Origin of the sequence: Cupriavidus sp. TMH.W2 (genome assembly GCF_050847365.1) — a bacterium.
Lineage (GTDB): Bacteria > Pseudomonadota > Gammaproteobacteria > Burkholderiales > Burkholderiaceae > Cupriavidus.
Window position 1 is genome coordinate 1,585,061 of sequence record NZ_CP193793.1, and the last position, 57,671, is coordinate 1,642,731.

Below are 57,671 nucleotides of genomic sequence, written 5' to 3' on the forward strand. Positions count from 1 at the left end.
CAGAAGTTCATGCCGTCCTGGTACCAGCGGGCAACTGCGTATCCGTCGATGGAATAGCTTGCCGACACCGAGGCACCGTTCGTTGCCGGCAGGACGTACAGATCGATCGGATGCTTCTGGTAGTGGTAGATCAGCACGCCAACCGGGCGGCGGTCGATATAGTCAACCCGGCCGCCTGCCAGCGGAAAGCCCTGCGCCGCGAGGTCGGTGACCGGCGGCGCATAGCCGAGCCGGCCGTTGAACCACGGTTTGACTGTGTGCTGGTCGGTCGATACCACATCGATCGGGTGCTGCGACAACAGCGCGCGCGCGTGGCTCGATACAATGGCCTGGCCCAGTGCCTCGGTCTGCGGCGGCCGCACCAGGACAAGCGCGCCGAACACCAGCGCCGACGCCGCCACCCCGGCAAGACCGCCGCCTGCCCACGCCAGCCCGCCGCCAGAGAAACGCGCCGGCCAGGTGAAGCGGGCCCTGCGGGGCTGCGGTTGGCGCGGCAGTGCGGCCAGCACGCGCGCAGACAGATGCGCCGGCGCGCGGTGATAGAGCGATCCGTCGTGCAGCATGCTGTGCAGCGAGTTTTCCATCGCATCATCATTCATGATTCGCTCCAGTCGAATGACCGCGCACCGGGCGCAGCGCGATGCCGCCATTGCCACCGTTGCCGCCGTGCGCCCGCGCCTGCTCGGCGCGCACCGCCGCGCAGAGCAGCTGACGCGCGCGCGCCAGGCGCGACATCACGGTGCCGATCGGAATGTCGGCAACCAGGGCAATATCCCGATAGCTCATATCTTCGAGCTCGCGCAGGACCAGCGCTTCGCGAAACACGACCGGCAACCTTTCCAGTGCGCGGTGGATCAGTTCCACCTCATCGTGGCGCACGGCCAGCGTTTCGGGATTGCTGCCAATATCGTCGATCCAGCCCGGCAATCGCTCGTCGCCATGCAGCGTTTCGTCGTACGGCGTGCCATCGGCGGCATCGCTCCGCCTGCGCCATTCGGTGAACCATGTGTTCCTGACGATGGCCAGCAGCCACGCGCGCGCATTGTCGCCGTGAAAGCCTTCAAAGAACCTGAACGCACGCAAGTAGGCGTCCTGCACGATATCGTCCGCATCGCTCGCGCTGCCGCTCAGCCAGCGCGCCAGGTTATAGGCCGCGTCCAGATGCGGCAACGCCACTTCCGCGAAGCGGCTCGACTTGTCGGTTGCGATCACGGTGCTCTCCTGTCCCTGGCCCTTGTAGAACCGCCTGACACCGCGATATATTCCCGGCGCCGCGACTTATTTCGGAGGCCGCTCCGGGAATGGAGCCGTGGCGCCAGGCGATATACAGGACGGCGGGGCGCAACGCTAGCCCATGGCGCACGAGGCCCTAATCTTACTGTGTCATAAGAGTAGCCATTTGTTCGGTCTCCGGCAGCAAGGACACATGGCGAGTCTGCCGATCAATAGGATGCTGAGTTGATGGCGGATCGTGGTGAATGAATCAGCCACGTGTCGCTGGGTGCGCTGGGCTGCCCCGTGGGATGTAACGGCGGGATCAAGGAAAGCGTACGCTGGATTGAAGGATATGAACGCGTTGCGGAGCAGGCCGTGCTGTTGCCCTGGACACGGCTGGTGTATGTGACGGACCGCGAGGGTGATATTGCCGAGTTGATGGCGCGCGCCCAGGAACTTGGCCAATCGGCCGACTGGCTGATCCGCAGCCAACACAACCGCAACCTTGCTGAGGGCGGCAAGTTGTGGGCTGGCGTCGACGCCAGCCCGGTACTCGGGGAAATCACCTTTATCTTGCCAGGGCGTGCAGGCCAGAAGGCGCGCGAGGTCAACCAGGAACTACGCGCAAAACGTATGAGGCTGCCCGGTCTGGATGGCCCGAAACTCGGGGCGCATACGTGCTCGCAAAGAAGACCCGCCCGAAGACACCGGTCACACTAAATCAGATGATTCGGTTGGTTGCTTCCCTGGGTGGGTTTCTTGGGCGCAAGAGCGATGGCGAGCCCGGCGCCAAGACGATCTGGATCGGCATGCAGCGAACCATGGACGCCGCGCTCACCATTCAAGCACTGCGGGAAGAGTCATGACTTGTGCATAAGGGAATGCCTGCTGATATGACTTCCCGTGTCAATCGAGATTGTTTGGCTCAGGGTTTCATAGTTCCATGCTGTTCCCAATTTCCTGAGGGCGGCGTAGCAGTAAGTCTCGACGGTGGATCACGCTGATATCCGCGGGTTGGTTACCGCATTACAGAGGTCCGCTCAATGAGCCTGCCGCTAACTAAGGCCGCAAGTCGGATGGAATCCGTTGCCTAGCAGGGACGCGGGTTGCTCGTGTGCCGGGCTACGCCGCCTTCAGGAAACTGGCCTCCCAGTAGTTTGTCGGATAGGTTGATTTGTACCCCCCGGTGCCTGGTTACATTGTCCGCGCCTCGTTTGGTACTGAGAGGGACATCGCAAGGCGGCTGATGTCCCAGATGAAGCCGCTCAGTTCGCGGGCCACCGCAACCACCGCAATGTTCGGGTTCTTGCCGCGAGCGGCCAGCCTCCGATAGCGCCGGCAAAGTCGAACCTGGGCGTCCCAGGATCGGTCAACGATGGCCTTTGGAATACCTTCGTGCCGGCGCTGGATCTGAGGGCTCACGCGTGCCGGGTGTCGGTAACTCCAGGCCGCCTCGACCAGTAGCTTTCTTGCATAGCTATTGCCGTTCTTGGTGATGCTGCCCTGGCGCCGTTTCTCGCCCGACGAGTGTTCGGCGGGCGTTACACCAAGCCAGGCCATCAGTTGGCGCGGATGCGCGAAGCGCGAGAGATCGCCCAACTCGGCGAGCATGCCCACCGCCGTGGTGAAGTCGATGCCGCGCATGGTCTGCAAGCCCAGTACAGCCGGATAGAAGCGCCAGTTGACCATTGCCTCGCGCAGGGCCGCTTCGAGACGGCTGCATTGCGCAATCCGGTCCTCGATGGTCCGTCGATATTCCTCAAAGGCAAGTTGCTGCCACACGCTGTCGAACGCATATTGGCTCAACCAACGCTGGTGTGCCGGGCCCCAGTCGGCTTTGCCGGTGTAGCGAACCCCGTGCGAGAGCAGAAAGGCCTTCAGTCGCTGCCGTGCACGCTTCAGATCGTTCTTGGCGCTGACCCACGCGCGCGACAGATCCCGGAAGGCTTCATCCTCCACGCTGGGCACGTACACCGCCGACAGGTCGCCGGCCCGTAGCGATCGCACAAGCTTGACCGCATCGCGTCGGTCGGTCTTGACACGCTCACCGGGCTTCTTCGGGATCAGTGACGGTGCGCATACCATGCACTCGACCCCTTTTCCTGCAAGCTGCCGGTAAAGGCCATATCCGCAGGGGCCGGCCTCGTAGACGATCCGGATGTGGCGCGCTTTGGACTGCAGGCGCTTGCACAGGCGATCGATATCGGCCTGCGACGTACCGATCTTACCAAGCAGTTCCACTTCGCCCATGCCGAGTGCATAGGCGACCGTGATCGAGTCCTTATGGACGTCCAGACCGACATACAAAGTGCTATCGTGTTCCATGCTGGCCTCCGCGCTGGAAATCGCCGGGTGTGGCACTGTCCACACCGTGCGGCTCTGGCAGTCATGCTAACCCGCGTTTGATTCCTCGCGGCGGGCCAGCCCTCTTGCCCCAGGGGAGTCATACTGACTAAGGCGGACGCCGCCGCACCTTAACACTGCTTGGCTATGGGTATAACGGTTGCTATAAAGTTCATACCAATTCATATAAAAGAAGATGAGCCGACCTTGTCCTCGGCGTGCTGCCTCCGTCCCATCCCGCCCCTGCCGGCCCCTCTCGCTGGCCCTGACCGCATGCGCCCTTGCTGCGCAGGGCACGGCGTTGGCCGGTGGGTTGCAACAGCCCACTGCCGACCTGCCCGCCGTTACGGTCCAGGCTTCAATTCCAGATGGAGCAGATGGCGCAGCTGCTGCCCCCGCCACCGCGGCCAACCAGGGCTACGTCACCCGCGAACAGCTTGAGAACCGCCCCCTGCTGAGACCCGGCGAACTGCTGGAGACTGTGCCTGGCCTGATCGTCACGCAGCACAGCGGCGACGGGAAGGCCAACCAATACTTCCTGCGCGGCTTCAACCTGGACCACGGCACGGACCTGTCGACCACCGTAGCCGGCATGCCCATCAATATGCGCTCGCACGCTCATGGGCAAGGCTATACCGACCTCAACTTCGTGATCCCGGAACTGGTCAACGGTATCGCCTACAAAAAGGGCACCTATTTTGCTGAGGAAGGCGACTTCTCCGCAGCGGGCGCCGTCAGGATGGATTACGTGTCCAGCTTACCCAATGGGATCGCGCAGCTTGAATTGGGACAGCACGACTACCGCCGCGCCGTGCTGGCGAGCTCGCATCAGGTCGGGCCAGGTACCGTGTTGTACGGCCTCGAATGGATGGGAGAAAATGGCCCATGGGTATTGCCGGAAGGCGTCCGCAAGCTCAATGGTGTGCTGCGCTATACGCTGCCGCTCGGCGGAGGCGAACGGGTGGGAATGACCGTCATGGGATACCGCAATAGTTGGGACTCGACCGATCAGGTACCGCAACGCGCGATCAACGCGGGAGGGATCTCACGCTTTGGCTATATCGATCCGACCGACGGTGGCTATGCTTCCCGATACAGCCTCTCGGCGGATTGGCTGCGGCGGGTGCAATCCGGCGTGTTCCAGGCCAACGCCTATTTCATCAAGAGTCGACTGCAGTTGTTCTCAAATTTTACCTATGCACTGAATAACCCCGAGCGCGGCGACCAGTTCCAACAGTTCGAAAGCCGCGTTACAGCCGGCGTCAATGCCTCGCGCAGGTGGTTCGGCAAGCTGGGGCAGCATGACTCGGAGGCCGAGATTGGCGCGCAAGTACGCTTTGACCGCCTGGACCCCATCACGCTGGCCAATTCCGAAGCGCGCCAAATCTACGAGACCGTGCGGACCGATAAGGTCAATGAGACGAGCGCCGCGCTGTACCTGCGCAACACCACCGAATGGCTGCCCTGGCTGCGCACCGTCACGGGGCTGCGGGCCGACCAGTTTTGGTACGGTGTATCCAGTGACAATCCGGCCAATTCCGGCAACGGCACCGACCACATCGTCAGCCCAAAATTCAGCGTCGTGATGTCGCCGGCCGACAAGACCGAGGTCTTCGTGAATTGGGGACGTGGCTATCACAGCAACGATGTGCGCGGAGCTACCACAACGGTCGACCCATCCACCGGTGCACCATCGCATAAAGTCAGTGTGCTGGTCCCAGCGACAGGGTATGAGATCGGCGTGCGTACTGCTCGCCTAGTGCCCGGGCTACAGTTGTCCGCGTCACTATGGCAACTCGATATCGGCTCCGAGCTGGTGTTCTCTGGCGACAGTGGCACCACTGAGCCGAGCCGCCCGAGTCGGCGCACGGGCATCGAGCTAGCGGGATACTATGCGCCGCCGGATGGTCCACTGGCGGACCTAATCCTCGATGCCGACGCCGCGTTCTCCCGGGCGCGCTTCCGCGACCACGAAAAAATCGGCGACTACATCCCTGGATCGATCCAGACCACGGCCTCGATGGGCGCGTCACTCAACCGTGGCCGCTGGTCAGTTGGCGCCCGAGCGCGTTACTTCGGCCCGCGCCCGCTGCTCGAAGACAACAGTGTGCGCTCGGCCTCATCATTCCTGGTCAACCTGAAGGTAGGCTACCGGGTACTGAAAGACGTCAGGGTCTTTGTGGAAGTGCTGAACGTGCTGGGCAAGCGTGTCAACGACATCGACTACTACTACGCATCGCTGCTGAAGGGCGAGACCTCACCAGTCGACGGCAATGGCGTCGCAACCGGCATCAACGACCATCACATCCATCCCGGAGAGCCCCGGACCTTCAGGATGGGCGTACTGTGGAATTTCTAGCCCCTTCGGTAGCCGCGTTGGCCTGCTGATTCAATCACGAAGCTTGCCTCGGATAACCGCATGTGGACAACAATCAACGGACAGTTCCTCTGCGGAGGTCTGATAGCTTGAATCGGGCCTTGCGTACAAGCGCGCGTTGACAGTAACACCGCAATTAGCACCCGCGTAGATATCGGTTTCGGTTCGAGCCCGGTCCGCCGATTGGCTGCAACCGGCAACCGCCGCGAACACCCTTGCTTGTCGCGGCGGACCTCATCACCATTCAACAGGGATTGGCTCCCGCTTCGCCGCAGTCAATATGGCGGCGATTTCTCCCATCGTGCGGTGTCGGCAGGTAGGGAAAGACGGTGTAGATGCCGTTTGCGGTCACGTTGCTGCCCTGGGCGCCGATGTTGAAGTTGACCCCATCACCCAGCAACAGGTTGCCCGTCGGCACGCCCAGCAGCCGACCGGCAACGACGCGCAGCGCGATATCGGTCACGTCGTCGTTCGGGCGTCGCCCATTGGGCCAGCCGGCATTGTCCCCGGCAAGCACGGAGAGGCGACGCTGTTGCGCAGGTGGCGTCGGAGCGACGGCCAGATTGAGCCGGAGCAGTTCCGAGCAGTCGCTGGAGCCGCACGTGCCGGTCTGAGGATGAGACGGGTATTTGAGAAGCACGTTGACCAGATCGGTCCGGTTATTGGTCGGAATCGTCAAGCCGAAGCGAAGGTTGATTGCCGTCGCCAGCCTGGAGTTGAGATAGAAGTCCAGGAATTGCGCTTCGTCTGCCGGATCCGTCCTGTTCCATCTGTCTTTCGTATCGGTGCCGATGATCAGTTCGTTGACGAGCGGATTACCCATGCGGGACACCTGCACCCAACGTCCCTCGTCATTATCGTCATCCCCCGTCGAGCGGCCCCTTCGGCGCGCTGTCGATGCATACGCGCCGATCACGGCATTGGGGTTCGATGTCACCGTGCTGATCGGCACTTCAATCGCAATGGTGCTGATGTTGAAGCCGGAAAATGTGTCATTGCCAAACGGATTCACGTAATCGTTCGCATCTTCCGCCGCTGTCAATACCGGTGGCGTGCGCCGAAGATTCAGCGTGTCGAAGGTTGCACCCAAGTCGATATAGAAGGTCTCATCGCGCTGGCCGGCGAACACCTTGCCGCCGTTCGCCAGCGAGTAGATGCCCTGGGCCGCCAGCGCCTGGTAATTTGGCATCGTTAGCGGGCCCACGTTGGACGGCACCGCGAACATCGTTTGCGAGCCCAGGTTCGTGCGCCTGCCATGACGCACTTGGGTCACGGTGTAGGTCTGGCGCAGGATCAGGCCGTCCGCCCCCGGACCATCGAGCGCGGTGATCGGCGGCAGCGCCGCGTAGGACAGTGGCAACTGCAGGCTCGCCAGGCCGCCGCGCAATTCGGTCTTAAAGCGGATTTCGTAGACGAGGTCATCGGCCCTGCCATCGCTATTTGTGTCGACATTGATGCGATAGAGCACGTCATCGCCGAAGTTGAAATAATTCGGTCCGGCGCCAGGCTCCTGCCCGGGAATCACGTTCAGAATAAAAACCACATTGTCCGGGTTCGTCCAGCTCCGGAACATGTAGAAATCGGTGTTGTCGGCGCTCGGGTCGTTGGCGATCAGCGGCGCCTCGCGGTGACTGGCCGCGAGCGCTCCACCGCCCCCGAGCACTGCAGCGCAAAGCGTGATGCCGCCGATGATGCGGGAAAGAGCTGTCATGGTGTTCTCCTCCAGGTTATAAACGTGAGGCCAACGCGCTCCACAGGGCGACGTTGAAGGCACGCTCGATTAGCCAGACCATGGCGACGGTCGCCGTCACCACAGAGCCGCCGGCAAACATCACGCGCCGGTATGCCCAGGTCGCTCGCAGACCGAACGCCAGGGGCAGGAAAACCAATACGATGGCGAGTTGCCCCGCTTCGACGCCGAGATTGAATCCCGCGAGCGACAGCGCAAGCGAGCCGGTCGGCAAGCCCAGGTCATACAGCGCGCCCGCGAAGCCGAATCCGTGCAGCAGCCCGAAGCCGAACGCCGCTAGCCAGCGTCCGCTCGCTACCAGCGGAAACAGGTTATTGAGCGCCGCCAGCACCACCGACAAGGCGATGCCGGATTCGACCAGCCGCGACGGCAGCACGACGATCGACAGTGCCGCGAGTGTCAGGGTTGCCGAATGCGCCACCGTAAACGCGGTCACCACCTTGGTCACCTCGACGAATGCACCGCGAAACGATGCGCCGGGCCGCCACGTATGGCGGTCACGAATCAGCACAGCGGGCAGCAGCAGGGAGAGCAGAAACAGGATGTGATCGAAGCCGGTCCAGATGTGCCATACGCCTTCGTTCAGATAGGTCGCGAACTGCCGCAAGCGCCCGCCGCTATCGTCGCCAACGATGCGCTGAGGCGCGTCGGCGCTGAATACGACGCTGCGGCTCTGGCCATTCTCGACGAAGTTGAGAAGCCCCCGATGTTGTGGATCGAGGCCCTCGAACAACCGGTAATCGAGCGCAAGCGTCGGACCGGCACGCGGACATTGGCCGGTGAACGTCAGCACCGCGTAGGTGCCATCGGTGTGTGAGTCGATCAGTTGACCATTTGGTTCGAGTGCGCAGAGTTTGCCGGCGGAGGATACCTGGAGGTGTGCGAGCGCGTACGCCGCGATATCGCGCTCCCGCGCGCGTACTTCACCCCAAGTAATGTCACCGTCTCCGTTCTCATCGAGCCCAAGCGCATTGTCGAGATCGCGTAATGCAATATCCCATTGGCCACGCAGCGCTTGCCCGTTGCGCTCCAGCGTAAGATAGGCATCACTTGCCTTATGCGCAAATGCCGGCATCCCTAGCAACGCGAGCGCAAAAACGAGGACGACACGTCTCATGGCCGCACCTGCATCAGCGCGGCGATCGCAACATCTTCCAGATGCGTGGCGTCAACCCAGTCGGAGGCGAGCTTCAGGGCACTGGCATTCCCGGCCGCGCGCGCCGCTTCGATCAGAATCCGCAGGTCTGACGGTTCGCGCTGGACCGCCCAGTTGTCGCGAGCGAGCATGAGCGCCGCCGGGGCGTCATGTTCCACTGCGAGCCGGAAACGCGCCTCCTCGCGGCGATGCATGCTGTCGCCCCGACGGCGGGCGGCGTCGAAGCGTGCCGCGAGCTCTTGCCGGTGCGCGGAGAACGACTCGCGCGCATCCGGAAGCCGCTGCTCGGCCAGCACCAAACGAAGCAGCAGCGCATCGTTTCTTGTAGCGTTTCGCAATAGCGGCAGCAACTCGCGCGGACGAGCGCGGTCCAGCAGAAAATCGGCGTATGCCCCCCGCAGATAAGCGTCCTCGGGGTCGAGTGCGAGCGCGTCCTGGAAATGTCGCTCGGCTGCAGTGAAGTCGCCGCGGCGAGCGGCAATTTCCGCGGCGAGCGTCAACGCCCACTCGCGCACGTCCGGATTGCCATCGCCCTGCGCAAGCAGCTGCACTAGCGCGCCGTATGCGCCGGCCGCGTTGCCGGAAAGGCTGGCCGGTGTGGCCTCGCACCCGGCCACGACGACGGGCGCTACGTGTCCATTCAATTGCTGGCAATCGCGCCGAGCGTCCGCATACCGCCCGCGCACGCCGAGCACCGTGGCGCGGGTCAGCCGCGCCTGCGCGAGGGCTGGCTCCGCGGCCAGTAACCGATCCAGATCAGCAAGCGAACCTTCAAAATCATGCTGGCTTTGCTTGAGTGTCGCGCGAAGCAACAATGCGACCGGCGGCACGTCGGCTGCGCTCCACCAAGGCGCCAGCGCTGCCTGCGCTTGGCCAAAGAAACGCGGATCGCCAAGCCGGCGCCCGGCCGCGATGGCTCGGCGCGCGACGGGAACCGCGATGTTGAGATTGCGCGGGCTCATCATCAACGCCACGCGCATGCGCTTGAGTTGCGCAAGCGACGGATCGCCTTTTTCCGGGAGGCGCTCGAGCACCACGCCATCGCTTTCCGGCATGTATGGTTTGGCCAAACTCTCGCCCGAGAGCAGGACCAGCGCCGCAACCATCAGCGTGAGTCGCCAAGCCGACATCGACCTTCCCCGTCTGCATCCAGCTATACGCCAAAGCGAACCGCTCCGAATGCAGTCGGCAATGGGTCGTATTGGACCGGCCGTCTTGCTTTCGGGAGGAGGCTTGGCGGCATGCCGCAACCGAGCCTGTCGGATTCAAAGGATCGACACAGCTTGCAGCCACTCGCGCGTAGCCATCCAAGGGCGTCGAGATTGGGCACGCCCGAGGAGCGGATTGCACACGCCTTGCGCACAGCGCATGGTAGATACTATAAGTGAGGTTCGTCTATGTTCAAGCTATCCGACAGCATTGTCTGGCCGTTCAACGTTGTTTCGCAATTGGCAACTGTGGGCTGGGGAACAGTGTAGCCGCGGTGAAGACAAGATGCGCCAGCCCCGCGCCGACCCCAAGTCCCTCGTCGTCGCCAATTCGAGCACGATAGCGGCAATACGGGCAATCGCGGCAAGGCAAGCGAATAGCAGTGATCGCTCACATCAGCAACGCCATGCCGACCATCGCAACGTTCATTGCCACGATGACGGCTACGATCACACTCGCCAATACCACGACACCGCGCGGATTGGCGTAGGCACCCATCACATCGCGACGGCTGGTGAAGCGGATGAGCAGCACCACGGCAAAAGGCAACTGCAGGCTCAGCACCACCTGGCTGAGCAGGAGCAGTTGGGCAATGCCACGCCCTGGTCGGTTGCCGCCGAGAAGCTGCAGCGAGCCAGCCCGCACTGGATGCGGCATACGCACGCGACCCATGCGCTCGCACGCGGCGCGGAATTGACGACGGTCCGGGACAATCTGCGGCACGCGTCCATCTCGACGACCTCAATCTACCTGCACGGCGACGAGGTGAAACGCATTCCCTTATGCACAAGTCATGACTCTTCCCGCAGTGCTTGAATGGTGAGCGCGGCGTCCATGGTTCGCTGCATGCCGATCCAGATCGTCTTGGCGCCGGGCTCGCCATCGCTCTTGCGCCCAAGAAACCCACCCAGGGAAGCAACCAACCGAATCATCTGATTTAGTGTGACCGGTGTCTTCGGGCGGGTCTTCTTTGCGAGCACGTATGCGCCCCGAGTTTCGTCGGCGTCGAAGAATAAGGACGCATCCAGATCCGGGCAGGTTCTGCCCAAGCGCATCAGGCGGGCAATGCGCCATGCCACCACCATATACAACGCCAAGGCCCGCTCCACACGATCCATGTGCGATAGCTGTAGCGCTTCGACTTTGCAGTCGGTCTTCAGGACATGGAAGAACATCTCCACTTCCCATCGGGCTCGGTACCAGTCGACGAGCTCGATGACAGCATCGGCGTCCTGCGCTTCTCGGTTCGTCAACAGCCGCCAAACCACTGGCTTGACGCCTGCGGGCGCTCCGATCTCCCTGGCCTCTACACAGGTGAGCGCAGGGCCATCCAGACCGGGCAGCCTCATACGTTTTGCGCGTAGTTCCTGGTTGACCTCGCGCGCCTTCTGGCCTGCACGCCCTGGCAAGATAAAGGTGATTTCCCCGAGTACCGGGCTGGCGTCGACGCCATCCCACAACTTGCCGCCCTCAGCAAGGTTGCGGTTGTGTTGGCTGCGGATCAGCCAGTCGGCCGATTGGCCAAGTTCCTGGGCGCGCGCCATCAACTCGGCAATATCACCCTCGCGGTCCGTCACATACACCAGCCGTGTCCGGGGCAACAGCACGGCTTGCTCCGCAACGCGTTCATATCCTTCAATCCAGCGTACGCTTTCCTTGATCCCGCCGCGGTTGCCATCGGCGTCCTTGGGTTCCCGAGCCCACATCCAGGCATCGATCGCCCCCAGCGGTTCACGCTCAGGCGTCACCGCGTAGGTCGGATGCAAGAACATGCCCCGCTGGGCTTCGTAGCTCAGCGGCCCCAGCCCCTCCATTTCCTGGCCATTGAAGTTCAGCTCGGTCATATCAGCGATGCACAGCACCACCGGGAACTGCGCGACTCTTTCCGCCGTGCGCTCCCAATGCGGCTGCATCACGTCCCGCCAATCGATCTGCTCATTGCCGAGAAACCGATACGCCCCAATGGTCTGCGACCAGTCATCGCACGCACCGGGAATGCTCGCCGTAGGCAGGGCCGCAAACCGCTTGAGCAATTCCTTGGCGCGCCGATCCCGCCGCGGATCACCAAGATCCAGACTCTCAAATTCCTCGTCCACCATGCCCCCGACTCGTTGCTCATTGCTGCGCGAAAATTCAAGAGCAAACGCGAGTCTGGCGAAGTTAACAACCGCTTACCTAGAAATTTCGCAGCCTCAGGCTACATGCTCCGCTGCCGAAACGGTCCTGCTTGTGTATAAGGGAATGCGTTCAACGGCATCCATGAACGCGCTTTACTCGTTCAGGCTTGTAGCGTCATCTGCTCCATCCCTGCTGAGCTGAGGTTCCAGCGACTCTCTGGTCTTCCAGATCTTCTTGCGATTAATGAGGAGCGGCACCGCACCGATCGCAATACCACCGATGCCGACAACGTTAGTGATCATGTCAAACGTTGGGATACTGTAAATCGCAATAAAGAACAGAAAGATGCCGCTCAATGCCGGCCATGCCACGTGGGAAATCGCGCCCCACACCGTGCTTCGGAGCATTGCCCGGTAGTACCACGCGCAAGCCAGCGCAGTGAGGCCAAGGTAGAAACAGATCTGAAAGCCGATCGCGGCGATCGAATCCTGCAAGATAACGTTGATGGTAGGGAGATAAGAGGAAACAAAGAGCAAGGCGAGGCCAGTGACCCATATAAAGAGGATGGCAACGTGCGGCGTCCGCCATCTTTGGTGAAGCTTTGAGTAACGCGGATGAATTGCTCCGTCGCGTGCCTTGGCGAAGAGCGTTCGCGTAAACTGGAGCATCTGGGTTTCAACGGTGCCAACCGTGCTCAGCAGCACCGCAATGATCGCGACATACCCCCAGGTTGCCCCGAAAAGCTTCTCTGCGATCGCAAAGATTATATTGGTGTTGTAGTGCTTGATCTCTTCGCCGGAGAGTCCGAGCAGCGTGATCACGATAAAAATCGTAAAGAAAGTAATCAGGAAGATCATCGTCCAGAATGCGCCCCTGCCCGGTATTCGATGTGGATCCTTCGTTTCCTCACTCAGGTTCATGGTCACATCCCATCCGTAGTAAAAAAATATCGCCACCAGCGCTCCGTTGGCAAAAAATCTTGGTGAAAAATCAAACGGGGAGAACCAGTTCCACGAGAACACATGCTCAGGCGCGCGCGGGAAAACGATGAAACCGGCTACGAGGATCGTCAGGAGGATAAGCCCTTCGATGCTCGTCATGACCACCTGGGCAAAGCTGGTCAGCTTGATGCCCTTCAGCACGATTGCGCTGACCGCGGTCAGCCACAGTGCCGCAATGATTGTCACGTACTGCACGTTGTTCATCAGTTCCGGCCTGAAGATGAGCAGGGTCGCGTTTGCAGCCGGGATCATCGCCGACACCATGAAGATGCAGCAAAGGACAAGAAGCGCCCATCCGGCGAAGAAGCCCAGCGTTCTGCCAAAAATAGTGCTCACCCACGCATAGGAAGTTCCCGCGTTTGCAATGGCTTTATTCAGGTTGATGAACGCAAACGCTATGCCGAGCATGATCAGCCCGCACACCACAATACTTGCCGGCGAGAACATCCCGGATGTCGCAACGACCGTGGACGCAGCGATCTCGATGCTGTAGGCGGGCGCGGTGCCCGCGATGCCCATGATGAGGGACTCACCGAAGCCGAGCGAATCGGCTTGCAGACCCCCTTGCGCTTTCGCATCCATGACAGGCTCGCTCCAATCGGCGACGGCAATCGCCATGCGATCGCTGTCGAGTTGGTTACGGCGCGTAGGGCCTGTTGAATGCGGAGGGCCGTGGTGTTGCAGGCTTGCCGGCCAGTACCTACATGTTAGGTCAGTCTGCACGGCGGCAAAGGTCCCGGAGGGACGGGATCGCGAGGCGGCAAGCTGGCAGCAGAGGCAATGTGGGTTAGTGAGCACAAGCGCGTTGTACCGAACGGCCCGGCACGCTGCAACGCCTGCCGCTCACCGATACGGGCCTCGGCTCGAAGCCTTATTGATTTCGTGAATATGCGATATCCACCGGATTCTATTGGCCAATTTCCTCGCGTCGACCATCATTCACCCCATACCAAAGCCCCACGGAGACAAGCATGGAAGACTCCTGCGCCCAGGACGGCCAGGTCTGGGCCGACGACAGCATCAGCCGCATCCCGTTCCGCGTCTATACGGACCAGCAGTTGTACAAGCGTGAACTCGAGCGCTGCTTCTATCGCGGTCATTGGAACTACGTCGGCCTGGAAGCTGAAATCCCGAATCCGGGCGATTTCAAGCGCACCACGCTGGGCGGGCGGTCGGTGATCATGGTGCGCGACCAGGAAGGCCAGATCAACGTCGTGGAGAACGTGTGCGCGCACCGCGGCATGCAGTTCTGCCGGGAGCGCAGCGGCAATCGCAAGGATTTCCATTGCCCATACCACCAGTGGAACTATGACCTCAAGGGCAACCTGCAAGGGGTGCCGTTCCGCCGTGGGGTCAAGCAGGACGGCAAGGTCAACGGCGGCATGCCCGCCGACTTCAAGCCCCAGGACCATGGCCTGACCCAGCTGAACGTGGCAACCCGCGGCGGGGTCGTGTTTGCCTCGTTCGACCATGCGGTGCAGCCGCTGGAAGACTACCTCGGGCCGGACATCCTCGGCTACTTCGACCGGCTGTTCAACGGCCGCAAGCTCAAGGTCCTTGGCTATAACAAGCAGCGTATTCCGGGCAACTGGAAGCTGATGCAAGAAAACATCAAGGACCCCTACCACCCCGGCCTGCTGCACACGTGGTTTGTCACCTTCGGCCTCTGGCGGGCGGACAACAAGTCGCGCCTGGTGATGGATGCGCAGTTCCGGCACGCAGCCATGGTGTCGACCCGTGGCCAGGGCGGCAAGGCTGAAGTCACCTCCGGCGTCTCCAGCTTCAAGGACCAGATGGCGCTGCACGATGACCGCATTCTCGACATCGTCCACGAACCCTGGTGGGGGGAGCCGACTGCCGTGATGATGACGGTGTTCCCGAGCGTGATCTTCCAGCAGCAGGTCAACTCGGTTTCCACCCGTCATATCCAGCCCAACGGGACCGACTCCTTCGACTTTGTCTGGACGCATTTCGGCTTCGAGGACGACACCGAAGAGATGACCCGCCGCCGCTTGCGCCAGGCCAACCTTTTCGGCCCCGCCGGCTTCGTGTCGGCCGACGATGGCGAAGTCATCGAGTGCTCGCAGGAAGGATTCGCCCAGAAGCCCTGGCATCGCGTGATCGCGGAACTTGGCGGCAAGTCCGCCGAGAACACCGAGCACATGGTCACCGAGACGCTGATCCGGGGCATGTATGCCTACTGGCGCAAGGTGATGGAGGTCTGACGCCATGAATTTCGCTGACTATCACGCCCTGCTCTCCCTGTATGCCGATTACACCTCCGTCGTGGACAGCGGCGACTGGGACCGCTGGCCCGAATTCTTTACCGACGACTGCGTCTACCGGGTCCAGCCGCGCGAGAACCACGAGCGCGGACTGCCGCTGGCAACGCTGTCGCTCGAGAGCAAGGGGATGCTGAAGGACCGCATCTACGGCATCCGCGAGACGCTGTTCCATGACCCCTATTACCAGCGCCATATCGTCGGCACGCCGCTGATCCGCTCCGCGGACGACGACAAGATCGTGGCGGAGGCGAACTACGCGGTGTTGCGGACCAAGCCTGATCAGATGACCGACGTGTTCAACGTCGGCCGCTACCTCGACACCGTGGTGCGGACGCCCGGGGGCTTGCGCTTTGCCTCGCGCGTCTGCGTCTTCGACAGCGAGATGATCCCGAATTCCCTTATCTATCCCATCTAGCCGGAGACGCACCATGAACGAAACCTGGATCGAGGCCGCGCCCCTGGCCAGCGTGCCGCAGGATGACGTGGTCGCCATCGAGGTGCAAGGCAAGGATATTGCCCTGTACAGCGTCGAAGGCGAAGTCTATGCCACCGACAATCTCTGTACCCATGGCCACGCCCGGCTCTGCGACGGATTCCTCGACGGTCACGAAATCGAGTGCCCGCTCCACCAGGGCAAGTTCGACGTCCGCAGCGGTGCCGCGGTTTGCGCCCCGGTAACCGAAGGCATCCGAACCTATCCGGTTCGGATCGACGGGGACAAGGTTTTCCTTGACCTGCGCTAGCCAGACAGCGGAGCGACGCATGAATTCCGAGCAACCCGCGGGCGCGGCCGCCGCGGCAAAGGCAGAAACGATCGTCATCATCGGCGCCGGCCAGGCGGGTGGCTGGGGCGCCCAAACGCTGCGCAAGGAAGGCTTCACCGGCCGACTCGTGCTGATCGGCGACGAGTCCCACCCGCCGCATGAACGCCCGCCGCTGTCAAAGGCAGTCCTGGCCGGCGAGGCCGCTCCCGAAAGCCTGGCGCTGCTCAAGCCCGACGCCTTCGACGCGCTGGCCCTGGCGTGGCGCCGCGCGACCCATGTGACCCGGATCAACCGGCCAGCGAAGTGCATCGAAACCGCCAACGGTGAGTCGATTGCCTACGACAAGCTGATTCTCTGCACCGGCGGCAAGGCCCGTCACCTTGCCGTCCCCGGGGCCGACTCGGCACCGGTCTACACCTTGCGCAGGATCGAGGACGCCCTGGCACTGGCTCCCGCGCTTGTGCCGGGACGTGCCATCGTCGTCATCGGCGGCGGATGGATCGGCCTGGAAGTCGCCGCAACGGCACGCAAGAAAGGCGCCGAAGTGACCGTGGTCGAAGCCCAGGGCCGCTTGTGCGGGCGCACGGTGCCGGTCCAGGTCTCCGAACACCTGCTGGCGCTGCACCAGTCGCATGGTACCCGCGTGCTGCTTGGCGCCGCCGTGGAGAAAATTTGCCGCAGCGCCGACGGCCGGTCCGTTGTCGGGCTCACTGATGGCAGCGAGCTGCCGTGCGACGCCATCGTCGTCGGCGTGGGCCTGGTTCCGAACGACTACCTCGCGCGGGATTCCGGGCTGGCGTGCGACGGCGGCGTGATTGTCGACGCGCGCTGCCAGACGTCCGACCCCGACATCTTCGCGGCCGGAGATGTCGCGGTGACACCGAACCCCTGGGCCGGCCGCCGGCTGCGGCTCGAGTCCTGGCAGAACGCCCAGGAGCAAGGCATTGCCGCCGCACGCTCGGCGCTGGGCCTGGCGGTCAGCTATCAGCCGTTGCCGTGGTTCTGGTCGGATCAGTACGACATGAATCTACAGATCTACGGCATGCCTTCCCTCACTCATCGCGTCGTCGCCAGAGGGAATCCGGGCGCGGACAGCTTCGTGCTGTTCTACCTCGACGGCAACGTCGTCAAGGCCGCCATCGGGCACAACGCCGCACGCGACCTGCGCTTTGCGCGCCGCCTGATTGAACAGAACAAGCCGGTCGATGCGGACCAGCTGGCCGATGCGGGAGTGCCAATGTCCGAGCTCTAGCCGGCCAGCGACCCATAACTATCCGGAGACAACACCATGCATCGGATCGACATCCACAAGCTGGGCTCGGCATCGGCGCAACACGCAGAAAGCGCCTGACGCCGCGCGAACCTATTCCGAGAACAGATCGAACACCTGAGTGCGCAGCCACTGGTTGGCCGGATCGCGATGGTAGCGGGAATGCCAGAACAGGTTGATCTGGATCTCCGGCAGGTCTACCGGATGCTCGACGTACTTGAGGCCAAAGTACTGGGCGCTGCGTTCGGCGAACTTCAGCGTGACCGTGGCAATCAGGTCGGTACTGGCAACGATGTCAGCAAGCGCGACAAAATGCGGAACGCGCAGGCGGATACGGCGTTGCACGCCCTGCCTGGCGAGAATTTCGTCGGCCCGCGCATGGCCCGTACCCGCGGCCGTGACGACAACGTGGTCGGCTTCCAGGAAGTCGCGCAAGCGGATGGTGCGCTTGTCCAGCGCGTGCCCTGGCCGGAACATGCAAACGTAGCGCTGACGGAACAGCCGGCGCTGAAAGAACTCCGAGGTCAGCTCGGGCAAGTGTCCTACCGCCAGGTCCACCTTACCCTGACTCATCTCCTCGGCCAGGTTCAGTGCTGTATTGCGAACCGTCGCAACGGAGACGCCAGGCGCAAGCTCGCGCAACGCCCCCATCAGCCTGGGGATGAAATGGATTTCGCCGATATCGGTCATCGCCAGGCGGAAGTCCCGGTCGCTATGCCGGGGATCGAAAGACACCTTGCGATTGAGCGCGTTTTGCAGGGCTTCCAGGGCGTAAGACACCGGCTCGGCCAGCTCTTGTGCCAGGGGCGTCGGCAACATGCCTTTCGCGCTCCGGACAAACAAGTCATCGTCAAAGATGCGACGCAGCCTGGCAAGCGCGTTGCTCACAGCGGGCTGGCTCAGGCCCAGGGCCTTGGCAGCGCCAGAGACGGTGCGCAATCGCAGCAAATGGTCGAACACCACCAGCAGGTTCAGGTCAACGTTATGCAACTCCATGCCTGGCTCCAGCGCCAATTATTATTGGCAGTATGAATGGGAAGTTCGATGGATATTCTATTTATTTATCCCATTCGCCGCAGCTTGCCGGAGGCCATGGCGCTGAAATCAGCAGGCGTGATCGTGTGTCGTCATATTGAGGCGGTGGTGCCTGTGGTCAGGCGCCGAACAAGTTCCTCCCCCTCAACCGCAGCAGCGGAATCCGACGAAGAGGTCGCTGCGGTGCGGCAGGTAGAAGTTCCGGTAGCGAGGATGCTGCATGCGGGCATGGGTGGCGAACGATCCGCCGCGAACCGAGCGATGGGTGTGAAACCAGGGGGCGGAATATTCCTGGTAGGGGTCGGGCGAGAACCCTGCATAGGGCACGAAAGGATCAGCCGTCCATTCCCACACGGCCCTGCCCCAGCGGATCAGGCCATGCGTTGCCGCATACTCCCATTCGGCTTCCGTGGGCAGGCGCTTGCCAGCCCAGCGGCAATAGGCTTCCGCCTCGTAGGCATTGATATGACACACCGGCTGTTCGGGCGGCAGCGGCACCCACTGCCCGAACCAGCGCAACGCCCATTGCCCCGGGGTGCCGCCGGCTGTCCGGCGCCAGCGCGCCGGATGCGCCAGCCCGCTCTGTTGCAGCCATGCGCGTCCGTCGCCGGACCACCATTGACGGTTGCGGTAGCCGCCGGCGGCCACGAATTCCGCAAATGCGGCATTGCTGACGCAGGTGCGATCGATGCGGAAAGGGGCGATGTGGACCGGGTAGGACCACTTCTCGTTGTCGAAGACGAACCCGTCGCCCCCGCTGGGCGACCCCATCAGGAACGTGTCGCCGCCTGCGGCCGCCGACCCGGCGCCTGGCGCCATGGAAGGCATGCCGGGCGGGGCATGCAGCGGATAATCGAGCGTCTGGCGCATATAGGTCAGCGCCTCCGCATGCATGTCTTCGTGGAACAAGGCGAGCCGGAAAAAATAGAGCGCCGCGTCGGTATCGTCCGCTGTGGCGAGCCTGGCGCGAACATGGTCCAGCACGGCGGCTGCATAGTCTCGAATCTCGGGGAGCCGGGGCAGCGCAAGATGCCATCGATCCCGGTGGGCGACGCGCATGGAATCGAAGTGGCGGTCGGCGTCCGGCAGCATGGACGGGAGGCTGGCCACCCAGCGGCCGTCCTGACCGGCACGCGGCTCCCGCAGCACCCATTGCTCCGTGAACCACGCGATATGGGCATACTCCCACAAGGGCGGATTGATTCCCGCATCATAAGGAACCTGCCATTGGGACGGCGATAGCTCCTGAAGCAGGCCCCACGTGCGCCGGTGCGCATCGGCAAACGCCGCATCCAGCCCGAACTTGTTTATCCTTCTTGCTGCCGCCCCCTCAGAACCTATCGTCATGCGTCCTCCCAAGGCCACCGTCGCGATTATCAGCCCGGCGCTGCGCAAAGCCAACAATGGCAACTGGCAAACCGCCAATCGCTGGTCCCGGTTCCTGCAGGGGGACTACGACGTCACACTGGCCGCAGAATGGCCGACGGCCAGCCAGGGCGGCGCCCTGCCCGACTGCCTGATCGCCCTGCACGCCCGGCGCTCGGCCGAGTCCATCGCCAGGTTCGCCGAGGCTGGCCCGGATCGTCCGCTGATCGTCGTGCTGACCGGCACCGATCTGTACCGCGACATCCGCACCGATGCAGCGGCCCGGCGCTCGCTCGAACTCGCCACCCGCCTGGTGGTGCTGCAGGACGAAGGGCTCGCCGAACTGGCGGCAGCGCATCGCAGCAAATGCCGGGTGATCTACCAATCCGCCCCGGCATGCGCACCCGCGGCGCCCGGCCAGGACCACTTCGACGTCGTGCTGGTCGGCCACATGCGGGCGGAAAAAGACCCGCTGACGCCCATGCGCGCCCTCTCGCTGCTGCCCGACGATTCGCGCGTGCGCCTGATCCACATCGGTGGCGCGCTGGATGACACCTATCAGCAGGCGGCCCTGGCGCTGGAAGCACGAGCCTGGCCCGGCATACCGCGCTATGTCTGGCTCAGAAACCTGCCCCATGACGAAACCCGGCAGCATATCCGGCAAGCACAGGCCATGGTGCTCTCCAGCGCCATGGAAGGCGGCGCCAACGTGATCATCGAGGCCGTCGCCAGCGGCGTGCCGGTGCTGGCCAGCCGCATCCCGGGCAACGTCGGCATGCTGGGCCGGGACTACGAAGGCTATTTTCCGTTGGGTGACCCCGCGCACCTGGCGCTGGTGCTGGAACGCGCCAGCCGCGATGCCGGGTTCCTGAACCGCCTGCGGCAGCAATGCGCACTTCGGGCACCGCTGTTTGCGCCGGCGCGGGAACGCGCGGAAGTGGGTAAACTTGTCGCCGACGCCCTGAAACCAGAATAACCCGGAGCCCGCCGTGGACCAGCCAGACAACGCAAAGATCAAGCTCACCGCCTTCTCCCACGGCGGCGGGTGTGGGTGCAAGATCGCCCCCGGTGTGCTTTCTGAAATCCTCAGGAATTCGGTCGGCTTCCCTGCTCCGGCAGCACTGCTGGTCGGCAAGGAAACCAGCGACGACGCGGCGGTCTACCGGCTCAATGACAGCCAGGCCCTGATCGCCACCACGGACTTCTTCATGCCGGTGGTGGACGATCCGTACGATTTCGGGCGTATCGCCGCCACCAACGCCATCTCCGACGTCTATGCCATGGGCGGAACCCCGATCATGGCGCTGGCGCTGGTCGGCATGCCCATCGAGAAGCTGCCGCCCGAGGTCATCGGCAAGATCCTCGAAGGCGGCGAATCGGTCTGCGCCCAGGCGGGCATCCCGGTCGCGGGCGGCCACACCATCGATTCCCTTGAGCCGATCTACGGGCTGGTGGTCCTTGGCCTGGTGCACCCGGATCGGGTCAAGAAGAACAGCGGCGCCGAGGTGGGCGACAAGCTGATCCTCGGCAAGCCGTTAGGCGTGGGCGTGTTGTCCGCCGCGGTAAAGAAGGACAAGCTCGACGCGGCCGGCTATCAGGAACTGATTGCCTGCACCACAAAACTCAACACGCCCGGCCGACTGCTGGCCGAAGTACCCGGTGTCCACGCGCTGACCGACGTGACAGGCTTCGGCCTGCTCGGCCACCTGCTGGAGCTGTGTCGTGGCGCGGGCGTCGGCGCCCGGCTGGACATGGGGCGGATTCCGCTGCTGCCGCGTGTCGAGCGCATGGCCGCCGAAGGCCTGGTGACCGGCGCATCGGGGCGCAACTGGGCCAGCTACGGCAGCGAGGTGGACCTGTCCACGTCGGTCACGCCAAGCCAGCAGGCACTGCTGACCGATCCCCAGACCAGCGGCGGCTTGCTGGTGTCATGCGCGCCGGAAGCCGTGGACGAAATTCTGGAGATCTTTCGCCGGGAAGGCTTCGCAGACGCTGCGGTGATCGGAGAAATGACGGAAGGAGCCGCCCGTGTTGCCGTTGCTTAAGCGCCTTGCCGCGCTGGCCCTGCTGGGCTTTGCCGGCGTTGCCGGTGCCCAGGCTGTCCTGAAGGTCTCGGCCATTCCCGACGAGTCCCCCACCGAACTGCAGCGCAAGTTCGCGCCGCTCGGCAACTACCTGGAGAAGGAAACCGGCATGAAGGTGCAGTTCGTGCCCGTCACGGACTACGCCGCGGTGGTCGAAGCGCTGGCCACCGGCAAGATCGACATGGCATGGCTGGGCGGCTTTACCTATGTGCAGAGCAAAATCCGGACGAAGGGAGCGACCATCCCCATCGTCCAGCGCCAGGAAGATGCCGCGTTCACCAGCAAGTTCATCACCGCCAATAGCGCGATCAAGTCGCTGGCCGACCTCAAAGGCCGCACTTTCGTTTTCGGCGCGCCGTCCTCGACCTCCGGGCACCTGATGCCACGTCACTTCCTGCTGCAGGCCGGCATCGACCCGGACAAGGACTTCAAGACAGTCGCCTATTCTGGCGCCCACGATGCGACGGTGGCTTTCGTGCAGGCCGGCAAGGCCGACGCCGGCGTGCTCAATGCCTCGGTGTGGGACAAGCTGGTGGAGCAGCATAAGGTGGATCCGGGCAAGGTCAGGGTATTTGCCGTCACGCCGCCCTACTACGACTACAACTGGACCGTGCGCGGCGGGCTCGATCCGGCCTTGCGCAAGAAGCTGACCGAAGCGTTCCTGCGACTTGACCCGGCCAATCCCGAGCAGCGGGAGATCATGGCGTTGCAGCGGACCGCCAGGTACATTCCCACCCGGCCGGAAAACTACGCCGGCATCGAGGCCGCAGCCCGCTCCGCGGGGCTCATCCAATGATGCCGGTCTGATGAGCTTCCGCCTGGACGCCGCCAGCATCAGTTACGCCAACGGACAGCGTGCGCTCAGCCAGATCACGCTGGCGGCCAGCCGCGGCGAGCCCATCGCCGTCATCGGTCCGTCGGGGGCCGGCAAGACCTCCTTGCTGCGCTTGCTGGCAACGTCGCTGCGACCCAGCGAGGGCCGTGTGGAGGTGCTGGAGCAAAGCCCCTGGGCGGTGTCCGCCGCGCGCCTGCGGCAATTGCGCTGCCGCATCGGCATGGTGCACCAGGCGCCGCCGATGCCGCCGCGCCAGCGCGTGGTCACCGCCATCCTTGCCGGCCGCCTGGGCCTCTGGCCTGGCTGGAAATCCTTGCTGTCGCTGGTCTATCCGGCAGACATCGATGGTGCCGGCGAACAGCTCGCCCGCCTGGAGCTGGCCGACCGCCTGTTCGACCGGTGCGACCAGCTCTCGGGCGGCCAGCTGCAGCGCGTTGGCGTCGCCCGCGTGCTTTACCAGCGCCCGGATTTGATCCTGGCGGACGAACCGGTCTCGGCAATGGACCCGGTGCTGGCCAACCTCACCCTGGGCGAGCTGCGCAAGGAAGCGGATACCCGCGCGGTGCCCCTGGTCGCCAGCCTGCACGCGGTGGATCTGGCGCTGCGCTGGTTTCCCCGCATTGTCGGCCTGAAGGCGGGCGAGATCGCCTTTGACCTGCCGGCCGGGCGCGTGACCGACGCGCTGCTGCGCGAACTCTATGCCTCCGAAAGCGCATCGCCACCGGTACAAGGCAGCCAGGCCCTGATGAGCATCGCGGCAGGTGCGAGCGCCGCGATCGGTGGCGATGCCCCGCCAAGGCCGGCGTGCCGATGACCGCCCACTCGCGCGACCCTCAGGCGCTGCGGCGCGCCAGCGGCCTGCTGCTCGCGCTGCTTCTGCTGTGGCCATTGTTGCGGTTGTCCCGCTTCAGCCCTTCAGCCTTGTTCGACGCCGGAAACCTCAAGGTGATGGGCGCCTTCGTGCGCAACTTCCTTCCCCCCGAGGTTTCGGCCGGATTCCTCGGGCTTGTGGTCAAGGCCACGCTGGAAACCCTGGCGATCGCCACTGCAGGCATTGCGCTCGCCTTTGTGATCGCAGCACCGCTGGCCGTGGCCATGGCGGGCAGCCTGTCGGTGTCGCGCATCGGCCCCGGCCAGGGACGCAAGCCGCGCATGGCGGTGCGCGCCGGCGTGCGCGCCCTGGTGCTGCTGCTGCGCGGGGTGCCGGAGCTGGTGTGGGCACTGGTCTTCGTGCGTGCCCTCGGCCTGGGAGCGGCGGCGGGCGTGCTCGCTTTGGCCATCACCTATGGCGGCATGCTGGCAAAGGTCTATGCGGAGATCCTCGAGTCCAGCGACCAACGCGCCGTGGATGCCCTGTTTGGCAGCGGCAGCGGGCGCCTGGCGGCCCTGTTCTATGGGCTGCTTCCCCATGCCGCGCAGGAGCTGGTCTCATACACCGTCTACCGCTGGGAATGTGCCATCCGGGCTTCCGTGGTCATGGGTTTCGTCGGCGCCGGCGGGCTTGGGCAGTTGATGGACCAGGCCATGAAACTGCTCAACGGCGGGGAAGCCGCGACCATCCTGCTGGTGTTCCTGCTGCTGGTTCTGCTGGCGGACGCGCTCAGCGCGCGCCTGCGCAAGCGGCTCGACTGAATCATGGCGCACAAGGCCAGGGCCGCTCAGTTCTGCATGCGCTGCCTGCTCACCCTGATCGCGGTGGCCGCCGCGGTTGCGGGCAGCTTCGCGTATCTGTCGCTCGATCTGAGCCAGCTCTTTTCCGCGGACGCTGCGGCCGAGATGGCGCGCTTCCTGCTGACGTTCTTCCCGCCGGAGCTGTCATCCGCTTTTCTGGCCAGAACCGCTGGCAGCATGTTCGAAACGCTCGCGGTTTCCGCCGTGGGCACGCTGTGCGCGGCGGTGCTCGGTTTTGGCCTGGCACTGCCTGCTTCCGGGCTCTACGGCGATGCGCTGCGCGCGTTGTCGCGCTTGCTGCTGAACCTGTTGCGCTCCATTCCCGAGCTGGTATGGGCGGCCCTGACCGTGCTCGCAGTCGGCCTTGGACCGTTTGCCGGCACCCTCGCCCTGGCACTGCATACCGCGGGCGTGCTCGGCCGCCTGTTCGCCGAGGCCCTGGAGAATGCGCCGCGCGCGCCCGCCCGCGCGCTGCAGGAAGGGGGCACCCCTGCCGCGCTGGTCTTCGTGTATGGGACGCTGCCCTGCGTATGGCCCCAGTTCCTGGCCTACATCCTGTACCGGTGGGAAACGAATATCCGCATGGCGGCAATCCTTGGCTTTGTCGGCGCCGGCGGGCTCGGGCAGATGCTGTATTTCGAGCTGTCCCTGTTCCATCTGCACCAGGCTTGCACGGTGATCATCGCCATGCTTGCCCTGGCGGCCGTGGTCGACGCAGCCAGCGCACTCATGAGGGCTGGCTGGCATTCGTGAAGCGGCGCCGGCGGCGCTTGCTTCCCGCCAGGTTTTCGCGGTCACGCCATCTGGCTGATCGTCTTGCGGAAGCGGCGCAGCGAAATCGCGAAGAACGCCGCACCGATCACGATCAGCGCCAGGAACTGTACCCACACGACTTCGATGCCGGCGCCACGGAACAGGATGGCCTGGCTGAGTTCGACGAAATGCGTGGTGGGTGCGGCCAGCATCACGTTCTGCACGAACTCTGGCATGCTCTCGCGCGGCGTGTTGCCGCCCGACAGCATTTGCAGCGGCACCAGTACCAGCACCAGCAGCATGCCGAACTGCGGCATCGAGCGTGCGAGCGTGGCCAGGAAAATGCCCATCGACGTCGTGGCAAACAGGAGCAGCGCGGCGCCGCACAGGAACAAGGCCTCGGAGCCCGCAATGGGCACATGCAGCGCGCCGCGCACGATCAGCCACAGTGACGCGGCGGCGGCGATCAGCACCACCAGTCCCATCGACCAGACCTTGCTGAGCATGATTTCAGCGGGCGTGACGGGCATCACCAGCAAGTGCTCGATGGTGCCGTGCTCACGCTCGCGGATCAGCGCGGCACCGGTCAGGATGATCGACAGCATCGTGATGTTGTTGATGATCTGCATCAGCGCGCCGAACCACGCCTGCTCCAGCGTGGGATTGAAGCGCACGCGCAGCGCCAGTTCCACGGGCAATTGCGTGCCGGCGCGGTAGCGGTTGACGAAGGTCTGCACTTCACTCGACACAATCTGCTGCACGTAGCCGCTGCCCGTGAACGCCTGGCTCATGCGTGTGGCGTCAACGTTTAACTGCACTTCGGCACCGCGCCCACCGAGCACGTCACGCTGGAAGTCGGGCGGGATATTGAGCGCAAACGTGAACTGTCCCGCGTCCATGCCGGCGTTGACCTCCGGCGAGGAAATCATGCGCGGCATCGTGAACTGCGGCGGGAAGAAGGCCGAGGCGATCTGCTGCGACAACGGCGAATGGTCCTCGTCGACGATGGCGATCGGCGCCAGATGCAGCGTGTCCGGTTGCGCCGTGGCCGATGAATAGACCGACGCCGTGAACGTGTAGATGATCAGCACCAGCATGATCGGGTCGCGTGCCAGGCTCCAGAGTTCCTTCACGCCGAGCCGGTAGGTGTTGACGAGGTGGCGCAGTGCGCCGGCGCGCGCTGCCGGGGCGGGCGTGGCTGCCGGGGCGGTGGCTGGCGCGTGTTCCATTGTCGCTCACTTGTCCTGCTTGGCCAGCAGCATCACGGTGAGCCCGAGCACCACGGGCACCGCGATCAGCAGCGGCCAGTATGACGCATGCAGGTCGGAAAAGCCCAGCGCCTTGTTGAACACGCCCCGGCTGATGATCAGCATGTGCGTGGCCGGATAGATCTCGCCAATGATCCGGCCGCTGCCTTCCATCGACGACACCGGCGTCAGCAGCCCGGAGAACTGGATCGTGGGAATCATCGTGCCGATCATCGTGAAGAACAGGGCGGCGATCTGGCTGCGCGTAAACGTTGACGCGAACAGGCCTACGCCGGTCGACACCACGTTGAAGATAAGCGCGGCCGCGAGCAGCGCCAGGAAATTGCCCTTGACCGGCACGCCGAACAACGTCACCGCCAGCAACACCATCAGCAGGAAGTTGAGCATGCCCAGCACCACGTAGGGCATCTGCTTGCCGAGCAGGAACTCCGTGCGCGTGACCGGCGTGACATAGAGGTTGAGGATCGATCCCAGTTCCTTTTCACGCACCACGGACAGCGCCGTCAGCATCGCGGGCAGCATCATCAGCAATAGCGGAATCACGCCTGGCACCATGGCGGGCAGGCTTTTCACGTCGGGGTTATAGCGGAAACGCGTTTCGATCGACACCGTGCTCGTGCCGCGCACGCCATAGCGGCGCAGTGCCTGGTCTGCCAGCCAGGACTGGTGCATGCCTTGCACGTAGCCGACCACGGTTTCCGCGCGCATCGGCATGGCGCCATCGACCCATGCGCCGATCTGCACGGCCTTGCCGCGCGCCACGTCGCGCGCGAAACCCGGCGGAATTTCCAGTGCCAGCGCCAGCTTGCCGCTGCGCAGGCGACGCTCCATGTCGTCGTAGTCGGTCAGCGGCGGCTGTTCGACGAAGTAGCGCGACCCCGCGATGTTCAGCGCGTAGTTCTGACTCAACGTGGTCTGGTCGCGATCGAGCACCGCGTAGTTCAGATCTTCCACGTCCATGCTGATGCCGTAGCCCATCACGAACATCAGGATCACCGATCCCAGCAGCGCCAGCGTCAGCCGCACGGGGTCACGCTGCAACTCCAGCGCCTCGCGCCAGAGATAGCTGTACATGCGGCCGAACGAAAACCACTGGCGCGCGCCGTGCCCGTCGTCGGACGTGTGCTGCGTGGCCGGGGGCGCGGCCGCTTCGCCGGCAGCCTGCGCGCCGCCCCCTGCAGCCACCAGATGGTCGATGAACGCGGCCTCCAGCGTGGCCGCGCCGCAATCGCTGACAATGCGCGCCGGCGGATTGCTGACCAGCACCTTGCCCGCGTGCATCAGCGAGATGCGGTCACAGCGCGCCGCCTCGTTCATGAAGTGCGTGGAAATGAAGATCGTGACATGATCGTCACGCGACAGCGCCACCAGCAGGCGCCAGAAATTGTCGCGCGCAACGGGGTCCACGCCAGAGGTGGGCTCGTCCAGGATCAGCAATTCCGGCTTGTGCACCATGGCCACGGCCAGCGACAGGCGCTGCCGCATGCCCAGCGGCAAGCTGTCGGGCAAGGCTTCCATCGCGTCGGCCAGCCCGAAGCGCTGCGCCATTTCGTCCACCCGTGCGGCGATGTCTTCGCTGGGCACATGGAACAACTGCGCGTGCAGCACCAGGTTCTGGCGCACAGTCAGTTCCGAGTACAGCGAGAACGCCTGCGACATGTAGCCAACGCGCCGCCGCGTTTCGATGTCGCGCGGGTCCACCGGTTGTCCGAACAGCCACGCCTGGCCGTCACTGGCCGGCAGCAGGCCCGTCAGCATCTTCATTGTCGTGGACTTGCCGCAGCCGTTGGACCCCAGGAAGCCGAAGATCTCGCCGCGCCGGATCTTGAACTGGACATGGTCCACGGCAACGAAATCGCCGAAGCGCATGGTCAGGTCCTTGGCCTCGATCGCGATCGGCGTATGCTGGCCGACGTCAAGCGGCGCAATCACCACTGGTTCGTAGCCGCGCTTCTTTGCTTCGGGCAACAGGCCGATGAACGCACCTTCCAGATCGGTCGCGCCCGTGCGCGCCAGCAATTCGGCTGGCGTGCCCGTTGCGAGTATCTTGCCCGCGTCCATCGCCACGAGCCAGTCGAAGCGCTGCGCTTCGTCCATGTAGGCCGTGGCAACGACCACGCTCATTTCCGCGCGTTCTTCGCGGATTCTGGCTATCAGGTCCCAGAACTGCGCGCGCGCCAGCGGATCCACCCCCGTGGTGGGTTCGTCGAGGATCAGCAGGTCCGGATCGTGGATCAGCGCGCAGCACAGTCCCAGCTTCTGCTTCATGCCGCCCGAGAGCTTGCCGGCTGGCCGCGCGAGGAACGGCTGCAGACCGGTGCTGCGCGTCAGGTCGTCGATGCGCATGCGCCGTTCGGCCGCGCCGTGCCCGAACAGGCGCGCGAAGAACTGCAAGTTTTCCTCGACCGAAAGCGTGGGGTATAGATTCTTGCCCAGCCCCTGCGGCATATAGGCGATGCGCGGGCACACCGCGTCGCGATGCGCCTTGCGCGACATGTCGCCGCCAAGCACGGTCACCGTGCCGTCCTGCACGGCGCGTGCGCCGGCCACCAGCGAGAGCAGGCTCGATTTCCCCACGCCGTCCGGGCCGATCACGCCGATCATCCGTCCGGCCGGCAGTGCCAGCGAGATCGCATCGAGCGCCATCGTCTTCCCATAACGCAGCGTCACTTGCGCAACGTCTGCCACGGGCGCGAGCGTATCGGCCATGTCGCGTATCCGCTGTCAGGACGGCAGCTTCACGGCCAGCGACGCGGGCCATTCCGCCCTGGCATCGAGCTTGACCCATGCCACGCCGGGCAACCCGGTCTTGACCACCTTCAGATGCTGCAGCAACAGTTCGCGACCGATCTGCGCGCGCACCCGGAACATCAGCTTCTGCCGCTCGCTTTCGGTCTCCACGGTCTTGGGCGTGAACTGCGCGGTGCTGGAGACGAACGACACCCTGGCCGGAATCACGAACTGCGGCGCGGCGTCCAGGACGACGCGCACGTCCTGCCCGATGGCCAGGCGGCCGGCCTGGGCTTCGGGCAGGAAGAACGTCATGTAGACGTCGGACAGGTCCACCAGGTTCAGCACTTTGCCGCCGGCCGCCAGCACTTCGCCCGGCTGCGCCACGCGATACTGCACACGGCCGTCGCGCGGCGCCTTCAGCTCGCTGTCCTCGATATCGGCGCCGATCCGCGCGATGGTGGCCTGCGTTGCGGCCACCGCCGATTGCGCGCCGGTGACCTGTGCCTGCGCGGCTTCGACGGCAGACTGCGCGGCGGCCACCTGGGCGCGCGCGGCGATCACCGCGGCCTGCGCGCTGCGCGCGCGCGCCCGATCGTCATCGAGTTCCTGGATCGACGATGCGCCTTCCTTCGACAGCGTTTCGGAGCGCGCCAGACGGCGGCGCGCGGCATCGAGCTCTGCTTCGCGCTGGCTGACCAGAGCTTCCGATGTGGCCTTGTCGCTGCGGCGCGCGGCCGCCTGCGCCACGGCCGCTGCGGCCGCGTTGATGGCCTGCTGATGCTGCGCGACGGCTTCGTCGTGTTGCGCTTCAAGGGTCTGGGCCTGCATGCGCGCCAGCGGCTGGCCCACCTTCACGAAATCGCCCTCGTAGACCAGGATCTTGCTGACGCGGCCGGCGAGTTTGGTGGCCACATCGACTTCGGTCGCTTCGATGCGGCCGTTGCCGCGCGCGAACCCTTCGCCGGGCCCGGTGTCGCGCATGGTGTTCCACGCGTACCAGCCGCCAGCGGCGACGGCCAGCACAGCCAGGGCGGGAAGGAGCTTGTTGGCAGGAGGCTTCATGGGACTGGCGTGGTTGGCGGGCGGATTAGCGGGACGGAGCCGGCGCAGGCGCCGTTTGTGCGGCGTCCGATGTCGGCGGTGAAGGCGTGGCGGAAACGGCGGTGCCGCCGCCCAGCGCGGCGTAGAGGCTCACGCGACTGGCCAGCAGCGCCCGGCGCGACTGTACGGCCTGTTGTTCGATGGCCAGCAGGTCGCGCTCGGCGTCGAGCACTTCGAGGAAGGCGGCCGCGCCATGGTCGTAGCGCAGCTTGGCCAGGCGGCGGCGTTCGGCCTGCGCAGCCTGCGTGATCTGCAGGATGTCCACTTGCTCGGCCAGCCAGCGCTGCGCGCTCAGTGCATCAGCCACGTCGCGGAACGCGCCCTGGATCGTCTTTTCATATTGCACCACGGCTTCCACGCGGCGCGCTTCGGCCAGGTCGAGATTGCTGCGCAGCCGTCCGCCCTGAAACAGCGGCACCGAGATGCTGGGCGCAAACGACCATGCGCCACTGCCGCCGCCGAACAGCCCGTTCAGGTCGGCGCTGGCCGTGCCCGCGAAGCCAGTCAGCGTCACACGCGGGAAGAACGCCGCGCGTGCTGCGCCAATATCGGCATGGGCCGCCTTTAGCTGATACTCGGCGGCCACGATGTCAGGGCGGTTTTCCAGCAGTTCGGACGGCAGCCCCGCATCGATGCCGCGCATCAGTTCGGCATCGGCGACGCGCCCGATGGCGGGTTTCACCTCGACCGGCGCACCCACCAGCACTTCCAGCGCATGCTTCTGCGTGGCGCGGTCCTGTTCAAGCTGCGTGCCCAGTGCGCGCGCCTGCTGGTAGAGCGTGGTGACTTCGGTCAGCTCCAGCTTCGACGCGGAGCCCACCTGTTCGCGCCGTGTGAAGATGCGCAGCGATTCGCTGCGGCTGTCGATCGTCTGTCCGGCCAGAGCGATGCGTTCGTCAAGCTCACGGATGGCCAAGTAGGTCTGCGCAACCTGGGTGACGATGGACAGCGTCACCGCGCGTTGCGAAGCTCCCGTCGCCAGGTAGTTCTGCAGGGCGGAGTCCTTGAGGTTGCGCAGGCGCCCCCAGAGATCGATTTCCCACGTGCTCAGGCCCACGCCAAGCTGATACTGGCTGCTGATCAGCGGGCGCCCCGTCAGGTTCAGGTCGCCCGGCACGCGGGCGCGCGATCCATCGGCGGCCACGCCTATCCACGGGTACAGGTCGGCACGCTGAATGCCGTAGGCGGCATACGCTTGCGCCAGGCGCGCGGCGGCGATGCGCAGGTCGCGGTTATTGTCGAGCGCCTTCGCGATCAATGCCTGGAGTTCCGGGTCGGCGTAGAAATCGCGCCAGCCCACTTCGGCGGCGGGTAGCGTGGCGCGCGCGGTGGCGTCGGCCGGCCATGCGTCACGAACCGGCGCCGCGGGCCGATCATACGGGGGCGCCATCGAGATGCAGCCCGCAAACAGCAAGGGCACGGCAACGATCGCCGCTGAACTGCGCATGGCGCGTTCACGCCTGGAGAGAAGCCTTTCGGAGAGGGCAGATAGCATGCGTGGCAGCCGCTTCAACCAGGCATCACCGTGCGCGGTGCGCCGTGAAGAGATCTGGAGCCCAGGTGTCCGCAGACTGAGTATTCTCAGTGTTTCGTCAGAATATCGCAGCTTCCGTCACATCCGGCCGATCGCGTGATGAATTCTTTATTCTGGGGAATTAAGCAATTTCGGCGCAACCGCGCGCGCTGGATCCAATGCACACGGGCCGCCGAAGCAGTATCCGACCGCGCCATCTGCAAGGCGTCAATGGACGGGCTCTGGCAGAGCTTTACGGAATCACTCGGGCCGGACGCCAGTGCCATGCGGCGCCCCGACAGGGACAATGGCCTCAGGCGGCCTTGGTGCGCGGCTTGCGCGCGGGCTGGCGCTTGTCCTGCTTCTCCTGCTTCCACGTCTCGATGCCGTCCAGCGTAATGCGCAGCCCCTCTTCGAACGCAGTATCGGAAGACAGCCTGGAGAAGGCCTTGCTGACAAAGCGCGCGCCCGGATACTGGAGTTCGGACGCGGATTGCAGCTTCTTTTCGATGAAGCTCTGGTGGTAGGCCGGCAACTGGCGCGAAGCCTCCGCCATGCTGGCGGAAACCAGGTACTGCGCGATCAGGTGGTAGCCCAGCGCCACTTGCTCCGCGGTGAAGCCACCCTGCATGATGGCCGACGTCATGCGGTTGAAGAACTCCATGCCGTAGTCGGTCTCGCCCGGCTCGACATCCTGGAACAGGCGGAACCGGTTGTGTGACGCGACATAGATGCTGACGCCGGGGTTCTCCACCGCCACCTCGAAGCTCAGCCGGGCAATGCCTTCCACGTCGTTGCGCCAGTCGCCCGTCAGCGAAGGCAGGCGCCCCACGCGCTGGCGGTAGTAGTCGTTGAGCACGCCGGAAACGAGCTGGTCGCGGCCGCCCAGGTAATAGTGGATCAAGCCAGGCGCGACGCCGAAATCCTTGGCCAGTTGCACCATGGAGATCTGGTCCAGCGGCACGCTCTTGGTCAGCCTGATCGCGTGCTGGAGGATGGCCACGCGGCTGAGCATGGGCTCGGCGCCGATCGGCGAATCGGTCTTGGGCGGCCGGCCGCGGCGGCGAGGCGCATTCGGCGCAGCTGGCGTCGAGGGCGTCTTGCTGGCGGCGGCTGGGGATTTGCGGGCGGCAGGCATCTTGGGTGGACCGTTCGAAGGCATGGCCGCAAGGAAATTGCGGCCATGGGAATTCTACTCCGCCGCGCCCGCGTTCGGACAATCAGGCCCCGGCCGGCTCCGGCAGGCTCGCGGCGCTGTCGCCATGCCGCCGGTAGCGGCCCAGCGACAGGGTCAGCGCGCCGGCCACCAGCAGCATGCACGGCAGCACCAGCAGCGGCGCTCCGTAGCTGCCGTAGCGGTCGAACCACACGCCCAGCCCCACCGGCCCGATCACTGCGCCAAAGCCATAGCCCGAGAACGCGATGCCGAACAGCGCGCCGAACGAGCGCAGCCCGAAGTACGACCGGACCAGGAAGGAGATCAGGTCGCCTTCCGCGCCGATGGTCAGCCCGATCAGGGTGGTGGCGACCAGCAGCACCTGGTAGTCACTGGTGACACCAAGCAGGTAGATCCCCACCGCGCCGCCAAGGAAGAACACACAGGCCACGAACGGCGCATGGATGCGGTCGATCAGCACGCCAGTCAGGATCCGGCCGATCAGCAGCCCGACACCGACCATCGAGGCGCTGCGGGCCGCGTCCGCGGGGCTGAATCCCTTGTCCACGAACATCGCCGGCAGGTGCGGGCCGAGCGACAGCGTGGCCGAGGACCCCAGCACGAACACCGCCCAGATCGCCCACAGGCGATAGCTGCGCACAGCCTGCCTGAGCGGAATACCGTCCGCCGCCGGCGCCAGCTTGCTGGCCCGGGCAGTACCAGTCTTGCCCCGCTCGCGCAGCAGCGCGCAGGCCAGCAGCGACAAAACGATTGATCCGATACCCAGTGCGACATACGCGGTGCGCCAGCCGTAGCCGGTCACCAGATGCTGCGCGGTGGCCGGCATCAGCACTGTGCCCGCACCCAGCCCGCACATGGCGATGCCAAGCGCCAGGCCCAGGCGGCGGTCAAACCATTGCGGCAGCACGGCAAGATAGCCAAGCACAGAGGTCGCTGCGCCGAACACCCCGACCACTACCGACAGGCTGACCCAGAGCGCCTTGCTGCCGTTCTGCAGCGCCATGCACGCCGTCGCCAGCCCGAACACCAGCGCCGACACGGCAATCACCCGACGGATGCCGAAGCGGTCCATCAGGGTCCCGACCAGCGGGCTGACGATCGCCAGCCCGAACATCGAGGCCGCATAGGACAGCGACGCTTCCGAGCGCCCCCAGCCGAATTCCGCGGCCAGTGGCCGCGCGAACACGCCCGCGGTGGCATTGAATAGCGGGGCATAGCCCGCCAGCATTCCCAGCGCCGCGCCGAGGATGACGGCGGCATAGGTCCATCTGCCGGCGGCGGGCACCGGTTGGAGGGCTTGTTGCATGGGTTGTCTCCGTTGCAGGATTCAAGCCGCCTCTGCGGGCGGCGGTCAGGGTGCCGGCGGCGCGCGCCGCCAGCGTTACGCTCAGGCCAGTCCGGCCTTGCTGCCGAGCAGCGCGCCGGCATCGGGCGCCTCGGCGCGGATGCCGAGGCGGCGCATCATCTGGCGCGCGGTGCAGATCGCGGTCGAGGTCACGGGGAGGCCCAGTGCCAGCTGGGCCTGTTCGATCGCCGGCAGCGAGGGCATCTGTACGCAGGCGGACAGCACCACCACGTCCACGCCGGCGGTATCAAGCCGCTTGACGTCTTCCAGCAACTGCATCGGGTCGCGTGCGCCGACGTCCAGATTGTCGAGGATCGAGAAGTTGATGGCGTCCTTGACGGCAATGCCTTCGCTCTCGATGTACTCGACCACGGTTTGCGTCAGCGCGTCGCTGTATGGCGCGAGCAGCGCGATGCGCCTGGCGCCGAAGTCCTTGAGCTCCTCCACCAGCGCGCCGGCCGAGGTCATGATCGCCGGCCGGTAGGGCACCCCGTCGATGGCCGCGTTCAGGTCCTCGATCACCTGGCGGTGATAGCCCTTGCCCATGCACATGGTGGCCACGAGGCACGCCGTGCTCATGAGATCGACGCGCGCGTCGGCGAGCTCCTGCGCGCAGCGGCCCATGTCGCGGTTCATCCTCTCAAGCTCCTCCGCCACCACCCGGTGCATGCGCACGCGGCTGGCGTGGAAGGAAAAGCGTTCAGGCAGCACCTGCATGCGCCCGGCAAAGATGGCCGGCACCTCGCGCTCCATGGTGATATTGGAGCTGGGAACGATCTGTCCGATTCTGTATGGCATGATGATTGACGGGATAAGCCGCGCTACGCGGCGGGACGCAGGAAGGCCGACAGCGCCGTGCGCAGCGATTCCGGGATGGGGGTGCCGACGCGCTCGTCCAGCCGCACGCAAATGGGAGAGAACATGGCGTCGAACACCGGCGAGCCGTCCGGGCGCCGCGCCATGCAGCGGATGTCGTAGGAGCGCGTGCGGATGGCCTGCACCCAGCATTCAATGTCGATCACATCATCCGGCCATAGCGTGCCGATGAATTCGAAGCGCATGGCCTTGCATGGCGTGCCCACGTCGTGCAAGGCGCCAAGGCGGCCGGCGCCACCAGCGATATGGTCCGAGAACAGGCCGACCGCGCCGAGCAGGTAGTCGGTAAAGCGCCCGGTGTAGACCACGCCGGCCGGGTCGCAGTCGCCCCAGCGCACCGTGCGGCGCACCACGAAGGGCGCGTCGCTCAGCACATACTCGGTCGCGCGGATCATGGCTGCTGCCCCGCCGCCACCGGCACGCCGGCCGCCGTCAGTTCAGCCAGCAGCTTCGGGTATTGCTCCTTGAGCCGGTTCAGGTCGACGCGGCCGGTGCGGGTCATGAAGCGGAACACAAACTCATGCGGCGTGGGCAGGTCCATCCATTCGCGGATGCGCTCGTACCAGTTGTAAGAGGCCTCCGAGGCACGGATCAGCTTTGCCTTCTCGGGGCGGCGCACGGTGTCGTAGCGGCGCAGCGCGGCCGGCACGTCGTCCGGGGCGGCGACGATGGCATCGGCAAGCGCAATCGCATCTTCCATGGCGATGCGCGTGCCCGAGCCGATCGAGAAGTGCGCACTGGTCAGCGCATCGCCAATCAGTACCTGGTTGCCGACATGCCAGGTGTCGTTGACGATCACCGGGAACTGGCGCCACGCCGAGTTGTTCGAGACCAGCCGGTAGCCGCCCAACTCGGGAGCAAAGATCCGCTCGAACAGCGCCTGGCGCTGTGCCTGCGTCATCGCCTCCATCCCGGAATCGATCCAGGTCTGGTGGTCGCACTCGGCAACGAAGGTGCTCATCGAGTCCGAGTACGGGTAGTAGTGCGCGACGAAGTACCCGCCCTCGTGCTTGCGGAACACCAGCGCCGGATTGGGGAATGCCTTCTCCACCCCATACCAGGCGAAATGGTTGGTCAGGCTGTGGCGCCGGGTGCCGAAGCCGGCTTCATTGGCACCGCGCAGCAGCGAGTTGACCCCATCGGCACCCACTACCAGGTCCGCGTCGATCGCCGAGAAATCGCTGATGCGCTGGTTGTAGGCGACCCGCACGCCCAGTTCGCGCGCACGCGCCTGCAGGATCTGCAGCAGGCGGATGCGCGGGATCGCGCCGCCGCCCGCGCCGGGCCGCTTCATCGTGATCGGGAAGTCATGGCTGACGATGGCATGGCGGTCGCTGAAGCGCATCGCCCTGGCGAGCTCGTCAATCACCGTCGGCGACGCCGCGCGCAGGCTGGACAGGCCGGTGTCGGCCAGCACCACGCCGAACCCGAAGGTGGCGTTCTCCGGATTCTGCTCGTAGATGTCGATGTCGACCTCGGCCAGCCGCTCCTTGAGCAGGATCGACAGGAACAGGCCCGACGGCCCGCCCCCGATGATGGCGATCTTCATTTTGCGTCCCCGGGAGAAATGACCAGTGCGTCCATGTCGAACTGCTCGATGCGTCCGGCCAGGCCGCCGGTGAGCGCGCCGTACCAGACCGCAGGCTTGAAGCCCAGGGCCTTGCGCCCGAAGCGGATGCCGGGGTTGCCGTCGATGCGCACGTAGCCATTGCCCAGCGCGGTGGTGGCGTAGCCGTCGGTCTTGCCGGCCACGTCGATGAGCGCCGCAAACTCGGGCACGTCCAGCACGAACACCGATGCCTTGCCGCCCTGCGCGCCGGTGCCAATCGAGTCGGCCTTGCGCTGCCACACCGGCTCGATCGAGCCGAACCGCGTGCCGTCCCTGGACTCATTCTCCAGGGCAATGGCGGCGTCGATGGTCAGCTTCGCATCCAGTGCGTCCGCTTCGCTGAACGGGCGCACCTGCCACGTGATCTCGATCGGATAGCCGTTGGGGTCGTTGAAGTAGATCGACTCGATCACCTCGTGGCGGATCTGGTAGCGCAGCGGAATACCCACTGCCTCCACGCGCTGGCGCCACAGCAGCAGCTCGGCCTCGTCGCGCACGCGCCAGGCGGTATGGGTGGCGCGGTCCTGATAGTGCTCGCGCACGGTCAGCCAGTCAGGCCGCTCGGTGCCGATGTAGTAGAAGAAGGCGATGGTGCTGCCATTGCCGCTGTCGAAAAAGAAGTGCAGGAAATCGGCATGGTTGTCCGGGCCCCAGCCCTTGGCCGAGATCGCGTGCACCAGCGGCAGGCCGAGCAGGTCGCGGTAGAAATGCACAGTTTCGGCCAGCTTCCAGGTCGGTCGCGCGGTGTGGTGGACACCATGCAGCTGCACGGACGGCGCTGCGCCGGGTTTCGTCGCTTCGGTCATATCACTTCCCTTCGGTGGTGGTGCTGAAAGCCGCTTCGCTCTCCAGCAGCTGGATGATCTGCTGGCGCAGCAGCGCCTTGCTAAGCTTGCCGGACGCGGTCAGCGGGAATTCGCTGACGACTTCGAGCCGCTCCGGCCATTTGAATTTCGCCAGGCCGGCTTCCTCCAGGTATTCGGTGAGCTGCGGCAGCGTCAGTCCGGTGGCCGGCGGCTTGGGCACGATGAAGGCGCACACACGCTCGCCGTAGACACGGTCGGGCATGCCCACGACGGCAGCGCCCAGCACCGCGGGATGCAGGTTGATGACGTTCTCCAGTTCCTCGGCATTGATCTTCTCGCCGCCGCGGTCGACCACGTCCTTGATGCGGCCGCAGAAGAAGTAGTAGCGCTTGCCATCGACCATGCGCGACGACATCAGGTCGCCGGAGCGGTAGAAGCCGTCGGCGGTGAAGCGCGTGGCGTCTTCCTGCTCGGACTTGTAATAGCCGCGGATCGTGTAGGGGCCGCGGAACAGTGCTTCGCCCACCTCGCCATCCGCAACCGGCGCTTCCGTGCCCGGATGGACGATCCTCACTTCATCCCAGGCCGAGACCGGGCTGCCGACCGAGGTGTCGCGGATCTCCTGCGGGTCGTCGCGGCGGGTAAACATGATCACCCCTTCGGTCATGCCGAAGATATGGTGCGTCGGCGAGCCGGTCAGCCGGGTCAGGCCGGCCGCATTCTTGGGTGCAACGAAGTTGCGGCGGGCGCGCCCGGCGGCATCGGCCCTGGCCAGCTCCGGCGCGATGCGCGTAAGGATGGGGCCGGCCACGCCGAACCAGGTCGGGCGGTAGTCCCGCACCAGCCGTTGCAGGGATTCCTCGCCGATATCGGGCGTCACCGTCACCGTGGCGCCGCACAGCAGGAACGGGCCGAAGAAGCAGCCCATGTTCAGGTTGTGCATGTACGGCGTGGGAAAGAACAGCACGTCGTCCTGCGTGTAGCCGTTGCATGCCGCGACCGCGCGCATGTTGTACAGGTACTCGCTCTGGAAGCGCGGGATGATCTTGGGCACGCCGGTGGTGCCGCCCGAGAGCTGGAATACCGCCGCCTGGAAGGGATCGTGGCTGACCTCGGCCAGCAGCGTGCGCGCCTGCGCCAGCGGCATGTCGCGGATCAGGTCCGCCAGCAATACCGCATTGCCGCGCCGCTCGCCGCGCGCCTGCAGGATGTAGGCAAAGCTCGGCACTTCGGCCTGCATCTCCCGTGCAAACGCCACATCGTCGAACCTGGAGTCGTCGCCCTGCACGAAGTGCAGGCGCGCCTCGCACAGGTTGCCCAGGTAGCCGATCTCCAGCTTGCGGAACGCCTGCAGCGAGCACAGCGGGATGATCCCGGCCTTCAGGCAGGCAAAGAAGGCCAGCAGCAACTCATTGCAGTTGCCGCACTGGAACACCGCGCGGTCCAGCGGCTTCATGCCCAGCGCCAGCAGCGCCGCGCCCAGGCGGTCGGTCTGCTCGTCGAGCTCGCGATAGGTCAACTGGCCCTCCGGCCCGGCCAGCGCCAGGCGATCGGCATGGCGGCGGAACGACGCCTGGAACGCGCCGGCCAGCGTCTCGCCGGTCAGCACGCCTTCCGCGACATAGTGGCGCAGGCGGTCTTCATCGGGATATCGGACGCCGGCCAGCAACTGCGGGGGGCGCATGGTGTGGATTTGCAGCATGTCTGTCTACCCTTGTCTGTCATGGAGCAGCGCGCGGCAACGTCGGGGGGACGGCGCCCTGCTCTGTTGCTTCGTTTTCGGCGCGCTTACACCATGTTTGCGCGCAGCCATTCGACGATGTGGCGGCCGGCGATGCGCTGGCCAGGCTCTTCGTCCCGGCTCAGGGCCATGCCATGGTGATTGCCGCGCACGCGGATATGCTGTTTGCGCTCGCTGGGGATCTGGCGGTAGATCGCCTCGATATCGGCCGGGAATGTGCATTGGTCGCCGGTGTACTCCAGCAGCAGGGTCGGCTGGTGCAGCGCGCCGAGGGTCTTGTCCAGCGCCGCGTTGGACGACAGGCCGGACCAGGTCGACAGCCACGACTCCGGCGTCACCACGCGCCCGAAGCCCACGCTGCCCCAGTTCGACACGAACGGGTCCTTGCCCCACAACGAGCCGGTCTTGCGGTCGGACGGGTCGAGCGAGATATCCCACGAGCGCAGGTCGGCATCGGTGCGCCAGACCTGGAAGACCGGGGCATGGGCGGCAACACGGCGGTCCGCGTCGGAGCCGGTACCGGCCTTGATACGTTGCCGCGCCTCATGCTTTGCCTTGAGCATCTGCGTGGCCCGCGCGTCGATGCGGGCCACGCGTTCGACCTGCGCCGCGCGGTAGCGCTCGACAAACGCCGGCGCGTACTGGCCGCGTCCGCTGGCGGCATCGAAGCCATTGGCCGCGGAGAACGGGTCCAGCGTCGCGTCGGTCTGCATGGGATCGTCCTCGTCGGTCACGGAAGGATCGACGCCGCTCATCAGCAGCTTGCCCTGGCCGGGATGCGGCGATACCAGGATCATGCCGTCCACCTCCGGCATCTGCGCTTCAGCAAGGTTGGTCGGGCGGCCGCCCGGGGTCCGCGCGACCCGCTGTCCGGGCGGCGTCAGCGCCTGCTGGTTGTAGAAGGTATAGAGCCCCGCGCCGCCGGAGTTGCCCAGCAACACGATACGCTCGTAGCCCAGTTCGCGCAGGTGCGTCATGCCGGCGGCAACGTCGAGCAACGCCAGCTCATGTTCGAGGCGCAGGTCGTTGCCGATCGAGCGCGGGCCCTGCACCCAGCAGGCGCAGCCGGCGTCCAGCACGAACGGCACCAGGTAATGCGTGATCGCCATCTCGCGTGGATGCATCAGCGAGACCACCGTCTTTTCCTTGCCGGTCGCCGTGAACAGGAAGCCTAGCGTGCGCTGGCCGTCTGCCGTGTCGAGTGCGTAAGGCACCATCTGGTAAGGGCGGGACATCAAGCGCGCGTCCCATGATGCGCCTCGCATTCCAGCGGTTACCAGCCCTTTGTCTTGATCTGTCACGATGTCTCCTGTGGTAATTGCTACCGTCTCAATAATGTAGGTTTTATTTGATATGGCGTCAAATAATGGTAAACCTTAGCGCGGTGCTGTTTGGCTGGGTCGCTTATTGCTGTGCAGGCGGTTGGCGTGCGCTTGGCGGGCGTGGGCTGCTTCGCCGGTGTAGGCGGCGGGCCTTCTGCTCGTTGGCTTGCTTGTTGGGTATGTAGGTCGGGTTCCCTGTTGTCGTAGGTTGGACCGCCTGGTTCCGCCCTGCTGGGCGGGTCACTTTTTGGCCGAGCGGTGTGTGTCAAGGTAGTTGTCGCGTTCGCCGTCATGCAGCTTTCCGGTATTCCTTGGGTTCCTATTCAGCTCGCTCGGGGTTCAGGTAGACCACTGGCTCCAGCTTCCAATTCCGGATTCCCCGCGACCAGCGCTGCGGATGTCGGGTGCGGGCTGCCTGATACAGCATCGTGCGTCGCGCCAGCAGGGGCACCGCTTCCTCGCGGTGCCGCTGGTTCGGCGTGACGTACTTCAGGCCACTGTGGCGGTGCTCCTCGTTGTACCAGTGCACGAACCGATGGACCCAATCGCGCGCTTGCTGCAGCGTATCGAATGGCCGATCCGGCCACAGCGGGCAATACTTGGCTGTGCGGAACAGCGCTTCTGCGTAAGCGTTGTCATTGCTCACGCGCGGGCGACTGTATGAGGGCTGCACGCCCAGGTAACCCATCGTCGCCAGCATCGTCCCTCCTTTCATGACGCTGCCATTGTCCGAATGCAGCACCAGCGGCCGCCCGGCGGTCTGCTCGCGCAGGCAGCCTAGCGACAGCAGTTGGCTGGCATGTTCAGCCGATTCGCTCTCGTGCACCTCGTTGACTACCAGCTTGCGGCTGTAGATGTCCTGCATCATGTACCAGTAAAAGAAGCGACCTTTCACCGTCGTGGGCATCCACGTGATGTCCCAGCACCACACCTGGTTCGGTCCGTCGGCGCGGTGTGTAGTCAGCGGGCGCGAGGACTTGGCATTGTGGCTGCGCCCGCGCCGGCGCGCCTGGCCTTCGGCCTTGAGCACGCGGTAGAACGTCGACTCCGAGGCCACATAGCGGCCTTCGTCGGCCAGCTTCGGCACGATCTGGTGCGGCGTCAGGCTCTCGTAGCCGCGCTGGTTGGCCGCGGCCAGCACGGCCTGCCGCTCCGCCTCGCTGAGCTTATTGGCCGGCACTGGGCGCTGCGCGCCCGGGCGGCCATCCGCAGGCACATGACGCCAGCGCTGCAAGGTGCGCTCGTTCAGGCCCAACTCCCTGCAGGCGCTGGCTTGACGCGCACCGCTCTTTACCGCTTCATCGATCAACATGATGGCTTCGCGGCGATCCGAGACGTTGATCAGTCCTCCTCGTCCCTTCCCCAGATCGCCTCGGCTTTTTTTCGCAGCACCAGCAGCGCCGCTGTCTCCGCCAGCGCCGCATTCTTGCGCTTGAGTTCGCGCTCCAGATCGCGGATCCGTTTCTGGGCAGTCTCTTCCTCGCGGCGCTGCGCCAGGCCGGGCTTGGCCAGCGTCTTCGCGTTAGCCTGCTCACAGGCGGCGCGCCACTGCCGGATCTGTTCCGGCTGAATGCCCTTCCTGCGGCAGTATTCGGACAGCTCCGCCTCGCTCAGGGGCGCTGTCTCCAGCACCACCCGGAACTTGTCCGCACTTGACCACTTGTCACTCTGCTTGCCGTTGCCTGGCACAACCTGTCCTTGCTCTCGGGCTTCGTTGCGCCACGTACGCAGGCTCACCGTCGTGACACCCGTCTCCTTGGCCAACTCCACAACCGACCGATTCAAGGGCGGCATCATCTGCTCAACCACCCATTCCTTGTACTCCGCCGGATAACGCTTCATCTTCCAACCGTTACCGCCCTCCATTGTCCTTCATCGAAAGGCGGCGAGGCGACAACTATCCTGACATGGAGGGGAGCGCCAAAAAGTAACCAAAAAACGCGTCGCCTCTGGCGGCTGGCCACCAATTCCTCGGCGATGGTAGTTCGAGCGGTGGTGATTTCCGTTCGACGGGGTAGGTGGTTCAACCCTGCTACGCTCCCGGGATGTGCCTTGCGTCCACGGACTATTGGACGAACCCGACTTTAGGCTGTTGGCAGCCTTCTAACCAGGTTATCGGTAGGACGCCTACGGCTGCGCTGCGCGCACTCAGTATCTTAGGTCATGGGCCCTGGCACGGAGTGCGTCGCTGCGCTCGCACGGCGTTGTCGTGAATGATGCCGGGCCAACAGCGAATATCAGGAAGAGGTCCGCAGCTCTGCCACGCTAGGGCGTGCGCGCAGCGCAGCCGAAGGCGTCCGACCGACGCGGTACTTAGTAGGCTGCCAATAGCCTAAAGTCGGGTTCGTCCAATAGTCCGTTGATGTGGGCACAGACAGGGTGCGTAGCAGGGTCGAACCACCCACCCCATCGAACGGAAATCACCGCCGCCGGAACTACCAACATCGTGGAATTGGTGGCCAGCCGCCAGAGGCGACGCGTTTTTGGTTACTTATATGAACGCGCCCCGGTTTGCAAGGTAAAGCCAACATCAGGCTTGGACAGGATTGGCTGCAGACTTATATCCGGCCTTGCGGTGCAGGCCTGGCCTGCAGGCCCTGATGGATTTCGCCGGGAGTGTCCCTATCTTTTGGCCGTGCTTTGAGCACCAGTAACCAATTGGGCTTGCACTCCCGCGGTCCAACCTGTTTTGCCATCACGTGGACATTACCCTCGCAACCTGTGGACGGGTTCCTTGCTTGCTAGCTCAGGCCTGCCCGCTAGGCAGGCCTGACCGAGACGTAGTCTCGGTCATAGGTGCGGTCGTGGACCAACAGGGCCCAGATGGTACGCACCGTCTTGTTAGCCAGGGCAACAGCCGCGACGTTTTTCGGCCGTCGCTGGGCGAGCATCAGGCTCCAGCCGGGCTGGTTCTTTCTGCGCAGATGACTCAGCACGACCCGAGCGCCGTGAATCAGCAAGGTGCGCAGATAGGGGTCGCCGCGTTTGCTGATGCCGCTCAGCCAGACCTTGCCGCCGGTGCCGGTCTGTTTGGGCACTAGGCCAAGATAAGCCGCCAGTTGGCGCCCGGACTTGAAGGTGTGCGCGTCGCCAATGGTGGCAACCATGGCCGTGGCGGTAAGCATGCCGATGCCGGGAATGGCCAAAATCGTTTTGCAGGCCTGACTTTGCCGACCCCAGGTATCAATGCGTTGATCCAGGCGAGCTATCTCTTGATCGAGCCGTTCGATGCTTTGCAATTGTTCGCGCACGAACTCGAACAGCAAGGGCGGCACGTCCTGTTCGATTTCGTCCATTCGTTGCACGATTTCCTGCAGGCCAATCCGTAGCCCGGGACGGATCCGGATTCCGAACTCAAACAACGTGCCGCGCAATTGGTTGACCAGCATGGTGCGCATCTTCACGCGCAGCTGGCGCATGGCGTGCAGGCTGAGCACGCACTGTTGCGGCTCGGTCTTCGGGGCCACGAACGGCATCCCGGGCTGCTGCGCCGCGGTCCAGATAGCCTTGGCATCGGCCGCATCGGTTTTGTTCGTCTGCACGAACGGTCGCACGTACCTGGCGTGCAGCAGCACTGGCTCATGACCCAAGGCTTGCAGTTGGCGGGCCCACCAGTGCGCGCTGCCACATGCTTCGAGCGCGATACGTCCGGGCTCGCGATTCGCGAGAAACTCCAGCAGCTTGGGCCGGCTGAAGCGGCGGTTGGAACACTTGCCGGAAGGCTCGACCCAATAGAGCTGGAAGACAGTCTTTGCAATATCCAGGCCGTAAGTCGTAGTATTCATCTCGGGTCCCTCCATCCTCGCGTGGTTGGTGACACTCCCACTCTGGCACATCGATGCCGTTTCGTGATGGGGGACCCGCCTATCCTGTCACGTTTCCCCGGATGCACAACTGAACTACCGGCGCCTTTGATCGGAGGGCCGGGGCGCGTTCATTCCATCTTTTGTCGCTCGGACAAAAGTGACCCGCCCAGCAGGGCGGAACCAGGCGGTTAAACCTACGACAACAGGGAACCCGACCTACATACCCAACAAGCAAGCCAACGAGCAGGAGCCCAGCAGGCATTTCCTATCCAATGCTCGCCAGCCGCCCCCCCGCCGCCAGGAATACACCCGCATCCGTCTGCCAAGTAACGCGTCCGCCACGATGAGCATGCACCTGCATCTCCATCTTCATCGCCTCCATCACGGCAATCAGGTCACCTTCGTTGACCTCGTCACCCACCGCAACCTTCCAGGCCTGCACCGTGCCGGCGATCGGCGACGGCAGATCGGCCGGGTCGGCAGCGGCCGCCTGCGCCGGTGCTGCGGTGCTGCCCTGCCCCGGTGCTTCGGCGAGGCCGCGCAGCAGTTGCGCCGGCAGGCCGAGCACCATGCGGCGTCCGTCGATCTCGATGGCGGTGCGCAGCAGGCTGGCGTCGTGCTGCGGCTCGGCGCGGGTGGCTGCCGCCAGCGGCTCGGCGAAGTCGGACTCGATCCAGCGCGTGTGGACCTTGAAGCCATCCGCGCCCAGGAAATCCGCGTGGTCGATCACGGCACGGTGGAACGGCAATACGGACGCGACTCCCTCGATATGGAACTCGCGCAGCGCGCGGCGTGCGCGTGCCAGCGCCTGCTCGCGCGTGGCACCGGTGACGATGAGCTTGGCCATCAGCGAATCGAACGTGCCGGGCACGACCGAGCCCGATTGCACGCCGGCGTCCACGCGTACGCCGGGGCCCGACGGGGCCTCGAAGCGCTGTACCGGCCCGGGCGTCGGCAGGAAGCCGCGGGCCACGTCTTCGGCGTTGATGCGGAACTCGATCGAATGGCCGCGCGGAGCCGGCGTTTCGGTGATGGAGAGCGGCAGGCCGTCAGCGACGCGCAGTTGCTCGACCACCAGATCCACGCCCGTGGTCTGCTCGGTCACGGGGTGTTCGACCTGCAGGCGGGTATTGACCTCAAGGAAAGAGATCGCCCCGCTGGTGCTGAGCAGGAACTCAACGGTGCCGGCACTGGTGTAGTTGGCGGCGGCGCAGATGTCGCGGGCGGCGGCGTGGATGCGCACGCGCTGCGCATCGGTCAGGAACGGCGCGGGCGCTTCTTCGACCAGCTTCTGGTTGCGCCGCTGCAGCGAGCAGTCGCGCGTGCCCAGCACCACGACGTTGCCGTGCTGGTCGGCCAGCACCTGGGCTTCAATATGGCGCGGCTTGTCCAGGAACTGCTCGACAAAGCATTCGCCGCGGCCGAACGCGGTCACCGCCTCGCGCACCGCCGAGGCGAACAGCTCTTCGACCTCATCCATGCGCCAGGCGATCTTCATGCCGCGGCCGCCGCCGCCGAAGGCGGCCTTGATGATGATCGGCAGGCCGTGCTGCTCGGCAAAGGCCAGTACCTCGCTGGCGTCCGCGACCGGGTCGGACGTGCCGGCCACCAGCGGGGCGCCGACCTGCAACGCGATCTTGCGCGCTTCGACCTTGTCGCCCAGCCGGGCAATGGTGGCGGGAGACGGGCCGATCCAGGCCAGGCCGGCATCGATCACCGCCTGCGCAAAGGCCTCGCTTTCCGACAGGAAGCCGTAGCCGGGATGCACGGCATCGGCGCCGCTGCGGCGGGCGATATCGAGCAGCTTGGGGATATTCAGGTAGGTGTCCGCCGGACGGTCGCCGTCCAGGCCGTAGGCCTCGTTGGCCAGGCGCGCGTGCATGGCGTCGATATCGGCGTTGGCATACACCGCGACGGACCCTACGCCATAGTCGGCGCAGGCGCGGATGATGCGGACGGCGATCTCGCCACGGTTGGCAATCAGGACTTTCTTCATGGCAAATCTCGGTTGGGGCGTGTGCGCGCTCAGGCGACAGACGGCTGCAGTCCAGCCGGTTTCAGTTCTTCAAAGGGGCCGATCGGATTGAAGCGCAGCCAGGCGCCGACCGGAACCTGTCCGGCTCGATCCAGATGGTGGGGGGCCACGGCGCCAATCACGGGATAGCCGCCGGTCAGCGGATGGTCGGCCAGGAACAGCACGGGCTGGCCGCTGGGCGGCACCTGCAGTGCGCCGAGGGCGGTGCCCTCGCTGGCGAGTTCACCGGTGATGGCGCGCTCCAGGGGTATCTCGCCGGCCAGGCGCAAGCCCACGCGGTTGGACTGCGGCGTAACGTGCCAGCGCTGCGTGGCCAGCCGCGCAACGGACTCGGGGGTGAACCAGTCGGTGCGGGGACCGAGCACCACGTCCAGCACTACGTCCTGCCCGACCGTGGGCAGCTCGGCGGCAGGCAGCTCGGGCATACCCACCACGGCGCACGCCGGCGCGGGCAACAGGCCCAGCACATCGCCCACGGCCAGCGGCGCGGGGCCGACGCCGGCCAGGGTGTCGGTGGCGCAACTGCCCAGCACAGGCGCGACCCCAAAGCCGCCGCGCGCCGCCACATAGCAGCGGGCTCCGGCAACGGGCTGTCCGATGCTCAGCGTGTCGCCCTCGGCCAGCGCCACGGCCTGGTACCCCGGCACGCTCCACTGCCGGCCATCCGCAGTGCACACCGTCAGCGGTGCCTCGGCGCCGGTGACAGCCAGCACGGTTTCGCCCTGGCTTTGCAATTGCAGGCCGCCACCCACGGTTTCGAGCGCTGCGTGGTCGCTGCGGTTGCCCACCAGGCGATTGGCCGTCTTGAGGGCTGCCTGGTCCATCGCGCCAGAGGCCGAGACCCCCTGCCCTGCCTGCCCGTGGCGGCCAAGATCCTGGAACACGGTCAGCAAGCCCGTGCCCTTCACCTTCAGTGCCGCTGCGCCGGGCGCACCGCGTTCCTGGCTGCGTGTATCGCCCACTGTGGAAGCTTCAGGCCCCGTCGCTTCAGCATCGATGCCGCCGGCTGCGTCCAACGCGCCATCGAGCGTGGCGATATCGACAAAGCGCACGCGATACCCGGGCTGCAGCAGCGCAGGCTGTTCGCGGCCCAGATCCCACATGGCCACCGGCGTCACGCCGATGATCTGCCATCCACCGGGGCTGGCCTGCGGATACACGCCGCTGAAGGTGCCGGCCAGGCCCACGGCGCCGGCAGGGATCCGCGTGCGCGGCGTGCTGCGGCGCGGCACGTCGAAACTGGGATGGCCGCCGCTCAGGTAGGCAAAGCCGGGAGCGAAACCGGTAAAGGCAACGGTGTACTCGCTGCCGGTGTGGCGGCGCACCACTTCCTCGGGCGTGATGCCCAGCAGATGCGCGACTTCGGCCAGGTCCTCGCCGTCATAACGGACAGGAACCTCGACCAGGACACTGCCGCGCTCGACGCGCTGCGACAGGTCGCGCGCGGCGATGGCCTGCACCAGCGCCGCGGCGCTGGTGGCCGACGGGCGGAAGTGCACGAGGATGGTACGCGCCGCAGGCACCAGCTCGGCCACGCCGGGAAGCGGGTCGCGCTGCAGCGAGGCCAGCAGGGCCAGGGTCTGGTCCAGGTCGGCCAGCTCCACCAGCAGTGCATTCGCGGTAACGGGCAGAAAACGCAAAACTAACTCCGCAATGACCCGGCGGTCTCAGACGTGGTACGTGCTGTCCGGCACGTCGGTAATGAACATGTGGCCCGGTGCGTGGGTCACGGCAAACGGCACGCCGGACGCCATTACCGCCGCCTGGGGCGTGACGCCGCAGGCCCAGAACACGGGGATCTCGCCCGGCTCGATGCGCACGGCGTCGCCGAAGTCGGGCCTGGCGAGATCGGCAATACCCAGCGCGGCCGGGTCACCCACATGCACAGGCGAGCCGTGCACCGACGGGAACCGTGCGCTGATGGAGACCGCGTCGGCCACCCGATGCGCGGGGATGGGCCGCATGGACACGACCATCTCGCCATGCAGGCGGCCCGCGGGGCGGCACTGGCGGTTGGTGCGGTACATCGGCACATTGGAGCCGTCGGCGATATGCCGCACCTCGATGCCAGCCTCTTGCAGCGGCGTTTCGAAGGTGAAGCTGCAGCCGATCAGGAAGGTGACCAGGTCGGGGTGCCCGGCCCACAGAGAGGTGGCATCCGCCACCTCCTCCACCAGCTTGCCGTCGCGCCACACGCGATACAGGGGGATGTCGGTGCGGATGTCCGCCCCTTCCGCCAGCACGGTCTGGTGCGCGCCCGCCTCGATCACGTCGAGCACGGGACACGGCTTCGGATTGCGCTGCGCATAGAGCAGGAAGTCCCAGGCCCAGTCGCGCGGCAGCGCGATCATATTGGCTTGCGTCATGCCCGGGGCAATGCCGGCGGTAGGCTGCACGGTGCCGGCACGATAGCTTGCGCGGGCTTCGCGCGCGGCATTTACGGCTGCGAGACGGGCGCGTTTCAGTGCGGAATCTTGCATGCGTATTCTCCAGTGTCAGGCCGCAGTCCGCGAAGGTGCCGCATTTGCCGGTGCATCCGTGCCAGCCCCGGCTTCGCCGAGCAATTCGCGCCCCTGCGTCTCCGGCAACAGCAGGCAGGCGATAACCACCAGCCCATAAGCGCCAGCTGCGAGATAGCCGATGGCTACGCCCAGCGACATCGATGCGCTCATGTGCCCGATCATGGCCGGGAATACCGACCCGACCGCACGGCCGAAGTTGTAGGTAAAGCCTTGTCCTGAGCCGCGGATATGGCTCGGATACAGTTCCGTCAGGTAAGCCCCCATGCCGGAGAAGATGCCCGACAGAAAGAAGCCCAGGGGGAAGCCCAGCACCAGCATCGCCGCGTCGGTGATCGGCAGTTGCGTATAGCAGATCACGAGCACGGCCGCGCTCACCGCGAACAGCATGAAGCACCGCCTGCGCCCCAGGCGGTCGGACAGCCAGGCGCTGGTCAGGTAGCCGGCGAAGGAGCCTGCGATCAGCACCATCAGGTAGCCACTGGTGTTGAGCACCGAGAGATTGCGCTCCATCTTGAGGTAGGTCGGCAGCCAGGTCGTCACCGAATAGTAGGCACCTTGCATACCGGTCGCCAGCAGGCTTGCCAGCACCGTGACGCGCAGCACGCCGGGCTTGAAGATCAGCATGAAGTTATTGCTTTGCCCGGTGCGCGCAAGCTTGGCCTTGGTTTCCTGATACACCTCGGGCTCGCTGAGATTGCGGCGGATATAGAGGATAAAGACCGCCGGCAGCACGCCCAGCCAGAACAGCACGCGCCAGGCGTATTGCTGCTCGAACACGGCATAGACCGCCCAGAATGCAATCGCCGACAGACCCCAGCCAATCGCCCAGCTGCTTTGCACCAGTCCAACGGCCTTGCCGCGGTGGCGGGCACGGATCATTTCGGCGATCAGCACCGAACCGACCGACCATTCACCGCCGAACCCCAGGCCTTGCAGCATGCGGGTCACGAACAGTTGCTCGGGAGACTGCGTGAATCCGCTCAGGAACGTAAACAAGCTGAACCAGAGCACGGTCAGCTGCAGGATCCGCACGCGGCCATATTTGTCGGCCAGGATCCCGGCCAGCCAGCCACCGATCGCCGAACTGATGAGCGCGCCCGTGGCGATGTAGCCGGCCTCGGCCTTGGTCATGCCCCACACCAGGATGAAGGTGGGGATCATGAAGGTATAGATCATGTAGTCGAATGCATCGACCCCGTAGCCGACAAAGGCGGCAAAGAGCGTCTTGCGCTCTTCTCGATTGGTTTCTTTAAGCCACATGGTTGCGCTCACTCTGGATAAGCATGCTGGTTGCCAAGCCTCGAATGACCGGTCGGGACCGATCGCCTTCGAGCCAGGGGCCGTCGCGGCGGGAAACAGCTGCCGGTAGCGAGCGACAACGCCATGCATCGGCTCCGGCTCCGCAGCCCCGACGTTGTTTAGCAAAACGCATACCATGTTGATCTATAAACACAGATAACTCAACCACCGCACTGATATTGTTGAACAATCCATGGCGATGATCGATCATGGTATACACCTAACTTAGGTTGCGGTGCATCATCCGCACCAACCCCGTGCATATTGTTCAACAATGTGCGTTAACATCCAGGCAGGCATGCCGGGACCAGCCGGCCGGAATCAAAGTCAACATGACATCCAGTTCTGACGCAGGAAGTTTGGCCGAGCGGGTCACTGAGCAGATTCGCCAACGCATCGTGCATGGCGAGTTTGCGCCCGGACAGCGCTTGTCGGAAGCGGCGCTGAGCGAAAACTTGCAGATCTCGCGCAATACCCTGCGCGAGACCTTTCGCGTGCTGACCAAGGAAGGCCTGCTCAAGCACGAGCCCAACCGCGGTGTGTCCGTGGCGATACCCAGCATTGCGGCCATCATCGACATCTACCGGGTGCGCCGCCTGATCGAGTGCCAGGCCATCGCCCAGGCCTATCCGAACCATCCCGCCAGGAAGCATCTGCGCGCAGCCGTGGAAATGGGGCTGCGCTGCCGCGACAACGGAGACTGGCAAGGCGCGGGGACGGCCAATATGGAATTCCATATGGCCATCGTGGAACTGGCTGACAGCGAACGGCTGAACGTGATGTTCTCGCACCTGCTCGCCGAGTTGCGCCTGGCCTTCGGCATGCTGCAGGACCCGGAATTCCTGCATGGCCCTTATGTCGAGATGAACCAGCACATCCTGCAGCTGTTGGAGTCGGGCAAGCTGGCAGAGTGCGCCACGGCGCTCAACGACTACCTGGTGCAGTCCGAGCGCATCGTGCTGTCGGTCTGCGCGCGGCATCCGGTTTTCAAAGGGCGTTGAACGGCTGACGCTGACCCCATGGCAGCCTCCCCGTCAGGAACCGCCGACTGCCCCACGATCCTGTTCGGGGCGTTCGATCGCCACAACTTCGGCGACTTGCTGCTGCCGCATGTCGTGCGCGCCCTGATCGGGCAGGCCAACCCATTCTGCGGTGGCCTGGCCGAGCGCAACCTGAGCATCCATGGCGGCCATCGGGTCCATACCCTGGCGCGGCTGGCGGCTGCCGTGGGCGACAGCGCCGTCGATGTCATCCATGTGGGCGGCGAAACCCTGACCTGCTCAGCCTGGGAGGCGGCCGTGATGCTGCAGTCTCCCGAACAGGCCCGGGCGGTGGTGGCGCGGCTCGATGCCCGGCCGCACGAGCGGACAGCCTGGGCCCAGGCGCAGCTGGACCTGCGGGACCTTGTCCCCTACCTGCTGCCTGCCGGCATGTTTGCCAACGTCAGGCGTGTCATTGTCCACGCAGCCGGCGGCATTGAACTTGGATCGGTTGAGCCTGCCATGCGGGCCGAGGTGGTAGCCAAGCTCGGGGCCGCCACCAGCGTCGGGGTACGAGACCAGCAGACTCGGGCCATGCTCGCTGAGAACGGCATTGCCTGCCGCCTGGAGCCGGATCCGGCCGTGCTGGTGGCCGAGCTGTTCGGCGACCGCATCCGCCGGCGCGCCCGCCAGGCCGAGTGCGCCCGCATCGTGTCGGGGTTCCCTGACGGATACCTCGCCGTGCAGTTCAGCGCGGATTTCGGCGACGACGAATCCCTTTCACAGCTGGCGGCCCAGCTCGAACGTATTGCCCGGGCCAGGAAGCTGGGGTTGGTGCTGTTTCGCGCCGGCGCCGCGCCCTGGCATGACGACCTGGCTTGCTACCAGCGCCTGGCGGCACGTTTGCACGGCACGCCCGTGGTCCTGTTTGACTCGCTCAACCTGTGGGATATCTGTGCGCTGATTGCGCACAGCCGGGGTTTCTTCGGCAACAGCCTGCATGGCGGCATTGTCGCCGGCGCCTTTTCCTTGCCATGGCTTGGCCTGCTCCGGGCCGCACAACCCCCTGGCGCCAGCAAACAAGTCGCCTTTGCCGCGACCTGGGGCGCGGCCGGGGCGTTGGCCGCGGTCATCGCACAGGATCTTGCGGCTGGCCTGGACGAAGCGATGGCGACCCAGGCCGCGCAGCGCAGGGAATTGGCCCGGGAATGGGCCGGGGCATGCAGGACCGCATTCCGCCTGGTTCAGGAGAACTAGCACGATAGGGCCCTCCCTTTCCCGCAGGCAGGGCTCGCTATCGGCACATCGCCATCCGCTGCACCCACGCCAGCGGGCTTCCGAAGAAGCCCGCCCGGGTTGCCGCCGCGTCAGGCTGGCACCTGCGTCCCCGCCGCAGCCGTTTTCTTCGAGAACAGGCTCCTGGACGCTGCAACATGGTTCTTCAGCACCGGCCGCAGCACCATGATCGCCAGGAAGGCCGCGGTCAGGTCCATGGCCGCAACGGTGTAGAGGACGGTGGACCACGTGCCGGTCGCCTCCATCATCAGGTTGCCGATCGGCACGAACAGTGCGCCGATGCCCTTGGCCGTGTACAGCACACCGTAGATCTTGCCGATGTGTTTGGTGCCGAAGGCATCGCCGGCCAGGGCCGAGAACAGCGAGTAGACCTCGCCCCAGGCCAGGAACACCACCCCCGACAGGATCAGGAAGGCGTACGGATTACTGCCGAAGTAGCCGAGCGCGATGATGCCCAGGCCTTCCAGCGTGAAGGCGATGACCATGGTCTTCTCGCGGCCGATGTTGTCCGAGATCCAGCCGAACAGCGGACGCGAGATGCCGTTCATGATCCGGTCCAGCATCAGCGCCAGCGGCAGCGCGGCCATCACGAAGAAGTGCAGGTCGACCTTGAACTCCTTCACGCCCAGGTCCTTGGCGATCACGCCAAGCTGGGCCACGGCCATCATGCCACCCGTGACGACCAGGACGAACATGACCAGCATCAGCCAGAACAGCCGGGTGCACAGTGCTTCCTTGAGCGTGTAGTCGCGCGTGGCCTGGACCAGCTTCTGCGACGCCTTCACTTCATCCGCCCTGGGCGAGCGCAGGAACCAGGCCGCGACAAAGGCGAGCGAGCCTTGCAGCAGGCCAAAGAACAGGAAGGTGTGCTGGAAGCCCTGCGACTCGATCATGGCCGCGATGGGCAGGATGGTCGCGGCGGAACCTGCGCCGTAGCCACCGGCGGTGAGGCCGACGGCAAGGCCGCGGCGGTCCGGGAACCACTTGAGCGCGTTGTTGATACAGGTGGCGTAGATCGAACCAACGCCCAGGCCTCCAACGGCCGCGCCGACGTAGAAGCCCGTCAGGGTGGTGGCCTGGGAGTTGATGCACCACGCCGCCCCGATAAACACCGCGCCGAAGGCAACCATCATGCGCGGGCCGAACTTGTCGATGAAGTAGCCCTCGATCGGCGCCAGCCAGGTCTGGACCAGCACGAAAACCGTAAACGCGATCTGGATGCTGGCGCGCGACCAGCCGTAGGTGTCCTGGATCTCCGGGACAAACAGGGTCCAGGCGTACTGGATGTTCGCGGTGGCGATCATGCAGACCACCCCGACGATCAGCTGCATCCAGCGCTTGCCTTCCGGGACCTGGTGGTGCGCGCCCAGGCCTGCTGCCGTTGGATTATTCATTGCACGCTCCTTGAATGGCTTGGCCATTTACCTGCGACCGGATGGACGAGTATATGGGCGGATATGCGGACGCGCTGCGCCTCAGCTTATGGGTGGCTGCTGGCATTTCATGTCTCCTGTGTCATTGGCATTTATTTTTCTCTTATAACGACGCCGACCTGAGGTCTCCGCCCTCACCTGTCTCAAGTTATGAGCGGCGATGGGATGCACAGTATGTGATATATCAAGTAAGTCAAGCGAAAGGCATGGCAGGGTTTTCACTGAACTTATGCCGGGAAGGGATCGGCGTCAGATATTCACGTTGAATTTGCATCCAAACCCCTGGATAAATGCTCCGACCACGATTCGGCTAAATCTTCGAATTCCTTTACTGGCGCGGGTTTCAGGCATACACACGGCAATAAATAAGTGATTCTCATGAATGAATGATCAGGAAGACTGATTATTATCATTACGAAATTGTCATGATTACAAAAACGTCATCATTACAGATATGTCATGATTATCTTTGCCGCCGATTGAAAACAGGAATGGATGAAACTGATTGATTCATAATTGACACTCACCAGCCCCAAAAAAAATGCCCGCAGGCAAGCCTGTCGGGCTGAGGCATGATGCGTGACATCGGCCGCAACATGTAGTTGCAGTTATAGGCGATTTGCCGGATCTGACAAATAGAAATGGACCATTTAATATGAATTATCGGTGAAAATACGAGAAAACCCTGACCGGATTTTCAGGAAAGACGGCGAAATACCTTCGAATCGAATCAAAAAAATGACAATAATGTCATGCCCCCGGTTCACGGTGCCCCCGGGCATGGGTCCGGGATTTATTGATGTTTCCAGAACTCACCATAACGCTTCCTGCTTGTCGTCCCCGCGAAGGCGGGGACCCAGTGGCTTTATCCCCGAAGGGGACGTGAAGACGCTGGATTCCCGCCTTCGCGGGAATGACGGTCGTTGTTGTTATGTTGTCGTGCACTAGGGAACGCTCAATAACACACCTGTAGACAAGATAGTCACGGTTCCCCTCGGGAGTAGATAAAAAGGTAAGTGCTGTAGAGCGCCCGGGAAGCCAGGCGGGCCGGGCTATCCCCCCACCCATCACGGTGTTATAGATGGAATGGAAACAAGATTGCCAAGAAGTAGATATTTTGGTAAATCCCGTAGAAGCTATGGTAAGCTCCGAGTGAATTTGCACACACACCCTGCAACGCAGTATGCCTCATGCACCACTAGGCTATGACGCGCTGATCCGGAAGTTCGGCTTGCGCGTCCCGCCCCTGCGCTCGACGTCCGCCCTCGCCGACAAGACCGGTGTCCTCAGCACGCACACCGGGCCGGACGGCACTACGCGCACCGTGTACCCAAGAAACCGCTACCGGGGCGGCGACACGACGGTGGACCACCTCACCTTCGCGCTGAAGAAAGAGCAACTGGACCTGACCGTGCTCGCGGCCCTGTTCGAGCAAGCGGAGGCGGTGCAGGCGGTACGGGACTGGCTGGCGGCCACCCCGACCTCGCGCTATGCAAGGCTCAGCGCGTTCTATGCCAAATGGCTTGCCGGGGTGCAGTTCGACTACAAGCTGCCGGCCGGCGCGCCCAGGGTGCTGGCGCTTGACGAGGCGGCATACCTGACCGGCCCGGCAACGCCAGACCTGCAGTTCGGCATCCAGAACAATCACCTTGGGCCGGCGGCGTTTTGCCCGGTGGTGCGCAGGACCGAAAGGCTGGCGCGCTTCATTGCCGCCGACCTTCCGGGCCGCGTGTCCACCGCCATCAGGCGGCTCGAGCCGGAATTGCTCGCGCGGGCAGTGGACTACCTCTACCTCGCGGAAACACGATCGACCTATTCCATCGAGCATGAGATCCCTGATAACCAGCGCGTCGCCAAGTTCAGGCGGCTGCTGGAATACGCCGGCAATCCTGCACCGCTGACCGAAGAGCAGCTATGCGAGTGGCAGAACGAGATCATCTCCGGGCTGCGCGCCGAGTTCTCCTACCGCGACAAGCAGAACTGGCTGTCGCGCGGCGGGCGCCTGCGCAATATCGCGGACTTTATTCCCCCGCCGCCTGAGCAACTCGGCGCAATGATGGACGGGATCGCCGCGGTGGCCGGCCTGGTCGAGGCACAGGCGGCAAACCCGATCGTGGTGGCCGCCTGCGTGTCGTTTGGCTTTGTCTTTGCCCACCCGTTCTACGACGGCAACGGCCGCCTCCACCGTTTCCTCATCCACCATTTGCTGCGCCAGGCCGGGGTCACGCCCGAAGGCGTGGTGCTGCCGGTGTCCGCACGGATGCTCAAGCAGATCGATATCTATGCGGCCCTGCTGAAGTCCTATTCCGCCCCGCGCACGGCCCTGCTCAACTACGCGCTGGATGCGGACAGCGACACCATCCTGATCAAGTCGCCGCAGCCCTGGTGGCTCTACGCATCCTTTGACGCCACCGCGCTGTGCGAATTCGTGTTCGAGTGCATCGAGCAATGCGTCGAGCAAGATCTTGCGCAGGAGATCCAGTATCTGCGCGCGTACGATGCCAGCGTCACACGCCTGGAAAGCTGGCTCGACCTGCGCCAGTCACGCCTGTCTAACCTGATTGACCTCATCGTCCAGAACCACGGCGAGCTGTCGAAGCGCAAGCGCAAGCTGTTCGAAGACATCACGGACGACGAGCTCGCCCGCATCGAGGCCGTCGTGCACGACGAATTCGCCGATTATCTCGAACACGAAGGCAACGGCTGAAGCGCCAGACCATGTGCGCACGAATGCCGTGGGCGAGCCCCGCAGGGGGGCCGCGCACTGCCGCACAGAAGCAGATGTTCGACATGTCTTGCCAGCCGCACTGCCTGGACCTGCAGACCTATATCTTCGAAACCACGGGCACCGGCGCCGCCGTGCTGGGCGCCATCATCGACGCCGCCGACCGCGGCGTGCGCGTGCGCGTACTGCTGGATGACCTGCGTACCGATGGCATGGACAAGATCCTGTCGGCCATCGATTCACATCCGAACATCGAGGTCCGGCTCTTCAATCCGTTTGCCAACCGCAGCGTGCGCTGGCTGGAACTGCTGTTGAGCTTCAGCCGGCTCGACCGCCGCATGCACAACAAGTCCATGACGGTCGACAACCAGATATCGCTGGTAGGCGGGCGCAACATCGGCGAGGCCTACTTCTCGGCGCGCCCGGACATCGATTTCAGCGACCTCGACGTGCTTGTCGCGGGCCCCGCCGTGCCGCAGGGTCTCCGCTGTCTTTGATGAGTACTGGAATGATGAATCGTCCTATCCCGTAGCCGCGCTGATTCCCGGCGGCAAGCAGGCGCCGGTCTATACGAGCTCAAGCCCAGCGCGTACGCTGAGCTCTCGAAGCCCAACAAGCGCTCGCGCACCTGGCTGGCGTCGGGCAGGGCCAGCCTGCACGCCAAGAGCGAGCCGGGGATGGGGCCGTTGCAGCATCTCGGGATTGGGGTGTTGAGGGTGTTGCCGATTAAGGAGGAGTTGTAAGGGGGGCCTGAGGTGTGGTGCCTGCGGCAGGCTTCTGTCGCCGAATGCCCGATTCTCGGCCGACTCAGTTATTGGCTTGTGATGCGCGACTGACCGAAGCTGGCCGGGTC

The 57,671-nt window shown here is 64.5% G+C and carries 45 protein-coding genes and 3 pseudogenes (1 of these 48 cut by a window edge); 17 read left to right on the top strand and 31 right to left on the bottom strand.

Translation table 11 applies throughout. The features are described 5' to 3' along the window. Both ACREYQ_RS24765 and ACREYQ_RS24770 read right to left on the bottom strand, forming a co-directional pair. On the bottom strand, positions 1-599 hold the 5' portion of the coding sequence (locus ACREYQ_RS24765; RefSeq protein ID WP_432260634.1) for an anti-sigma factor family protein. Its footprint begins 79 nt before the window's first position; 599 of the gene's 678 nt are visible here — the first part of the coding sequence; it begins with the start codon at positions 597-599; the stop codon falls past the left edge of the window. Beyond that, a complete protein-coding gene (locus tag ACREYQ_RS24770) occupies positions 592-1,212 on the bottom strand; it encodes an RNA polymerase sigma factor (protein WP_432260635.1) in 621 nt (206 codons plus the stop codon). Before ACREYQ_RS24770 ends, ACREYQ_RS24765 begins: the two co-directional genes overlap by 8 nt. 324 nt (positions 1,213-1,536) lie before the next feature. Here ACREYQ_RS24770 and ACREYQ_RS24775 point away from each other — a divergent pair. After that, positions 1,537-2,081: pseudogene (locus ACREYQ_RS24775) on the top strand (IS4 family transposase); the annotation flags it as partial. 328 nt (positions 2,082-2,409) lie between these two features. Here the strand turns inward: ACREYQ_RS24775 and ACREYQ_RS24780 are convergent. Beyond that, positions 2,410-3,540: an IS110 family transposase gene (locus ACREYQ_RS24780; RefSeq protein WP_432257736.1), complete on the bottom strand. Its 1,131-nt coding sequence runs from the start codon at positions 3,538-3,540 to the stop codon at positions 2,410-2,412. A gap of 214 nt (positions 3,541-3,754) precedes the next feature. Here ACREYQ_RS24780 and ACREYQ_RS24785 point away from each other — a divergent pair, with 214 nt between their 5' ends. Continuing rightward, a complete protein-coding gene (locus ACREYQ_RS24785; RefSeq protein ID WP_432260636.1) occupies positions 3,755-5,917 on the top strand; it encodes a TonB-dependent receptor in 2,163 nt (720 codons plus the stop codon). Positions 5,918-6,179: 262 nt separating this feature from the next. On the opposite strand, the gene ACREYQ_RS24790 is transcribed toward ACREYQ_RS24785, so the two are convergent. The 4 genes from ACREYQ_RS24790 to ACREYQ_RS24805 form a co-directional block, all read right to left on the bottom strand. Continuing rightward, positions 6,180-7,646, bottom strand: coding sequence for a DUF4331 domain-containing protein (locus ACREYQ_RS24790; RefSeq protein WP_432260637.1), 1,467 nt, complete (start codon positions 7,644-7,646; stop codon positions 6,180-6,182). 16 nt (positions 7,647-7,662) lie between these two features. Beyond that, positions 7,663-8,802 carry a HupE/UreJ family protein gene (locus tag ACREYQ_RS24795; RefSeq protein ID WP_432260638.1) on the bottom strand — a complete coding sequence of 380 codons (1,140 nt, stop codon included), beginning with the start codon at positions 8,800-8,802 and terminating at the stop codon, positions 7,663-7,665. Continuing rightward, complete coding sequence (locus tag ACREYQ_RS24800; RefSeq protein ID WP_432260639.1) at positions 8,799-9,971, bottom strand: tetratricopeptide repeat protein; 1,173 nt, start codon at positions 9,969-9,971, stop codon at positions 8,799-8,801. Before ACREYQ_RS24800 ends, ACREYQ_RS24795 begins: the two co-directional genes overlap by 4 nt. A 469-nt stretch (positions 9,972-10,440) precedes the next feature. After that, on the bottom strand, positions 10,441-10,722 hold the full coding sequence (locus tag ACREYQ_RS24805; protein ID WP_432260640.1) for a divalent metal cation transporter: 282 nt from the start codon (positions 10,720-10,722) through the stop codon (positions 10,441-10,443). Between ACREYQ_RS24805 and ACREYQ_RS24810 the strand changes: the two are divergent. Then, positions 10,660-10,866 (top strand): annotated as a pseudogene (locus ACREYQ_RS24810) (tyrosine-type recombinase/integrase); the annotation flags it as partial. The gene ACREYQ_RS24805 and the pseudogene ACREYQ_RS24810 overlap by 63 nt on opposite strands. On the opposite strand, the gene ACREYQ_RS24815 reads toward ACREYQ_RS24810, so the two are convergent. Beyond that, on the bottom strand, positions 10,842-12,149 hold the full coding sequence (locus tag ACREYQ_RS24815) for an IS4 family transposase (protein WP_432260641.1): 1,308 nt from the start codon (positions 12,147-12,149) through the stop codon (positions 10,842-10,844). The pseudogene ACREYQ_RS24810 and the gene ACREYQ_RS24815 overlap by 25 nt on opposite strands. Before the next feature lie 171 nt (positions 12,150-12,320). Next, positions 12,321-13,787, bottom strand: coding sequence for an APC family permease (locus tag ACREYQ_RS24820; RefSeq protein ID WP_432260642.1), 1,467 nt, complete (start codon positions 13,785-13,787; stop codon positions 12,321-12,323). Between the two features lie 353 nt (positions 13,788-14,140). Between ACREYQ_RS24820 and ACREYQ_RS24825 the strand changes: the two genes are divergently transcribed. Genes ACREYQ_RS24825 through ACREYQ_RS24840 form a run of 4 tightly spaced genes read left to right on the top strand, consistent with a single transcriptional unit; the run spans position 14,141 to position 17,470 of the window. Continuing rightward, positions 14,141-15,394 carry an aromatic ring-hydroxylating dioxygenase subunit alpha gene (locus ACREYQ_RS24825; protein WP_432260643.1) on the top strand — a complete coding sequence of 418 codons (1,254 nt, stop codon included), beginning with the start codon at positions 14,141-14,143 and terminating at the stop codon, positions 15,392-15,394. Positions 15,395-15,398: 4 nt separating this feature from the next. After that, positions 15,399-15,869 carry an aromatic-ring-hydroxylating dioxygenase subunit beta gene (locus tag ACREYQ_RS24830; protein ID WP_432260644.1) on the top strand — a complete coding sequence of 157 codons (471 nt, stop codon included), beginning with the start codon at positions 15,399-15,401 and terminating at the stop codon, positions 15,867-15,869. Positions 15,870-15,882: 13 nt separating this feature from the next. Continuing rightward, a complete protein-coding gene (locus ACREYQ_RS24835) occupies positions 15,883-16,197 on the top strand; it encodes a non-heme iron oxygenase ferredoxin subunit (protein ID WP_432260645.1) in 315 nt (104 codons plus the stop codon). Between the two features lie 19 nt (positions 16,198-16,216). Beyond that, positions 16,217-17,470 carry an NAD(P)/FAD-dependent oxidoreductase gene (locus ACREYQ_RS24840; RefSeq protein ID WP_432260646.1) on the top strand — a complete coding sequence of 418 codons (1,254 nt, stop codon included), beginning with the start codon at positions 16,217-16,219 and terminating at the stop codon, positions 17,468-17,470. A gap of 111 nt (positions 17,471-17,581) precedes the next feature. On the opposite strand, the gene ACREYQ_RS24845 is transcribed toward ACREYQ_RS24840, so the two are convergent. Next, complete coding sequence (locus ACREYQ_RS24845; protein WP_432260647.1) at positions 17,582-18,484, bottom strand: LysR family transcriptional regulator; 903 nt, start codon at positions 18,482-18,484, stop codon at positions 17,582-17,584. 183 nt (positions 18,485-18,667) lie between these two features. After that, positions 18,668-19,870, bottom strand: coding sequence for a selenoneine synthase SenA (senA, locus tag ACREYQ_RS24850; RefSeq protein WP_432260648.1), 1,203 nt, complete (start codon positions 19,868-19,870; stop codon positions 18,668-18,670). On the opposite strand from senA, the gene senB reads away from it, so the two are divergent. The 6 genes from senB to phnE are packed head-to-tail and all read left to right on the top strand — an operon-like array spanning position 19,869 to position 25,231. Continuing rightward, on the top strand, positions 19,869-20,864 hold the full coding sequence (senB, locus tag ACREYQ_RS24855) for a selenoneine biosynthesis selenosugar synthase SenB (protein WP_432260649.1): 996 nt from the start codon (positions 19,869-19,871) through the stop codon (positions 20,862-20,864). The genes senA and senB overlap by 2 nt on opposite strands. A 13-nt stretch (positions 20,865-20,877) precedes the next feature. Then, positions 20,878-21,933 (top strand): selenide, water dikinase SelD, encoded by a 1,056-nt coding sequence (selD, locus tag ACREYQ_RS24860; RefSeq protein WP_432260650.1) that lies wholly within the window; start codon positions 20,878-20,880, stop codon positions 21,931-21,933. Further along, positions 21,917-22,768 carry a putative selenate ABC transporter substrate-binding protein gene (locus tag ACREYQ_RS24865; protein ID WP_432260651.1) on the top strand — a complete coding sequence of 284 codons (852 nt, stop codon included), beginning with the start codon at positions 21,917-21,919 and terminating at the stop codon, positions 22,766-22,768. Before selD ends, ACREYQ_RS24865 begins: the two co-directional genes overlap by 17 nt. 10 nt (positions 22,769-22,778) lie before the next feature. Then, complete coding sequence (locus ACREYQ_RS24870) at positions 22,779-23,621, top strand: phosphonate ABC transporter ATP-binding protein (RefSeq protein WP_432260652.1); 843 nt, start codon at positions 22,779-22,781, stop codon at positions 23,619-23,621. Next, positions 23,618-24,439 carry a PhnE/PtxC family ABC transporter permease gene (locus tag ACREYQ_RS24875; RefSeq protein ID WP_432260653.1) on the top strand — a complete coding sequence of 274 codons (822 nt, stop codon included), beginning with the start codon at positions 23,618-23,620 and terminating at the stop codon, positions 24,437-24,439. The genes ACREYQ_RS24870 and ACREYQ_RS24875 overlap by 4 nt, the downstream gene beginning before the upstream one ends. Positions 24,440-24,442: 3 nt before the next feature. Next, positions 24,443-25,231, top strand: a complete 789-nt coding sequence (phnE, locus tag ACREYQ_RS24880; protein WP_432260654.1) for a phosphonate ABC transporter, permease protein PhnE — start codon at positions 24,443-24,445, stop codon at positions 25,229-25,231. Positions 25,232-25,272: 41 nt separating this feature from the next. Here phnE and ACREYQ_RS24885 read toward each other — a convergent pair whose 3' ends face one another. The 19 genes from ACREYQ_RS24885 to ACREYQ_RS24975 form a co-directional block, all read right to left on the bottom strand. Beyond that, positions 25,273-26,397, bottom strand: a complete 1,125-nt coding sequence (locus ACREYQ_RS24885; protein ID WP_432262650.1) for an ABC transporter permease — start codon at positions 26,395-26,397, stop codon at positions 25,273-25,275. Between the two features lie 69 nt (positions 26,398-26,466). Continuing rightward, a complete protein-coding gene (gene rbbA / locus ACREYQ_RS24890; RefSeq protein ID WP_432260655.1) occupies positions 26,467-29,208 on the bottom strand; it encodes a ribosome-associated ATPase/putative transporter RbbA in 2,742 nt (913 codons plus the stop codon). 15 nt (positions 29,209-29,223) lie between these two features. Beyond that, positions 29,224-30,294 (bottom strand): HlyD family secretion protein, encoded by a 1,071-nt coding sequence (locus ACREYQ_RS24895; protein ID WP_432260656.1) that lies wholly within the window; start codon positions 30,292-30,294, stop codon positions 29,224-29,226. Positions 30,295-30,319: 25 nt separating this feature from the next. Next, entirely contained in the window at positions 30,320-31,780 is a 1,461-nt protein-coding gene (locus ACREYQ_RS24900; protein ID WP_432260657.1) for an efflux transporter outer membrane subunit, read from the bottom strand. A 379-nt stretch (positions 31,781-32,159) separates the two neighbouring features. Then, positions 32,160-32,984, bottom strand: a complete 825-nt coding sequence (locus ACREYQ_RS24905) for a TetR/AcrR family transcriptional regulator (protein WP_432260658.1) — start codon at positions 32,982-32,984, stop codon at positions 32,160-32,162. Positions 32,985-33,066: 82 nt separating this feature from the next. Further along, on the bottom strand, positions 33,067-34,329 hold the full coding sequence (locus ACREYQ_RS24910; RefSeq protein WP_432260659.1) for an MFS transporter: 1,263 nt from the start codon (positions 34,327-34,329) through the stop codon (positions 33,067-33,069). An 81-nt stretch (positions 34,330-34,410) separates the two neighbouring features. Then, complete coding sequence (locus ACREYQ_RS24915) at positions 34,411-35,166, bottom strand: maleate cis-trans isomerase family protein (RefSeq protein WP_432260660.1); 756 nt, start codon at positions 35,164-35,166, stop codon at positions 34,411-34,413. A 23-nt stretch (positions 35,167-35,189) separates the two neighbouring features. Then, positions 35,190-35,639 carry an acyl-CoA thioesterase gene (locus ACREYQ_RS24920; RefSeq protein WP_432260661.1) on the bottom strand — a complete coding sequence of 150 codons (450 nt, stop codon included), beginning with the start codon at positions 35,637-35,639 and terminating at the stop codon, positions 35,190-35,192. After that, complete coding sequence (locus ACREYQ_RS24925; protein ID WP_432260662.1) at positions 35,636-36,793, bottom strand: FAD-dependent monooxygenase; 1,158 nt, start codon at positions 36,791-36,793, stop codon at positions 35,636-35,638. Before ACREYQ_RS24925 ends, ACREYQ_RS24920 begins: the two co-directional genes overlap by 4 nt. Next, entirely contained in the window at positions 36,790-37,659 is an 870-nt protein-coding gene (locus tag ACREYQ_RS24930) for a VOC family protein (RefSeq protein WP_432260663.1), read from the bottom strand. Before ACREYQ_RS24930 ends, ACREYQ_RS24925 begins: the two co-directional genes overlap by 4 nt. Before the next feature lies 1 nt (position 37,660). Beyond that, positions 37,661-39,361, bottom strand: a complete 1,701-nt coding sequence (locus ACREYQ_RS24935) for an AMP-binding protein (protein WP_432260664.1) — start codon at positions 39,359-39,361, stop codon at positions 37,661-37,663. Between the two features lie 86 nt (positions 39,362-39,447). Continuing rightward, complete coding sequence (locus tag ACREYQ_RS24940; protein WP_432260665.1) at positions 39,448-40,635, bottom strand: alpha/beta hydrolase; 1,188 nt, start codon at positions 40,633-40,635, stop codon at positions 39,448-39,450. Positions 40,636-41,041: 406 nt separating this feature from the next. Beyond that, positions 41,042-42,564 (bottom strand): IS3 family transposase gene (locus tag ACREYQ_RS24945; RefSeq protein WP_432258225.1). Its coding sequence is split into 2 segments (ribosomal slippage): positions 41,042-42,078 and positions 42,078-42,564, totalling 1,524 coding nucleotides; the frame shifts between segments, so codons are not numbered across the junction. 917 nt (positions 42,565-43,481) lie between these two features. Further along, the gene (locus ACREYQ_RS24950) at positions 43,482-44,507 is read right to left on the bottom strand and encodes an IS110 family transposase (RefSeq protein ID WP_432257737.1); all 1,026 of its coding nucleotides are present in this window, start codon (positions 44,505-44,507) and stop codon (positions 43,482-43,484) included. Positions 44,508-44,793: 286 nt separating this feature from the next. Then, positions 44,794-46,524: an acetyl/propionyl/methylcrotonyl-CoA carboxylase subunit alpha gene (locus ACREYQ_RS24955; RefSeq protein ID WP_432260666.1), complete on the bottom strand. Its 1,731-nt coding sequence runs from the start codon at positions 46,522-46,524 to the stop codon at positions 44,794-44,796. A gap of 29 nt (positions 46,525-46,553) precedes the next feature. Beyond that, positions 46,554-48,203 carry a 5-oxoprolinase subunit PxpB gene (gene pxpB / locus ACREYQ_RS24960; protein ID WP_432260667.1) on the bottom strand — a complete coding sequence of 550 codons (1,650 nt, stop codon included), beginning with the start codon at positions 48,201-48,203 and terminating at the stop codon, positions 46,554-46,556. A 27-nt stretch (positions 48,204-48,230) separates the two neighbouring features. Beyond that, on the bottom strand, positions 48,231-49,043 hold the full coding sequence (locus tag ACREYQ_RS24965; protein WP_432260668.1) for a putative hydro-lyase: 813 nt from the start codon (positions 49,041-49,043) through the stop codon (positions 48,231-48,233). 15 nt (positions 49,044-49,058) lie between these two features. Then, positions 49,059-50,345, bottom strand: coding sequence for an MFS transporter (locus tag ACREYQ_RS24970; RefSeq protein ID WP_432260669.1), 1,287 nt, complete (start codon positions 50,343-50,345; stop codon positions 49,059-49,061). Next, complete coding sequence (locus ACREYQ_RS24975; RefSeq protein WP_432260670.1) at positions 50,335-50,595, bottom strand: hypothetical protein; 261 nt, start codon at positions 50,593-50,595, stop codon at positions 50,335-50,337. The genes ACREYQ_RS24970 and ACREYQ_RS24975 overlap by 11 nt, the downstream gene beginning before the upstream one ends. A 121-nt stretch (positions 50,596-50,716) precedes the next feature. Here ACREYQ_RS24975 and ACREYQ_RS24980 point away from each other — a divergent pair, with 121 nt between their 5' ends. Then, on the top strand, positions 50,717-51,385 hold the full coding sequence (locus ACREYQ_RS24980; RefSeq protein WP_432260671.1) for a GntR family transcriptional regulator: 669 nt from the start codon (positions 50,717-50,719) through the stop codon (positions 51,383-51,385). Positions 51,386-51,403: 18 nt separating this feature from the next. After that, on the top strand, positions 51,404-52,621 hold the full coding sequence (locus ACREYQ_RS24985) for a polysaccharide pyruvyl transferase family protein (RefSeq protein WP_432260672.1): 1,218 nt from the start codon (positions 51,404-51,406) through the stop codon (positions 52,619-52,621). Positions 52,622-52,731: 110 nt separating this feature from the next. Here ACREYQ_RS24985 and oxlT read toward each other — a convergent pair whose 3' ends face one another. Continuing rightward, a complete protein-coding gene (gene oxlT, locus ACREYQ_RS24990) occupies positions 52,732-54,054 on the bottom strand; it encodes an oxalate/formate MFS antiporter (RefSeq protein ID WP_432260673.1) in 1,323 nt (440 codons plus the stop codon). Positions 54,055-55,276: 1,222 nt separating this feature from the next. Between oxlT and ACREYQ_RS24995 the strand changes: the two genes are divergently transcribed. Together ACREYQ_RS24995 and ACREYQ_RS25000 are read left to right on the top strand one after the other, a co-directional pair. Beyond that, entirely contained in the window at positions 55,277-56,800 is a 1,524-nt protein-coding gene (locus ACREYQ_RS24995; protein ID WP_432260674.1) for a Fic family protein, read from the top strand. Positions 56,801-56,898: 98 nt separating this feature from the next. Next, positions 56,899-57,382: pseudogene (locus tag ACREYQ_RS25000) on the top strand (phospholipase D-like domain-containing protein); the annotation flags it as partial. Positions 57,383-57,671: the final 289 nt, after the last annotated feature.

What these genes read in the sequence shown, in the direction of transcription:
- ACREYQ_RS24780 (WP_432257736.1), bottom strand. Translation starts at nt 3,540, where the DNA reads ATGGAACACGATAGCACTTTGTATGTCGGTCTGGACGTCCATAAGGAC.
- ACREYQ_RS24785 (WP_432260636.1), top strand. Translation starts at nt 3,755, where the DNA reads ATGAGCCGACCTTGTCCTCGGCGTGCTGCCTCCGTCCCATCCCGCCCC.
- ACREYQ_RS24790 (WP_432260637.1), bottom strand. Translation starts at nt 7,646, where the DNA reads ATGACAGCTCTTTCCCGCATCATCGGCGGCATCACGCTTTGCGCTGCA.
- ACREYQ_RS24795 (WP_432260638.1), bottom strand. Translation starts at nt 8,802, where the DNA reads ATGAGACGTGTCGTCCTCGTTTTTGCGCTCGCGTTGCTAGGGATGCCG.
- ACREYQ_RS24800 (WP_432260639.1), bottom strand. Translation starts at nt 9,971, where the DNA reads ATGTCGGCTTGGCGACTCACGCTGATGGTTGCGGCGCTGGTCCTGCTC.
- ACREYQ_RS24805 (WP_432260640.1), bottom strand. Translation starts at nt 10,722, where the DNA reads ATGGGTCGCGTGCGTATGCCGCATCCAGTGCGGGCTGGCTCGCTGCAG.
- ACREYQ_RS24815 (WP_432260641.1), bottom strand. Translation starts at nt 12,149, where the DNA reads ATGGTGGACGAGGAATTTGAGAGTCTGGATCTTGGTGATCCGCGGCGG.
- ACREYQ_RS24820 (WP_432260642.1), bottom strand. Translation starts at nt 13,787, where the DNA reads ATGGCGATTGCCGTCGCCGATTGGAGCGAGCCTGTCATGGATGCGAAA.
- ACREYQ_RS24825 (WP_432260643.1), top strand. Translation starts at nt 14,141, where the DNA reads ATGGAAGACTCCTGCGCCCAGGACGGCCAGGTCTGGGCCGACGACAGC.
- ACREYQ_RS24830 (WP_432260644.1), top strand. Translation starts at nt 15,399, where the DNA reads ATGAATTTCGCTGACTATCACGCCCTGCTCTCCCTGTATGCCGATTAC.
- ACREYQ_RS24835 (WP_432260645.1), top strand. Translation starts at nt 15,883, where the DNA reads ATGAACGAAACCTGGATCGAGGCCGCGCCCCTGGCCAGCGTGCCGCAG.
- ACREYQ_RS24840 (WP_432260646.1), top strand. Translation starts at nt 16,217, where the DNA reads ATGAATTCCGAGCAACCCGCGGGCGCGGCCGCCGCGGCAAAGGCAGAA.
- ACREYQ_RS24845 (WP_432260647.1), bottom strand. Translation starts at nt 18,484, where the DNA reads ATGGAGTTGCATAACGTTGACCTGAACCTGCTGGTGGTGTTCGACCAT.
- senB (WP_432260649.1), top strand. Translation starts at nt 19,869, where the DNA reads ATGCGTCCTCCCAAGGCCACCGTCGCGATTATCAGCCCGGCGCTGCGC.
- senA (WP_432260648.1), bottom strand. Translation starts at nt 19,870, where the DNA reads ATGACGATAGGTTCTGAGGGGGCGGCAGCAAGAAGGATAAACAAGTTC.
- ACREYQ_RS24870 (WP_432260652.1), top strand. Translation starts at nt 22,779, where the DNA reads ATGAGCTTCCGCCTGGACGCCGCCAGCATCAGTTACGCCAACGGACAG.
- ACREYQ_RS24875 (WP_432260653.1), top strand. Translation starts at nt 23,618, where the DNA reads ATGACCGCCCACTCGCGCGACCCTCAGGCGCTGCGGCGCGCCAGCGGC.
- phnE (WP_432260654.1), top strand. Translation starts at nt 24,443, where the DNA reads ATGGCGCACAAGGCCAGGGCCGCTCAGTTCTGCATGCGCTGCCTGCTC.
- rbbA (WP_432260655.1), bottom strand. Translation starts at nt 29,208, where the DNA reads ATGGCCGATACGCTCGCGCCCGTGGCAGACGTTGCGCAAGTGACGCTG.
- ACREYQ_RS24895 (WP_432260656.1), bottom strand. Translation starts at nt 30,294, where the DNA reads ATGAAGCCTCCTGCCAACAAGCTCCTTCCCGCCCTGGCTGTGCTGGCC.
- ACREYQ_RS24900 (WP_432260657.1), bottom strand. Translation starts at nt 31,780, where the DNA reads ATGCGCAGTTCAGCGGCGATCGTTGCCGTGCCCTTGCTGTTTGCGGGC.
- ACREYQ_RS24905 (WP_432260658.1), bottom strand. Translation starts at nt 32,984, where the DNA reads ATGCCTGCCGCCCGCAAATCCCCAGCCGCCGCCAGCAAGACGCCCTCG.
- ACREYQ_RS24910 (WP_432260659.1), bottom strand. Translation starts at nt 34,329, where the DNA reads ATGCAACAAGCCCTCCAACCGGTGCCCGCCGCCGGCAGATGGACCTAT.
- ACREYQ_RS24915 (WP_432260660.1), bottom strand. Translation starts at nt 35,166, where the DNA reads ATGCCATACAGAATCGGACAGATCGTTCCCAGCTCCAATATCACCATG.
- ACREYQ_RS24920 (WP_432260661.1), bottom strand. Translation starts at nt 35,639, where the DNA reads ATGATCCGCGCGACCGAGTATGTGCTGAGCGACGCGCCCTTCGTGGTG.
- ACREYQ_RS24925 (WP_432260662.1), bottom strand. Translation starts at nt 36,793, where the DNA reads ATGAAGATCGCCATCATCGGGGGCGGGCCGTCGGGCCTGTTCCTGTCG.
- ACREYQ_RS24930 (WP_432260663.1), bottom strand. Translation starts at nt 37,659, where the DNA reads ATGACCGAAGCGACGAAACCCGGCGCAGCGCCGTCCGTGCAGCTGCAT.
- ACREYQ_RS24935 (WP_432260664.1), bottom strand. Translation starts at nt 39,361, where the DNA reads ATGCTGCAAATCCACACCATGCGCCCCCCGCAGTTGCTGGCCGGCGTC.
- ACREYQ_RS24940 (WP_432260665.1), bottom strand. Translation starts at nt 40,635, where the DNA reads ATGTCCCGCCCTTACCAGATGGTGCCTTACGCACTCGACACGGCAGAC.
- ACREYQ_RS24950 (WP_432257737.1), bottom strand. Translation starts at nt 44,507, where the DNA reads ATGAATACTACGACTTACGGCCTGGATATTGCAAAGACTGTCTTCCAG.
- ACREYQ_RS24955 (WP_432260666.1), bottom strand. Translation starts at nt 46,524, where the DNA reads ATGAAGAAAGTCCTGATTGCCAACCGTGGCGAGATCGCCGTCCGCATC.
- ACREYQ_RS24965 (WP_432260668.1), bottom strand. Translation starts at nt 49,043, where the DNA reads ATGCAAGATTCCGCACTGAAACGCGCCCGTCTCGCAGCCGTAAATGCC.
- ACREYQ_RS24970 (WP_432260669.1), bottom strand. Translation starts at nt 50,345, where the DNA reads ATGTGGCTTAAAGAAACCAATCGAGAAGAGCGCAAGACGCTCTTTGCC.
- ACREYQ_RS24975 (WP_432260670.1), bottom strand. Translation starts at nt 50,595, where the DNA reads ATGATCGATCATCGCCATGGATTGTTCAACAATATCAGTGCGGTGGTT.
- ACREYQ_RS24980 (WP_432260671.1), top strand. Translation starts at nt 50,717, where the DNA reads ATGACATCCAGTTCTGACGCAGGAAGTTTGGCCGAGCGGGTCACTGAG.
- ACREYQ_RS24985 (WP_432260672.1), top strand. Translation starts at nt 51,404, where the DNA reads ATGGCAGCCTCCCCGTCAGGAACCGCCGACTGCCCCACGATCCTGTTC.
- oxlT (WP_432260673.1), bottom strand. Translation starts at nt 54,054, where the DNA reads ATGAATAATCCAACGGCAGCAGGCCTGGGCGCGCACCACCAGGTCCCG.
- ACREYQ_RS24995 (WP_432260674.1), top strand. Translation starts at nt 55,277, where the DNA reads ATGCCTCATGCACCACTAGGCTATGACGCGCTGATCCGGAAGTTCGGC.